Genomic DNA, 55,878 nt, shown 5'->3' on the forward strand with positions numbered 1-55,878 from the left:
GTCAGGGGCCTGCTCAGAGGACGAACGGTCATGGTCACAACCCTTACACGCAGGCATTTCGGCAAGCTCGCGGCGGCCTCCGCGCTCGCATGCCCGGCCGTGGTCCAGGCGCAGCCCGCCTGGCCCACGAAGCCGGTGCGGATTCTGATCTCCTTCCCGCCCGGCGGCTCCAGCGACTTCGTCGCCCGAGCGATCACGCCAGCCTTGTCCGAGCATTTCGGACAGCAGTTCATCGTCGACAACCGCCCTGGCGCCGGCGGAACGGTCGCGGGCGACATCCTGCGGCGCGAGCAGCCGGACGGCTACACCTTCCTGCTCTCCAACAACGCGCCCTTCACCATCGCGCCGACGATGTTCAAGAAGATCCCCTACAACGTCGTCAAGGACTTCACCCATGTCTGCTATCTCGGCGCGACCTATGGCGGGCTGGTGGCCCATGCCAATGTCGGCGTGAAGACGGCGGCCGAACTGATCGCCAAGGCCAAGGCCAATCCCGGCCAGCTCAGCTTCGGCTCCAGCGGCGTCGGCTCGATCGGCCATATCACCGGCAACACCTTCTGCCGCGCGGCGGGGATCGACATCCTCCATGTGCCCTATCGCGGCGCCGGGCCGCTCAGGATCGACCTCACGGCCGGCATCATCGGCCTGCAGTTCGAAGGCATCGTCACCAGCGTGCCGCAGATCGCGGCGGGCGAGCTCTTCGGGCTGGGCGTCACTTCCGACAAGCGCCTGCCGGCCGTGCCGAACATCCCGACCTTCAAGGAGCTGGGCTACGATGTCTCGGTGAAGAACTGGCACGGCATCAGCGCGCCCGCCAACCTGCCGCCGGCCATCGCGGAGAAGATGAGCGCCGCGCTCGCCGATATCTGCACGCGCCAGGCTACCACCGACCAATTCTCGAAGATCGGCAACTACTACGACCCGATGACCTCGGCCGAGTTCTCCGCCTTCGTCGCCGACCAGATCGACGTGTGGCGGCCGATGATCATCGCCGCCGGGGCGGCGGGACAATGAGCGAGCCCAGCCTCTCCCCCGTCCGGCCGGGGCGGGCCGAGCTCGCCTCCGGGCTGCTGGTCACGGCGCTCGGACTGCTCGGCCTCGCCGCCTCCTGGGACCTCGAACGCGGCGTGCTGCGCCAGATGGGCCCCGGCTACCTGCCGGCCATCGTCTCCTGGCTGATCATCGCCGGTGGCGTCGCGATGATCGCCACTGCCATGCTGAAATCCGGCAAGCCGTTGCCGGACTTCCAGTTCAGGCCGCTGGCCGTCATCTCCGCCGGCATCGCGCTGTTCGGGCTGACGATCGACCGGCTCGGGATTCTCGCGGCCATCGTGATCCTGATCATCGTCTGCGGCTTCGCGAGCCCAATCACCCGCTTCCGGGAGAACGTCGTGCTCGCGGTCTGCCTTGCAGCGGCTTCCGCCCTGATCTTCGTCAAGCTGTTGGGCTTGGCGATCCCCATCCTGCCGAGGTGAGCGCGCCATGGATCTGCTCGGCAATCTCGCTCTCGGCTTCTCCGTCGCCGCGTCCGCGACCAATCTCGGCTTCTGCCTGCTCGGCGTCTTCGTCGGCACGCTGATCGGCGTCCTGCCCGGCATCGGCCCGGTCGCGACGATGGCGATGCTGCTGCCCGCCACCTTCCATGTCGCGCCGGTCTCGGCGCTGATCATGCTGGCGGGCATCTATTACGGCGCGCAATATGGCGGCTCGACCACCGCGATCCTGGCGCGCGTACCAGGCGAGGCCTCGTCGCTTGTGACGGCGCTCGACGGTTACAAGATGGCGCTCAAGGGCAGGGCCGGCGCGGCGCTCGCCATCGCCGCGATCGGCTCCTTCTTCGCCGGCACGGTCTCGACCTTGCTGGTCGCGATGTTCGGTCCAGCTCTGTCGAAGGTGGCGCTCCAGTTCGGGCCTTCGGACTATTTCGCGCTGATGGTGCTCGGCCTCGTCGCCGCGATCGTGCTCGCCAGCGGGTCGCTGCTCAAGGCGGTGATGATGATCCTGGTCGGCATCCTGCTCGGCCTCGTCGGCACCGATCCGAACAGCCCGCTGCCCAGGATGAGTTTCGACGTGCCGGCGCTGGCGGAGGGCATCAATTTCGTCTGCCTCGCGGTCGGCCTCTTCGGGCTTTCGGAGATCATCTACAATCTCGAGAAGGAGATCATCCGGCCGCAGGCGATCCCCTTCCGCGAGCTGATGCCGAACCGGGAGGAGATGAGGGCGGCGACGCCAGCGATCCTGCGGGGATCGCTGATCGGCTCGGCGCTGGGCATCCTGCCGGGCAGCGGCGCGCTGCTCGCCTCGTTCTCGGCTTATGCGATCGAGAAGAAAATATCGAAGACGCCGGAGCGCTTCGGCGAGGGCGCGATCGAGGGCGTCGCGGCGCCCGAGGCCGCGAACAACGCGGGCGCGCAGACCTCCTTCATCCCGTTGCTGACGCTGGGCGTGCCGTCCAACGCGGTGATGGCGGTGATGGCGGGCGCGATGGCGATCCAGGGCATCACGCCCGGCCCGCAGGTCATGGTCAAGCATGCCGAATTGTTCTGGGGCATGATCGCGAGCATGTGGATCGGCAACCTGATGCTGGTGATCCTCAACCTGCCGCTGGTCGGGCTCTGGGTGAAGCTGCTGCAGGTTCCCTATCGGCTGCTCTACACCTCGATCATTCTGTTCTGCTGCATCGGCGTCTACTCGATCAACAGCTCCGTCTTCGACGTCTATCTGACGATCGCCTTCGGCATCCTCGGCTATGTCCTGATCAAGCTGGAATTCGAGCCGGCGCCGCTCCTGCTCGGCGTCATCCTCGGGCCGCTGATGGAGGAAAACCTCCGGCGCGCGATGCTCCTGTCGCGCGGCAGCCTCTCCGTGTTCTGGGAGCGGCCGCTGAGCCTGGGATTGCTGCTGACGGCGGCCGTGCTGCTCATGGTCGTGCTGCTGCCGAGCCTGCGGCAGGCGCGCGACACGCTCAAGGAAGAGTGACGGGGCCTCCCACTGGGTCGCGGGGCGCGTGCGCATCGATGGAAGCGCGCCCTGCGACCACTTTTTCCCCGTGCAAGGGCCATTCGCGATGAAACGCTTCAAGATGCTTCTCAACGCCAATTTCAGCGGGCCGCAGGCCTGGCTGCTGCTGGCGATCCGGTGCGGCTATGTCGCTGAAGCCGGGATCGAACTGGAGTTCACGCCGGGCACCGGCGCTTACAACGCGGCGCCCGGACTGGTCGCGCGCGATTTCGACCTTGCCTACGGCGACCTGAATTCGCTGATCGAGGTCGCGGCGGCCGAGCCGGAGCGCGCGCCGACCTGCTGTTATGCCTTGTTCAACGCTTCGGCGGCGGCGGTCGCGGTGCCCGCTGGCAGCCCGATCACGACGCCGGCCGATCTCAAGGGCAAGCATATGATCGGGCATGCCTCCGATGTGGGCCTGCGCACCTTCCGGGCCTTCGCCGAGGCGACCGGGCTCGATCCGGATGCCGTCAAGGTCGAGACCGCCGACGGGGCGATGGCGGAACTGGTGGCGCGGCTCGACATGGAACGCGGGCCGCATGGCCTGTTCGGCTATGTCAGCACCATCACCGCTGCATTGGCGGCACAGGGCAAGGACGCGGCGACGCAACTGCGCTGGCTGCGCTATGACCATTACGCCCCGTTCTTCTATGGCAGCGGCTTCATGGCCTCGCCGCGCGTCATCGCCGAGGAGCCGGAGGCGCTGGCGCGCCTGGTCGCCGCCATCAATCGCGGCGTCGTCGAGGCCCTCGCCGACGAGGAGGCCGCGCTCGACGCCGTGCTGAGCTTCGCGCCCGAGGCCGACCGGGAGGTCGAGCGCATCCGCTGGAGAACCACGCTCGCCGTCGAACTCGCCCATCCCGATGGTGAGCGGCTCGGCCTCGGCATGATCGACGCGGTGCGCTTCACCGAGAGCGTCCGCCGCCATGCCAGCGCGCAGAACCTGCCGCGCGTCCCCGCGACCGAACGCCTGTTCACCGCCCGCTTCCTGCCGCCGGCTGCAGAGCTTGCCCGCACCCGCCAGACCCAAGGAGCCGTCGCTTGAAACGCCTGCGCATCCTCCTGAACGGCCCCTTCGCCGGCCCTCATGCCGGCTTCGCCCTCGCGGAACGCCGCGGCTACCTTGCCGATGCCGGCATCTCGATCGACTGGCATGCCGGCAAGGGCGCTTCCGCCGTCATCCCCGAACTGCTCGGCGGCGGCTATGACGCCGCCTATGGCGACCTCAACGCGCTCGCGCTCGCGCTCGGCGGACTGCCGCCGGAGACCGGGCCGAAGGCGATCTATGCCGCCTTCAACCAGACGCCGCTGACCATCGCCGTCCGGACAGGCGAGGGCATCGCGACGCCGCGCGACCTGGAAGGGCGCACGGTGCTCGGCCATACCTATGACGCGGCGTTGCAGATGTTTCCGGCGCTCGTGGTGGCGGCCGGGATCGATGCCTCCCGCGTCAAGCTGATCTTCTCGGAGGACTCGCTCGGTCTGATGGTGCGGCGGATGGTCGAGACGCGCGATTGCGAGGGCGTCTTCGGCTTCGTCAACACGATCAAGGCCTCGCTCGCCGAGGAAGGCCTCTCGATCGAGGACAAGGTCGGCTTCATCGAGTACCGCGACTGGCTGCCGTCCTTCTACGGCAATTCCCTGCTGGCATCGCCTGCCTTGCTCGCCGATGCAGGCCTGGCGCGCGTGCTGGTTGAGGCGGTGGCGAAGGGCTTCGCCGATCTGCGCGCCGATCCGGAAGCCGGGATCGATGCCGTGATGGAGATGCGGCCCCAGCTCGACCGCGCGATCAACCTGCGCCGCCTCAAGGGCACGCTCGCCATCGAGATGAACCATACCGAACGGCAGGGCGTGCGCGACGGCGATGTCGATCCGCCCCGCCTGCAGGAGGCGCTCGACCTGCTGGCGCGGGCCTTCCCGGCGACGCGGCCGCTTGAGGCGCAGGAGGTTTTCGCGCAGCTGCGGCCGGCCTGAGGCCGTGGAAGTTGTGGCAGGCTTCGCCACAACATCACCGCGAAATGACCAGACCGGCTCCAGCCTGAGACCGCATTTAGGCTGTCCGATGGGCCTTTCATCGCCAATACAGAGGAGAACTCTCCATGCGAAAGGCCATGATTGCCATCGGAACCGCGCTGCTCGTCTCGGGCGGCGCCATGGCGCAAGCGCCGGCCACGCCGGAGCCGCCGGCCCAATCCGCGCCCTCGGAGGAGAAGGCCGCCACGATCAAGACGGTCAGCGTCGTCGATATGGATGCATTGCCGGCTGCCGCGCAGGAGCAGGTCACGCAACAGTCGAAGGCGCAGCCGGCCGGGCAGCTCCAGCGGGTCCAATCCGCAATCGAGGGCGAGCCCAAGCTGAAATCGGCGTTGGCCACGAAGGGCTTTACCTCCCGTGACGTGGTGCTGGCCTCGCTCGACAATGACGGCGAACTGACCATCGTCGCCAAGCGGGCGTCGTAACTCCGGCGCGACCCGCCACTCAGACCGGGATCAGGGTCGCGACATGGCGCTCCGTCGGCCGTTCGCTTTCGGCGAGGCCGGCGGCGACGCCGGTGCGGTCGGCCGCGCTGCGGTTCTGGCTGAGCTTGCGTTTGCCTTCGAGCGTCGCGATCGGCATTCGCAGGCCGACGATGCCGCGCAATTGCGCCTGGACGAACTCCGGCGGCGCATCCGAGACCGCCCAGGGCGCGGTGCGCTCGCCCTCGTGCAGGTTGGTCAGGCGGGTGACGACATCGAGCAGGCGGGTCGCGTCGTCGAAGAACTCGACCGGACCGGAGGCGTGGACGGTCACGTAATTCCAGGTCGGCACGACTTTGCCGGTCTCCTGCTTCACCGCATACCAGCTCGGCGTCACATAGGCGTCCGGTCCCGCGAAGATGGCGAGGCCGTTGCCGACGGCAGGCACGCGCCATTGCGGGTTCGCCCTGGCGAGATGGCCGTAGAGCACGCCGTGCTCGCCCTCGTTCTCATCGATGAACAGCGGCAGCGGCGTCGCCAGCGGGCCTTCTGCGGTCGCGGTGATGAAGGTTGCGAGGCGCGCGGCGCAGATCGTCGCCAGCAGGCTCGTCCTGTCCTCGTCGCGAAAGGCCGGTGGGGTGTACATGCGGGAACTCCTTGTGCCGCCGCCGTCATGCCTGCAATCTGGACCTTCAGGAATATCCAGTTCTGAAGGTTTTCTGTGGTCCAGTTGGAAGAGCAGGGCGTCACCCGCCGGATCATCGCCGCGATCAAGCAGCGCATTCATGATGGGGAATACCGGCCGGGCGACCGCCTGCCGTCGAGCCGGGCGCTTGCTGCCGAATGGGGCGCGTCGCGCACCACGGTCACGGCCGCTTATGCGCAGTTGATCGCGGAGGGCTATCTGCTCAATCGCCCCGGCGCGCGTGCCGTCGTGGCGCGCGGGCTTGCGGCTGCTCCAATACCCAAGGCCGATGCTCCGGCGAGCGTGCGGGTCCTGTCCGATTTTGCCGAGCGCCTGCTTGCCTTGCCCGCGCCGGCCCGGTTCCAGACCTACCGCGTCGCCGATCTCCGCTATGGCGATCTGAACGGGGCGGATTTTCCGATGCTGGCCTGGCGCCGCGCGCTCAACCGGGCGAGCCTGCGCCGGGCCGAGCGTTTGCGCTACAGCGATCCGCAGGGTTCGGCTCCGCTTCGCGAGGCCTTGCAGAGCTATTTGTGGCGCGCCCGTGGGATCAGTTGCGCGCCGGAGCAGATCATCGTCGTCAACGGCTCGCAGCAGGGGCTCGATCTCTGCGCCCGATTGCTGCTCGATCCCGGCGACAGCTTCGTCATGGAAGATCCCGGCTATGTGCTGGCGCGGCATGCTTTCGCGGCTTCCGGCGGGGTGGGCGTGCCTGCCGTCGTGGATCGGGAGGGCATCCGAACGGAGGGGCTGCTTGCGGCGCGATTGGCTTATGTCACGCCGTCGCATCAGTATCCGCTCGGCAGCGTGCTTTCGGCGGCGCGGCGACGCGCCTTGCTGGACTGGGCGGACGAAGCCGGGGCCGTCATCGTCGAGGATGATTATGACGGCGAGTATCGGCATGGTGTAGCGCCGATCCCGCCCTTGCAGGCCTCCGCTCCCGACAAGGTGATCTATCTCGGCACCGTCTCGAAGACGCTCTCGCCGACGCTGCGGCTTGGCTATCTCGTCGTGCCGCCTGATCTCAGCCCTGTCTTCGCGGAGGCCAAGCGCCTGACCGATCGGCATACGCCCTTGCTGGAGCAGGAGGCGCTGGCGGAGTTCCTGTCGAGCGGCGGCTACGAGCGTCATATCCGCAGCATCCGCCGGCGCAACGCGGAGCGCCGGGCGGCGCTGCTGCAGGCTCTCGCCGATGAATGCGGGACGCGCCTGACCGTGACCGGCGCGGATACCGGCCTGCATGTCGTCGCCTGGCTGAACGGCGTCCCAGCGGAGCGCGAGGCGGCGATCGTCGAAGCGGCCCGCGAAGCCGGAATCGGCCTCTATCCGATCGGGCCGCTTTATGCCTCGGGGACCGAGCGCCCGGCCGAGACCGGTTTCGTCATCGGCTATGCGGCGCATGAGGTCGATGTGATCCGGCGCGGCGTTGCCGGACTGGCCAAGGTGTTTTCTGCGGTGACCTGAAATCAGCCGCGCAAGCCGCCGAGCATCAGGTCGCAATAATCCTGCGCGAAGGACGCGGCACGGCGGCCTTTGCCCGGCTTGAACCAGCGCACCATCCAGTTGAGCATCGAGAGCACGGCGCGGCTGGTGATGTCGATATCGAGCGGGCGGAAGGCGCCCTTGGCGACGCCGTCGGCGATGATTTGCCTCAGGGTCTGCTCGTGCTCGTCGCGCAGCTTCTGCGCCTCCGCGATCATCACGATGTTCTCCATGCCGCCATAGCCGACGAGCATGGTGAGGAAGCCGTCATAGTGATCCTCGAAGAAATCGGCATGGGCGGTCATGAAGCGGGAGAGCGCCTCTTCCGGGCCGGAGGCGCCGGCCGTCGCCTGCGAGACATGGCGGCGCAAGCCTTCCAGCGTGCGCACGATGATCGCCTCGTAGATCTCCTGCTTGTTGGGGAAGTAGTGGTAGATCGCCGCCTTGGTGACGCCGACGGAGGCCGCGAGCTCGCTAAGCGAGGTCCCGTCATAGCCGTCGCGGGCGAAAAGCCGGGCGGCGTCGTCGAGGATGCGGTCGCGCGCGTTCTCGATGGTCGGCGGGCGACCCTGACGCTTCGGTTTCGTGTCGGTGTTGTTGGGCGCCGCCATGGCTCGTCAGCCGATCGCGCCGGCAGCGCGCAGGCGCTCGATCTGCCCGGGCTCAAGGCCGAGATGCTCGGCGAGGACCGCATCGGTATGCTCGCCGACCGCAGGCGGCGGCGTCGGCTCGCGCGACGGGCTCGCGGACATCCGCAAGGGGCTGCGCACCGAGCGGAAGGTACCGATCGTCGGTGAGGGCACCGAGACGACGCTCTGGCGCAATTCGGCGATGTCGCTGCTCAGGGCCTGCCCGACGCTGCGGACATCGCCGGCGGGCACGCCGGCTGCGCGCAGGTCGGCGAGCACTTCGCTCAGGTTCAGGCCCGCGAAATGCTGTTCGAGCAGGGGGAGCAGGGTTTCGCGATGCTCGGTGCGCTTGCGGTTGGTCGCATAGCGCGGATCGTCCGGAAGATGCGTCAGGCCGAGCGCCCGGCAGAAGCGGCGGAACTGCTCGTCATTGCCGACGGCGATGGCGATCCGGCCGCCGATGCAGGCGAAGATCTGGTAGGGCACGATGCTGGGATGGGCATTGCCGTAACGGCCGGGCTCCTTGCCGGTATTGAGATGGCCCGAGGCGATATTCGCCAGGAAGAACAGGGCGCTGTCGTTGAGGCCGATATCGAGCCATTGCCCCTCGCCGCTGCGCTCGCGCATGTAGAGCGCGGCGAGCACGGCCTGGACGGCATTCATGCCGGTGACGAGGTCGATGAAGGCGACGCCCAGCCGCATCGGCTCGCCATCGCGTTCGCCGGTGATCGCCATGAAGCCGGATTCGGCCTGGATGATGAAGTCGTAGCCGGGCCGCTCCTCCTGCGCGTGGCCGCGGCCATAGCCGGAGATCGAGCAGACGATCAGGCGCGGGTTGATCGCCTTGAGGTCCTCATAGGTCAGCCTGAACTTGCGCAGCGAGGCCGGCCGGAAATTCTCGACGAGGATATCGGCCTTGCGGGCGAGTTCGACGATGATCTCGCGGCCCTCAGTCGTGCCCATATCGACGGCGAGGCTCTTCTTGTTGCGGTTGGCGCCGAGATAATAGGTCGAGATGCCCTCGACCGAGGGTGGCATCCAGCCGCGCGTGTCGTCGCCCGCGCCGGGCTGCTCGATCTTCCAGATTTCGGCGCCGAGATCGCCCAGCGTCATGGTCGCCCAGGGGCCGGCGAGGACGCGGGTGAGATCAAGAACCTTGATGCCTTCCAGTGCCGCGCCCATCGCCTGCCGCCTCGCGCTTTCGATATTTACTTACCGGCTGGAAGGTATTTAACTGCCTCGCCTTGTCAAGGAAGCCCGAGGCGCCGGGCGAGGGCAAGCGAGGGAGACGGCGATGGCCTTGGACAGCGAGACGATGCAGGGGCTACTGGAGAGCGTGGCGCGCTTCGTCCGTGAGCGCCTGCGGCCCCTGGAGCATCAAGTCGCGCAGGAGGATCGCATTCCCGCGGAGATTCGCCGGGAAATCGCGGAGATGGGTCTGTTCGGCCTGTCGATCCCGGAAGAGTTCGGCGGTCTCGGCCTGACGATGGAGGAGGAGGTCCGGGTCGCCTTCGAGTTGGGCAAGACCTCGCCGGCCTTCCGCTCGCTGATCGGGACCAATAACGGCATCGGCTCGCAGGGGCTGATCATGGACGGCACGGAGGAACAGAAGCAGCGCTACCTGCCGCGCCTGGCCTCGGGCGAATTGATCAGCTCCTTTGCCCTGACAGAGCCGGAAGCGGGCTCCGATGCCGCTTCGTTGAAGACCTCGGCGCGAAAGGTCGAGGGCGGCTATGTCCTCAACGGCACCAAGCGCTTCATCACCAATGCCCCGCATGCCGGGTTGTTCACGGTGTTCGCGCGGACCGACCCGTCGCAGCCCGGTGCGAAGGGCGTTTCGGCTTTCCTCGTCGAGGCGGGCACGCCGGGGCTCTCGCTCGGGCCGGTCGACAGGAAGATGGGCCAGAGCGGCTCGCATACATCGGACGTGATCTTCGAGGATTGCCGCGTGCCGACTGACGCGCTGCTCGGCGGGCGCGAGGGGCAGGGCTTCCGCACGGCGATGAAGGTGCTCGATCGCGGGCGCCTCCATATCTCGGCGGTCTGCGTCGCGATGGCCGAGCGCGTGATCGATGACAGCCTGCGTTATGCGGTCGAGCGCAAGCAGTTCGGCCAGCCGATCGCCGAGTTCCAGCTCGTGCAGGCGATGCTCGCCGACAGCCGGACGGAGGCCTATGCGGCGCGCTGCATGGTCTTGGAGACGGCGCGGGCCAAGGATCGCGGCGAAGACGTCGCGACGGATGCCGCCTGCTGCAAGCTCTTCGCCAGCGAGATGGTCGGCCGCGTCGTCGACAGGGCCGTGCAGATCCATGGCGGGGCCGGCTATATCGCCGATCACGGCATCGAGCGCTTCTACCGGGATGCGCGCCTGTTCCGGATCTACGAGGGCACCTCGCAGATCCAGCAGATCGTCATCGCCCGCAATATGGTGAAGGCGCTGGGCTGAGCGAACTCAGCGCCGTTCGTCGAGCGCGTCGCGGACGCCGTCGCCGAGCAGGTTGACCGCCAGGATCAGCAGGCAGAGCCCGGCGCCCGGCAAGGCGATCAGCCAGGGATCGAACAGGATGTGCTCGCGCCCTTCCGCGATCATCAGGCCCCAAGAGGGCGTCGGCGGCTGGGCGCCGAGACCGAGGAAGGAGAGCGCGGCTTCGAGCAGGATGACGTTGGCGATCTCCAGCGTTGCGACCACGATCAACGTGTTGCGCAGGTTCGGCAGGATGCCGTGCAGCATGATGTAGAGATGCGAGGCGCCGAAGGACTGGGTCGCCTGCACGAATTCGCGGCTGCGCAGGCTCTGCGCTGCGGCGCGCACGACCACCGCGAAACGGTCCCAGAGCAGGAGGCTGAGCACGATCGCGAGTGTCTTCAGCGAGGCACCGCCCAAGGCCACGGCGGCGAGCGCCACCAGCACGATCGGGAGCGAGAGCCGCGTCGTCACGATGAAGCTGATCGCCATATCGACGCGGCCGCCGAAATAGCCGGCGGCGAGGCCGAGCATCGTGCCGATGAACCCGGCGCAGAGCGTGACGCCGAGCCCGATCAGGAGCGAAACGCGCGCGCCATAGAGCAGGCGGGCAAGGTAGTCGCGGCCGAGATGGTCGGTGCCGAGCCAGTGTGCCGGGTCCGAGCCCGGATACCAGAAGGGCGGGATCATGCGCTTGCCGAGATCCTGCGCGATCGGATCATGGCTCGAGAGCCAGGGCGCGAAGATCGCGACGAAGACGATGATGGCGAGCAGGCCGCCGCCGATGCGGATGGCGCTGCTGGCGCTCAGGCCCTTGAAGAGCTTGCGCCGGCGGACGGCGGGGCTGTCGGCGATCGACATCAGGCGCTCCTCAGGCGGGGATCGAGCCAGGCATTGATCAGGTCGGCCACTGTCGTGAGCGTCACGTAGATCAGCGAGAGGATCAGGATGATCGCCTGCACGACCGGCAGGTCGCTGCGCAGCAGCGATTCCCAGGCGAGGCGGCCGAGCCCGTTGATGGCGAAGACGCTCTCGATGACGATCGAGCCGGAGAGCATCAGGCCGAACTGCACGGCCGCGAGCGAGACCAGTGGCAGCACCGCGTTGCGCAGGGCATGGACCAGCAAGACGCGTGGCTGCGAGGCGCCCTTGGCGCGGGCGGTGCGGATATAATCGGCGGTGAGCACGTCGATCATGCCGGCGCGGGTGAGGCGCATCAAAGCGGGCATGGCGTAGTAGCTTAGCACCACGACGGGCAGGATGTAGCCCTGCCAGCTTTCCGTGCCGGAGATCGGCACGAGCCCGTACCAGACGCCGAAGATCACGATCAGGATCAGGCCGAGCCAGAAGCTCGGGATCGCCTGGCCGAGCACGGCGAGCATCAGCGCGATGCGGTCGAGCGTGCCGCCGGGCTTGAGCGAGGCGAGGATGCCGAGCGGGACGGCGACGACGAGCGCGAGCAGGAAGGCGAGAGAGCCGAGGACGAGCGTGACCGAGAGCCGCTCCGCGATGATCGGCGCCACCGGCAGGTTGAAATAGAGGCTCGTGCCGAAATTGCCGGCGAAGGCCTTGCCGATCCAGCTCAGGAACTGCAGCGGGATCGGCCGGTCGAGGCCATAGGCCTGCCGGATCAGTTCGACATCCTGCGCCCTGCCTGCCTGCCCGGCGAGGACGACGGCGGGGTCGCCGGAGACGAACATCAATCCGAAGGCGACGGCCGAGACGGCAAGCGCCACGAGGGCGGCGACGATCAGGCGGCGCGCGAGAAAGGGCAGCATGACGGCTCCGGGGATAGCGGGTCGGCCTGCCTGGCAGGGATGGCGCCGCTACCAGTCAGGGACTGGAAGCGACGCGGCGATAGGAGTGAAGCCGTTACTTCCAGCTCGACAGCCACCAGCGGGCGAACTCGTCCGGATGGGGCTTGAAGGTGAGCTGCTGCGACAGGCCGTAATTGATGTTGAAGTCGTACATCGGCAGCCAATAGGCCTGATCGGCGATCTTCTTCAGCGCCTTGGCGTAGTTCGCCTCGCGCAGCGCCCGGTCCTGCGAGGTGTCGGCCGCGTTGACCAGCTCGATCACGTCCTTGTCCTGGACGAGATCGTCGGCGCCGCCGCCGAAGAAGTTGGAGATGATGAAGGCGACGTCGCCGGTGCCGTAGCTGCCCCAGTTGGTGAAGAAGGTGGGCAATTCGCCCGCGCGCCATTTCTGCACGCCGGCGGCATATTGCTGCTCGTTGAGGGTGACGCGGATGCCGACCTTGCCGAGATCGCTGGCGATCGCCTCGGCGACCGGGCGCGGCATGGCGGCGAAGACCATCTCGATGTCGACCCCGTTGGCGAAGCCGGCCTCGGTCAGCAGCGCCTTGGCCTTGGCCGGGTCATAGGCGTATTTCGTCACGTCCTGGGCGCAGCCGAACTGCTTGGGGTTGCAGGCGGCGTTGAGGACCTGCGAGGTGCCGCCGGCGAAGGCCTTGACGATGGCCTCGCGGTTGACGGCGTGGTTGATCGCCTGCCGGACCTTCAGGTTCTTGGTCGGGTAGTCCTTGCCTTTGCCGGTGACGGTCATGCCGACATAGGAGATGCGCATGATCGGGCCGTTGACGATCTGCACGCGGCTGGCTAGGCGCGCGGCCTGGTCCGGCGGTATGCGCCAGGTCCAGTCGAGCTTGCCGGCCATCAGTTCGGCGAACTGGGTGTTGAGCTCGGGGATGGTGCGCACGACGATCTTGCCGATCGCGGGCTTGCCCTTGGGGCTGCCGGCATAGTGGCCGTCGAAGCGCTCGAAGGCGTAGCGGATGCCCGGCGTCATCTCCGTAAGCTTGTAGGGGCCGGTGCCGACGGGCTTGGCCGCCATGCCGGCCGAGCCGACCTCCTTGAAATAGGTGGCCGGGTAGATCGGCAGCGCATCGGCGAGCATCTCGACGGCGCCGGCGAAGGGCTTGGCCATCTTGATGCGGACCTGGAACTCCGAGACCTTCTCGACCTTGTCGATCCAGTCCACGGCGATGCGGAAGCGCGTGCCGTAAGCCGGGTCGAGCACGGTCGTAAGGGTATAGACCACGTCGTCGGCGGTGAATTTGGCGCCGTTATGGAAGGTCACGCCCTCGCGCAGGTCGAATTCCATCGTCGTGGGATCGACGAAGCGCCAGGCCTTGGCGAGCGCCGGCTTGATCTCGCCGGTATCGAGGTCCTTGTAGAGCAGGCCATCATAGATGTGCCGGGCGAGGATCAGGCCCTCGCGGCCAGCGATCTTGTAGGTGTCGAGCGCTTCCGGCTCGAGTGCGAAGGCGGCGTTGAGCGTATCGTCGGCCTTGCCGGCCATGGCTGGCGCCGGCGCTAGTGCAAAGGAGGCGGCCAAGAGCGCGCCTGCCAGCGCGTTCGTTCCCAAGATTTTCATCGGTCTGTTCCCCTGTGTTTTCTGGATGATGATCCGATCGAGACCCGCCTCTGTGGGCGGTGCCGCGACCGGCCTATAAGGCCCGCAGCTTTTCGTAGAGCGCCCGCGCGCCGTTGATCTCGTCGATGCGTTCGCCCTTAAGGACGCGCTCGATGATGCCGGGCTCGGCCGCCTGCATGGCGGCGCAGGTCCGGGCGAGAGCTTCCGCTTTAGCGGGATCGATGATGCAGACGCCGTTCTCGTCGGCGAGGACGAGGTCCCCGGGGCGCACCGTCGCGCCGCCGCACTGGATCGTCTCGCCGATCGTGCCGCCCTTGCCGAGGAGTTTCGTCGTCAGCGGCGAGCGGCCGCGGCACCAGACCGGCAGGCCGGAGGCCCGGATCGCGGCGACATCGGTGACGAAGCCGTCGATGACGATGCCGACGATGCCCGCGGCTTGAGCGGCGGCGGTCATCACCGCGCCCCAGCAGGCATGGCGCTCGTCGCCCTGGCGGTCGATGACGAGGATGTCGCCGGGCTTCGCCTGCGTCAGCGCGCAGGAGAGCACCGCGCCATCGTCGGGCGGGACGCTGACGGTGAGGGCCGGCCCGCAGACGCGCGGCCCCTCGATGACGCACTGGATCGCCGGGACCATGAAACCCTCGGTCAGGATATGGCCGAGCGTCGCGGTCTCGATCTCGCGGAAGAGCGCGGCGCGCTGAGCAATCGAGGCTTCGGCCGATGATCCGGTCGCTGTCATGGTCGCCCTTGCGCTGGAGGATGTCGCGTTCTGCCGAACCTAGGGAAGCCGCGAAACCGGGTCCAATAGACAGTTCCTATGCTAAGCATAGGCTTGCCACGGCAGCGGGTTTGCATAAGGGGCAGGGACCACCAAGGAAAGAGAGATACGCGCTTGAGCGGAACGAAGCCGAAGCTGCACCATCTCAACTGGAACCTGCTGCACACCTTCCTCGTCATCGTCGAGGAACGCAGCATCACGCGGGCGGCCGACCGTTTGCTCGTGCGCCAGCCGACGGTCAGCGCCGCCCTGCAAAGGCTGGAGGAAACGCTGGGCGGACAGCTGATCCAGCGCGACAGCCGCCGCTTCGTCCTGACCAAGCGCGGCGAATTGCTCTACAAGGAATGCGTCGACATATACCGCAGCGTGGCACGCATCGGCGACCGGCTCTCGGAGGATCATGACGACCTGACCGGGCTGGTGCGCCTGCTCGTCGTCACCCATGTCGTGCTGCCTCCGCTCGACCGGACGCTGACGCAGCTCAACCGCAAGCATCCCGGCGTCAGCGTGCGGATCGACGTCGCCAACAGCCAGGACATCGTCCGCGCAGTCTCGCAGAAGCTCAGCCCCTTCGGCTTCTGCCTGCTCGCCAAGCCCCTGGCCGGGCTCGACTGCCGGCCGCTGCTGCGCGAGGAATTCGGCATCCTGTGCGGGCGTGGGCACCCACTCTTCGGGCTCTCGGACGTGCCGCTCGCGGAGTTGCGCGACGAGCCCTTCGTCGCGCTCGCCTGTGGGCAGGACGGCGCCTTGGAGCCGATGGTCTCGGTCCGGGAAGGGGCGGGGCTCGGCAGCCGGGTCGTCGGCTCCAGCCCCAATCTGGAGGAGGTCACAAGGATGATCGCAGCCGGGCTCGGCATCGGTATCCTGCCTCTGGCCTCGGTGGCCGAGGCGCTGGAGAGCCGCTCGCTCTGGAATCTGGCGCGGCCCGAGGATCTGCTTGGGGCCGATCTCTATTTCATCTCCAACCCGGCGATGCAGCTCAGCGCCGCGGAAGAGGCCTTCCTGCGGCTGTTCGAGCAGCGGCTCAGCGCGACCGAGGAGGAGCCGGCGACCGAGGCCGCCGCGATTCTGCTCAGCGATCCGCCCGCGCCATGACGGTGTGAAGCAGCACGTTGAGGCCGGGTTCGAGGTCTTCCTTCGTGCAGAGCTCGGCGTTGTTATGGGTGATGCCGCCCTTGCAGGGCGCGAAGATCATCGTCGTGGGCGCATGGCGCGCGACGAAATAGGCGTCGTGCCCGGCCTGGCTGAGGATGTCCTGCGTGCGGTAGCCCAATGCCAGCGAGGTCTGGCGGACGCTGTCGATCAATTCCTGCGCGAAGATCCTGCCGCCCCATTTCCAGACATCGAGGATCTCGGCGGTGCAGCCGGCGCGGGCGGCGGATTCGCCGACGGCGCGGCGGACGCGCTCGGCCATGACCTCGGATGTTTCCGGATCGGGATGGCGGACGTCGCAGACGGCCTGCGCCCAGTCTGACAGGATGCCCGGCTTGTTCGGCCAGGCGGCGAGGCGCGCGGCCGTCGCCTTGCCACCGCCGGCGGCATAGGCCCAGCCGATCTCGTCGGTCTCGACCAACAGGCGGGCGCCGGCCAGGAGGGCATTGCGGCGGCGCTCCATCGGCCAGGGGCCGGTATGGGCAGTCTCGCCCTTGAATTCGACGAGCATGCCGGTGCTGGGGAAGCCGCCGGTGACGACGCCGACCTGCATGCCGTCGCGGTCGAGGTAGTAACCCTGCTCGATATGGAATTCGACATAGGCGTCGAAGGCGTGGGGCGTGGCCTCCATCTCGCCGCGATAGCCGATCCGCTCCAGCTCCTGCCCGATCGTGCGGCCTTCCTCGTCGGTGCGTCCTTGCGCGAAGTCGAGCGTATAGGCGCCGACGAAGCAGCCGGAGCCGACCATCGGCGGCGAGAAGCGCGCGCCTTCCTCGTTGGTCCAGTTGACGATCTCGATCGGCCGGCGCGTGCGGTGTCCGAGCGCATCGAGCGTGCGGCAGACTTCGAGGCCGCCGAGCACGCCGGCAATGCCGTCGAAGCGGCCGCCATTGATCTGGGTATCGAGATGGCTGCCCATCACCACCGGCGGCAGGCTGTCATCGGTGCCGGCGCGGCGGGCGAAGATGTTGCCGATGCCGTCGACGCGGACGGTGAGGCCGGCCTCGCGGCACCAGCCGACGAAGGTGTCGCGGACCTCCTTGTCGGTATCGGACAGCGCGAGACGGGAGAGCCCGCCCGGCCGGCCCGGGCCGATCTCGGCCGAGCGCTCGATCGTGGTCCAGAACCGCTCGATGTCGATACGGGCCGTGTCGAGGCTGGGCATGACGGTCTCCTCTCCGCCGGGCCGGGCGGGAGCTGCTGCGGGGCGATGAAGCGACGGGTCCGCGCCGCGATAGCGGGCGAACCGTCCAGCTCAGGATTTCAGGGGAGGGGCGGCGCAGGCAAATAGATATTGCCTATGCTTGCCATCGGCCGGACCCGGGACCGTCAGCGGTTCGGCGGCAGCTCCGCCGAGACGAGGCGGTTGCGGCCCTCGTTCTTGGCGCGGAACAGGGCAAGGTCGGCGGCATTGACCAGCCGTGCCGGTTCGCTTTCGGCATCCGGCCAGGCCGTGGCGACTCCGACGCTGATCGTTACGCGGTCCGCCCCATGCGCGATATTGAGGTCGCGCACGCCCTGCACCAGACGGTCGGCAACGTGGATCGCCCCTTCCTGCGGCACGCCGGTGAGGATGACCACGAACTCTTCCCCGCCGAAGCGCGCGGCCAGGTCGGTCGAGCGGGTGGAGCCGTCCTGGATGACGCGTGCGATCTGCTTCAGCACGTCGTCGCCGGCAAGATGGCCATAGGCGTCGTTGTAGCGCTTGAAATGATCGACATCGATCATCAGCACCGAGAGCGGGCTCTGGGTGCGCTGGCAGCGCTTCCATTCGGCGGCGAGGTACTCGTCGAAATAGCGCCGGTTGCCGAGGCCGGTCAGGCCGTCGATCCGGGTCAGGCGTTCGAGTTCCAGATTGGCGCGCATCAACTCGCGCTGGCTCTCGCGCAAGGCGCGATAGGCCTCGTCACGCTGGAGATGATCGAGATAGGCGCGGGTGTGGTAGCGCACGCGGGCGATCAGCTCGATCTTGTCGGGCAGCTTGACGAGGTAGTCGTTGGCGCCGGCGTGGAAGGCCTCGCTCTTGGTCGCCGGGTCTTCCTTGGTCGAGAGCACGATGACGGGCACGGCGTGCAGCGCCGGGTGCTTGCGGTATTGCCGGACGAGGTCGAGCCCGTCGACGCCGGGCATCACGAGGTCCTGCAGGATGACGGTCGGCTTCACGCGCTGGGCGACGGTGATCGCCTCCAGCGGGTCGGTGCAGTAGTGGAAATCGACATCGCCGTGATGCGCCAGCGCGCGCCGCACCGCCTCGCAGACCATGACCTGGTCGTCGACCAGCAGGACCATGGACAGGTAGCTGTCGGCCGGCGGCGGGACATCAGGCAGGGAAGATTTCGTTTCGCCTGTCATAGGGCAACCTTCATCAGGACGACGGAGCGCACGCCTCGTTCAGGCGAGGGGCGATCGCGGCCAGCGGCAGAATCTCCGCGGCCGCGCCGATCGCAGCGGCAGCCTTGGGCATCCCGTAAACCGCGCTTGTGGCCTTGTCTTGCGCGATCGTCAAACACTGCCTGTCGCGCAGGAGTTTCAGTCCACGAGCGCCGTCGCGGCCCATACCGGTGAGCAGGACGCCGACCGGGTCTCCCTGCCAACGTTCCGCGACGCTCTCGAAGAAGACGTCCACCGATGGGCGGTAGGGATAGTCGCGCGGCTCGACCCGGTAGCCGAGCTCTCCGCTTGCCCTGAAGACGAGGTGGTCGGCGCTCGCCGCGATCAGCACGGCGCCACGTTCCGGCCGGTCGCCTTCGCGGGCCGGCCGGACAGGCAAGCGGCAATGCTGGCTGAGCCAGCTGGCGAAGCCCGGCACGAACTGCTCGTCGAGATGCTGCACGAGGATGATCGCTGCGGGGAATTCGGGAGGCAGCCCGCCCAGCAGGGTCGCGACGGCCGCCGGGCCGCCCGCGGAGGCGCCGATGGCGACGAGACGTTGCGAGGGAGAGGCGGGAGCGGGCGGCCGGCGCTGGCTGCGGGGCGCCGGGGGCAGGCTGCGCGAGAGCCGGCCGATCGTCGTGATGCGCGCGAGGAGCGCCGCGGTCTGCGCCGAGGAGTGCCCGGTCAGGCCGACGCTGGGGATATCGACCGCGTCGAGCGCGCCATGGCCCATCGCCTCGTAGACGCCGGAGACATTGGCATCGACGCTGGCGGTGACCAGCAGGATCGGGCAGGGCGTCTCGGCCATGATCCGGCGCGTGGCCTCGACGCCATCCATCTCCGGCATGTTGAGATCCATCAGGATCAGGTCCGGCCGGTCGCGCCGGCAGGCCTCGACCGCTTCGCGGCCGTTCATGGCGATCCAGGCGACCTCGTGCTCCGCCGTGGAAACGATGACGCGTCGCAACAATTCGACCGCCATCGGCAGGTCGTTGACCAGCCCGATTTTCATGAAACGCCCCCACAGCGCATGCTCTGATTCATGGCTCGCCGATCAGGTCGACGACCGCATGGATCAAAGTTTCGTCGTGGAAGCTCCCCTTGGTCAAATAGTAATCCGCGCCGACATCGAGGCCGCGGCGGCGATCCTCCTCGCGGTCCTTGTAGGAGACGATCATCACCGGCAGGTTGCGCAGGCCGGGATCGCGCTTGATCAGGGTCACGAGCTCGATGCCGTCCATGCGGGGCATGTCGACATCGGTGACGACAAGGTCGAAGGTGTCGGAACGGACAGCGTTCCAGCCGTCCATGCCGTCGACGGCGACCTCGACCTCGAAGCCGCGATGGTCGAGCAACTTCCGCTCCAGTTCGCGCACCGTCAGCGAATCGTCGACGACGAGGATGCGCTTGCGGCGCTTCTGGCCCGCGCGCGCCACGCTGCGCTCCAGCGTCCTGAGGCGCCCGCCCGAGACCAGCTTCTCCATCGAGCGGATCAGGTCCTCGACATCGAGGATCAGGACCGGCGAGCCGTCATCCATCAGGGCGGCGGCGCTGACATCCTTGACCTTGGCGAGACGCGGATCGAGCGGCCGGACGACGAGCTCGCGCTCGCCGAGGAAATGGTCGACGACCAGCGCATAGAGATTGTCGCCTTCGCCGACGACGACCGTCGCCAGCTCCGCCCCGTCCGCTGCCGCCTCGCCTCGACCGAGAATCTCATGGGCGGTGACGAGCCCGACCTGCTGTTCGCCATGGCGGAAATGCGGGCGGCCTTCGAGCAATTCGATCTTGTCGCGCGGGAGCCGCAAGGCGCGGGCGATCGCGGTGAGCGGCAAGGCGTAGGGCTCGCCGTCGATCTCGACCAGGAGCGCGCGGATCACCGACAGCGTCAGTGGGAGCTGGAGCTGGAAACGGGTGCCGATGCCGGGCTCTGAGGCGATGGTGACCTGGCCGCGCACCTGCCGGACCATGGCCTGCACCGCATCGAGGCCGACTCCACGGCCGGAGATGTCGCTGACCGTCGCCTTCATCGAGAAGCCGGGCAGGAAGAGGAATTCGAGCAGTTCCTCCTCGCTGAGGTCCCAGACCGTCTCGGCCGTGGTCAGGCCGCGCGCGAGCGTTGCCTGCCGGAGCGCCTCGATATCAATGCCGCCGCCGTCATCCGAGACGATGATCTGGAGCAGGCCGGCATTGTGCCGGGCTTCCAGCCGCACCAGCCCCTCGGCCGGCTTGCCGGCGGCGCGGCGCTGCTCCGGCGCCTCGATGCCGTGATCGACGGCGTTGCGCAGGAGATGGCCGAGGGGCGCGTCGAGCTGGTCGAGAATGTCGCGGTCGATGCTGGTGGCACCGCCGACGATGTCGAGGCGCACCGTCTTGCCGAGCGCCCGGCCGATATCGCGGACATTGCGCTGGAAATGCCGGACACCGTCCTCGAAGGGCCGCATCCGGCTCGCCAGCGTCTCGTCATAGAGCCGGTTGGCGAGATCGGTGGCGCGCCGGTCGACCGTGTCCATCTCGTCGAGGCGCTGGACGAGGAGCGCCTGGCCCTCGGCCAGCTTCAGCTGTGCGGTTGCCAGGGCCTGCGCGGCGCGGCTGTCGGCCTCCGCCGGCAACGCTGCCCGCAGATCCTCGAAGCTCTTGGCGAGTTCGGCCTGGACGCGCCGCAGCCGCAGCAAGCCGTCATTGAACGGCCGCAGCCGGCGCGCCGACATCAGCGATTCACCGGCGAGGCCGAGCAGGCGGTTCAGGCTGTCGGCGGTGACCCGGACCATGCGCTCGCCGGCCGCGCCATCCGCTGTCAGGGCGGGGGCGTCGGCAAGGACAAGCGCCGCGGGAGTTGGCGGTTCGGTGGCAAGGGCGTTGCCTGAGGCGGCAGCATCGTCACGAGAGGCGCTCGGCACATGCGCCTCCGTTTCGTCGGTGGCCTGCCGCAAGACCTGGGTGAAGGTCTCGATCTTGCTTCTTGTTTGCGCCTCAGGCTCGTCCGCGCCGGCAGCGATCGCAGCAAGGAGGTCCAGCCCGGCGAGCAGCGCGTCGATATGCCGTTGGTTGAGCCGGAGCTTGCCGTGCTGGGCGCCGACGAGGCACTCCTCCATCTCATGCGCGACCTGCACGGCCGGCGTGAGATCGATGATGCGGGCGGCGCCCTTCAAGGAATGGGCCGCGCGCATGCAGGCTTCGAGATGAACGGCGGCGGTCGGGTCGCGCTCGAGGGCGAGCAGGCCGGCCGTGAAGGCTTGCGACTGCGCCGCAAGCTCGGCCCGGAACAGCTCGAGCATGGAGAGGTCGCTGAGGTCCTCGCCGCTCATGCGATGCTCCGGTCGATCAGGTCGAGCAGGCGGCCTGCATCGAGGCAGCCGACCGCGCGGCCCTCCCACGGAATCACCGTCGCGACGACGCTCGCCGCCGAGCGGCCGACCGTCGCCGGCACGGCGCCACGTTCATGGGCGCGATAGGCGTGGAGGCCATGGACCTCGTCGACCTCGAAGGCGACATGCCTTGCGTCCTCGCCGGTGACGATGAGGCGCGGGAAGACGGCGATGCGATCGGTGCCACGGGATGTGGCTGCACCGCTGATGCCGAGCAGGGCCTGTAGCGAAACACAGATCAGCAATTCGCCGCGAACGTTGACGATGCCGCGCACGGCTTCGCTGCGGCGATGGGGCAGGGAATGGACCGGGCGCGGCTCGGCGATCTCGCGGCAGATCGCGGCCGGCAGGCCGAGCCATTCCTCGCCGATGCGGAAGATCAGGACGCTGTCGATCTCCTCGCCTTCGGGGGCCTTCTCGTCGCGCCCGGCAAAATGCCGTGTCCACTCGTCGCGATAACCCGGCGGCAGGGGGCGGTCGAGCAGCTTGCGGGCGATCTGCGCATGGGTCGGGCAGTTGCGGCAGTGCAGATGCTCGTCCAGTTCCGTACAGGAACGGTCGCCGCTGACGCCGATCTCGCGCCAGCACTCGTCGATGCCTTCGGTCGTCATCGGGGCGTTTTCGGCAGACATCAGGTGCCGCTCCGCTTGGCCAGCCGGTCGAGCCGGTCAGCGAGGGCCTTGGCGGCGCCATGGTCGCCTTGCCGCTGCTGGAGCAGCCGGAGCTGGGCAAGGGCTCGCTGGTGGTCAGGCGCGAGGTAGAGCGCCTTGCGGTAATTGCGCATGGCGTCCTCGACCGCATCGGCTGCGTCATGAGCCAGTCCCAGCCAGTAGAACGCATCGGGCGACGGACCGAACTCGGCGATATGGCGTTCGGCCGCTGCGCTCACTTCGGTCAGGCGCCCGGCATCGGCCGCGCGCTCGATCTCGGTCAGGCTGGCAGCTGCCTGGTCGGGCGAGGGGGCGGATGGCTGGACGGAAGCGGCCTTCTGCGCAAAGGGGCGAGGCGCGGGTTTGGGCGCCTGCGGCAAGGGGGCTGCTTTCACGGCAGCTGGCCTCGGCTTTCGCGCGACTGGCGGCTCGGCCGGCTTCACGCGTGCGGCTGCTGCCTTGACGAAGGCGAAGGCACGCGGGAAGCGCACCGAAGCGAAGCCGCACAGGACCGGCAGGCCGGATTCCGCCGGGCCGACCAGCAGCAGGCCGTCATCGGCCAGCATCTGCCGGAGCCGGGTCAGGGCCGTTCCCTGCGTCTCGCGGTCGAAATAGATCAGCAGGTTGCGGCAGAAGGCGACATCGTAGGTTTCCTGCCCGGCTTGCGTCGCCGCGGCGAGGACGTTACCGAGGCGGAAGCGGACGTGCCGGCGGACGATGCCGTGCGGCCTGAAGCCGCCCTCCGCAACCTCGAAATAGCGGTCGCGAAAGGCGATATCGGCGCCGCGGAAGGAGTTCTTGCCGTAGATCGCACGCTCGGCATGGACGAGGTTGCGGCTGCTGACATCGATCGCGTCGATCTGGAAGCTGCCATCCGGAAAACCCGCATCAAGCAGGGCCATGGCGATGGAATAGGGCTCCTCGCCGGTCGAGCAGGGCAGGCTGAGCAACTTCAGCGGTCGACTGCCGGCCCGGTTCTCGCGCAGATGCCGGACCATCGCGCCGAAGGCCTCGCGATCGCGGAAGAACCAGGTCTCGGGGACGATGACGGCATCGACCAGCTCTTGCCGTTCGGCCGGGCTCGACGTGACGAAAGCCCAGTAGGCGTGGAGATCGGAGATCGCGCAGGCGGTCATCCGCCGCTTCAGGGCATGGCGGATCACGGAGGCGCCGACAGTCTCCATGCTCAGGCCGATGGTTTCCCTGAGCAGCTTCTCGAAATCCCGGATCGGAGCGGTCTCGTCCATCACGGCTCCGTCGCTTGCTGACGGAACAGGATGTCGCGGATTTCGGGCGTGAGCAGGGCTTCGCCCCGGACCCACTGGATCAGCCCGCGCTCGTCGCTCGCGACCGGGCCGAGATAGGGCGGCATGCCGGCCTCGACGCCCGATGTGGTGAAATCGGCCGCATCGCGCTCGATGGTCTCGACAGCCTGCTCGACCAGCAGGCCGAGGAGATCGTCACTGCCGGGGCCGGATGGATAGCGCAGCAGAATGATGCGGGTGCTCAGGCGCGGCTCGGCCGGGCGCCCGAGCGCCAGCAAGGCGAGATCGATCACGGGCACGGCCCGGCCGCGATAATTGATCGCGCCGGCGACGCCCTTGGGTGCGCCGGGGAGTTGCTTGGTCGCGAGCAGCGGCAGCACGGCCTCGACCTGCCCGGTATCGAGCACGTAGCGATCCTGCCCTAGCTGGAACATCAGAAACAGCATAGCGCGGTTCCGTTCCGCCCTTCTTGTTGGCGCATTTCGCGTTTCTTCGAACCGCAAGAATGCCCCAAGCCTTTGTTTTGTTGCATTTTCTTCACGCGAACCGGTGTCCACTTCGCTTGAAAATGCTCTAGGCGCGCAGCTTGAAGCGCGAGATCGAGTTGCGCAGCCCGCTCGACACCTGGTTGAGCTCGTCGATGGCCAGAGTCGATTGCTGCAGGGACTCAACCGTCTGCTGCGCAGCCTCGCTGAGCTGGGAGAGCGCCTCGCTGATCTGGCCGGCGCCGGTCGCCTGTGCCTGCATGCCTTCGTTCGCGCCTTCGAAGCGTGGCACCAGACCCTGGACCTGCTCGATGATCTCCGAAAGCTGGCCGCCGACCTGCTGGACCTCCTGCATGCCGCGGCGGACCTCCTCGGAGAACTTGTCCATGCCCATCACGCCGGCAGCGACGGCCGACTGGATGTCCTTGACCATCTGCTCGATATCGTAGGTCGAGACCGCCGTCTGGTCGGCGAGGCGTCGGATCTCGGTCGCGACCACGGCGAAGCCGCGGCCATATTGCCCGGCCTTCTCCGCCTCGATCGCGGCGTTGAGCGAGAGCAGGTTGGTCTGGTCGGCGACCTTGGTGATGGTGGTGACGACCTGGTTGATGTTGCCGGCCTTCTCGCTGAGGATCGCGAGCTTCGCGTTGATGGCGCCGGCGGCCTCCATCACCTGCCGCATCGTGCTTTCCATGCGCGCGAGCCCGGCCTGCCCGCCATTGGCGAGCGTCGCGGTCTGCTCGGCGACGGCGGAGACCTCGTCCATCGTATGGGCGAGCTCGTTGGAGGTGGCCGAGATCTCCTTGGCGGTGGCGCCGATCTCGGTCGTGGTGGCGGCGATCTCGTTGGCGGTCGCCTGCTGCTCCTTCGAGGTCGCGGCGACCTCGGTGATCGAGGTGTTGACCTGGATGCTCGACTTCTGGACCTGGCCGATCAGCCCGGCGAGATCGTCGGCCATGCCGTTGACGCCATCGGCGAGCGTGCTGAACTCGTCGCGCCGCTCCAGCGTCAGCCGCTCACTGAAATCGCCCTGCCGCATGTGATCGACGATGCCGAGCAGCTTGCCGAGAGGCACCGTGATCGCCCGGAACAGCAGGTAGCCGCAGAGGACCGCAAGGACGACGGCGATCGCGAAGCAGACGATCAGGCCAAGCTCGGCGGCGCGGACGATCGTGACGATCTGGCGGGTCGATTCGTCGGCTTCGGCCTTGTTGAAATCGACCATCCCGCGGAGTGTGCTGCGGACCTTTACGCCGATCGGTTCGAGATCGCGCTTGACGGCGGCGGATTGGTCGAAGGCTGCTGCCTGCTTGCTGGCCGCCAGGATCGCATCCTCCGCCGCCGCGAATTGTTCGATGAGTTGCGAGGCAGCCGCGTGGTTGCGCCGGTCCGTCTCCGAGTCGACCGTGCGCTCATAGGATTTGAGCAGCTCGCGCAGCCTTGCCCGGTTGGCAAGGATCGCATCGGCGGCCTGGCTCAGCTCTGCCGTGTTGTCCGCCCGCCCTAGCTCGCGGGCGAACTGGTTGCTATCCGCCCAGACCACCATCAGCTGCGCGCTGTAATAGAGAGCAGGAACGGTCTTGGTCTCGACCTCGATCACTTCCCGCTCGGTCTGGAGGAACCAGAGATAGCTGGCTCCGGCCATGGCGGACATCACCGCGAGAATCGCAGCGAAGCTGATCAGGATGCGGCGGCGTATCGTCAGGCTCTTCATCGCTCAATCCATCGTCGCGGCACGCCCGGTCGCTTCGGGCTGCTGCATGAGCCAAATCGTTCGCAGATCATCGTTAGCGAGGAGTTATTGCGTCTCCGTTGCGGAAACGCCTCGAATGAAGGCTGTGGACGAGTACGGTGGCGCCCGCCGGTTCAGGCGACACGGGCCTGAGGCAGGAAGCGCTCGGCCGCGAAGGGCGCAGGGTCGCAGAGCGTCGGCGCGCCGGTCATCATCTCGGCGAGCAGGCGGCCGGTCGCGGGCCCCAGCGTGAAGCCGTGATGGGCGTGGCCGAAGGCGAACCACAGGCCGCGATGGTGGGGAGCCGCGCCGATGATCGGCAGCATGTCGGGCAGGCAGGGGCGGGCACCGCGCCAGGGCTCGGCATCGAGGCGGCGGCCCAGCGGCACGATCTGCCGCGCGATGCGCTCGGCCTGATCGAGCTGCCAGGAATCGGAGGGCTCGTCGCGGCCGGCCAGCTCGATCCCCGTGGTCAGGCGGACGCCGCGCTGCATCGCGGTCAGCACGAAACCGGCCTGGGCATCGCAGAGCGGATGCTGCGGCGCCGTCTCGGCGGCGCTCTCGTAATGCATGTGGTAGCCGCGCTTGAAGCCGATCGGGAAGCGATAGCCGAAACGCTCGACGAGATCGTTCGACCACGGGCCGAGCGCGACGACGGCCTCGGAAGCCTGCCAGTTCCCGCCATCGGCGGACAGCCGCCACGTCCCGTTGTCTTGCTGCAAGCTGGCAGCGTCGGCCGGTTTCAGCAGGCCGCCGCGAGCGACGAAGAGCGCGGCGTAGGCGCGCGTCACCGCGCCGGGATCACTGACCGTAACGGGGTCGCGCCAATGCACGGCGCCGGAGACGCTGCCGGTGAGCAAACCGGGTTCAAGCCGGCGTAGAGCCTCCTCGTCGAGCAGGTCATAGGTGAGGCCATAGGCGGCGAGTTCGGCTGCCCCCTGGGTCGCGAGGTCGAGGCCTCGCTGTGTGCGATAAAACTCGATCCAGCCTTCGCTGCGCATCAGCGCCTCGGTGCCGGCAGCCTGAGTCCAGCGCTGGTGCTCCTCGATGCAGCGCTCGATCAAGGGCAGGATGGCGCGGCCCAGTTTGTCGAGCCGGTTCGGGGCCGAGTTCCACCAGTAGCGCGCGAGCCATGGCGCCATCCGCAGCAGCGCGGCCGGTCGGTAGCGCACGGCGATCGAGCGGTTGGAGGCCAGGCTGGCGAGCGTCGCGAGATCGCGCGGGAAGGCATAGGGCACGACGGAGGACCGCTCGATCAGCCCGGCATTGCCGTGGCTGGTCTCGGCGCCGGGCTCGCCGCGATCGACGAGCAGCACGCGCCGTCCACGCTCCTGCAGGTGCAGCGCCACGCTGACGCCGACGATGCCAGCGCCGAGCACGATTACATCGGCCTGTCCTGTCGCGGTCGCCATCGCCAGTCGAATCCATCCCCTTTGGCCCGAGATCGGGCATAGCCGAACCGAGCCCCAATTGAACCAGTTTTGCAAGAAAATAAAAATCGTTTGACAGTTTGAAAGAAAAATTTCTTGATCTCCCGAAGCGCGGGAGTGCCGATGTCGCAGACGCTTCGCCAGAGATTGCAGGCTTGCCTTGCCAACGGCTCCAGGGCCGACAAGGCGCTGGCGAGCTATATGCTGGCGCAGATGGCGAGCCTGCCTTTCGAGACGGCTGCGAGCCTGGCCGAGAAGGTCTCGCTCAGCGAGCCGACGGTGGGGCGCTTCTGCCGGACGCTCGGCTACAAGAGCCTGAAGGACCTCAAGGCCAATCTCGCCGAGGAGATCGGCGACAGGCCCTGGCTGATCAGCGACCGCCTGCGCGATTTCCAGCAGCGCAGCCTCGCCGGCGACGATCAATTGGCGCGCAGCCTCCAGCTGGAGATCGCCGGGCTCGTGCGCATCTACGAACTTGCCCAGAGCGAGGAGTGGAGGCGCGTCGCCCGCCGGCTGGCGACGGCCTCGTCGGTTTACGTCACGGGTTTCCAGACCGAGCGCGGGCTCGCGCAGTACCTCGCCAACCAACTGCAATATCTGCGCGACGGCGTGCATCTCGCCGATCTCGCCGCCGGGAATTTCTCGGACCTGCTGCTGTCGGGAGAGAAGGAGCGCTGCCTCGTGATCTTCGAGGCGCGGCGCTATTCGCGCATGGCCAAGGTGCTGGCCGAACAGGCGAAGGCGGCGGGCATCAAGACCACGCTCATCACCGATTCCTTCTGCGACTGGGGGCAGGGGCTCGTCGACGAGATGCTGGTCGTCTCGACCGAGTTCAACCTGTTCTGGGATTCGACCGCCCAGATGGCGAGCCTCAGCAACCTCCTGATCAACGCGGTCTTCGTCGAGCTCGGCCCGCAGGTCGAGGCGCGGCTGAACCGGATGGCCGAGCTTTACGGCCGCTTCACCGGCCATGTCGGGGACAGTTCCGGCCCGCTCGGCTGACGGCCGCGATCCAAAGCCTTTCGCAGCATCTCGAAACAAAAGGGGAAACGGGATGAAGACGATGATGAAGGGGAGCCTCCTGGCGCTGGGCCTGTCGGCGCTTGCCGCCACCACGGCGCTGGCGCAGGAAGCCACGTTCGTGATGACCGCGCGCCTTGTCGGCGCGCCGACCTACAACCCGATCAAGGCGACGAAGCTCAACACGGCGACGACGCTGATCTACGACCGGCTGGTGGTGCAGGATGCCGACCAAAGCTTCCACGGCCAACTCGCGACCTCGTGGGAATCGAGCCCGGACGGCAAGCTCTGGACGTTCAAGCTCAAGCCCGGCGTGAAGTTCCACAATGGCGAGCCGTTCAACGCCAAGACGATCGAATGGTGGGTGCCGCAGTTCAAGGGCACCGAGAACGCCTTCACCGTCGAGGCGATCGAGAAGGTCGAGGTCGTCGACGACCTGACCGTGCGCTTCCACATGAAGCATCCCGACCCGAACCTGCTGTTCAACCTCGCCAGCTCGTTCATGTGCGTGCCGGAGCCGAAATCCTATGAAGCGCTCGGCGACAAGTTCGGCGTGACCGAGGCGATCGGCACCGGCCCCTACAAGATGCAGCAGTTCACGGTCGGCCAGCAGACCGTGCTGGTGCGCAATGACGACTACAAGTCGGCCTCCGCCCTGTCGAAGAACCAGGGGCCGGCCAAGTTCAAGAAGCTGACCTTCCGCGAGATCGGCGAGGAATCGACCGCCTATCTCGAACTCAAGACCGGCGGCGCCGACGTGCTCGTCAACGTGCCCACCGACTTCCTGCCGCGCATCCAGGCCGACAAGGCGGTGAAGCTCGTGACCATCCCCGGCAACGAGGTGGTCTACATGCCGATCAACACCAGCGTCGAGCCGTTCACCGACATCAAGGTGCGCGAGGCGACGGCCTTCGCCGTGAACCAGAAGGAAATCCTGACCAGCCTCTATGGCGGCAACGGCGAGACCGCCGATACCTTCCTGATTTCCTCGCTCAAGGAGTCGCAGGTCGATCCCAAGTACAAGATCTCCTACGATCCCGAGCGCTCGAAGAAGGTGTTCGACGCGGCCGGCTGGAAGCCCGGTGCCGACGGCATCCGCGTGAAGGACGGCAAGCGCCTCGAGGTGAAGCTCTGGGCCCAGAACGGCACCGAGTTCAAGCGCCTCGCCGAGATCGTCCAGGCGCAGCTCAAGGCCGTCGGCGTGCAGGCCGATATCAGCATCATCGATGCCGGCTCGATCAATGCGCAGTATCGCAAGAAGACCGAGCACCAGCTTGCGGTGCGCGCCTATCAGTGGACCAATGCCGATATCGTCGACTGGTTCTTCGCGGCCAAGCGCGCGGGCTACCCCAATGTCTCGATGTTCAACGATCCCGAGGCGGAGAAGCTCAACGACATCGCCATGAACAAGTCGAAGACCTGGGACGAGCGCGTCGCGAACTTCACGAAGTACCACGAGTATGTGCTGTCGCAGTATCCGTTCGCGCCGATCTACCAGCCGGTGCAGAGCTTGGCCTATGGCAAGCGCGTCGTGATGCCGGAGAAGATTCGCGGCATCGGCTTCTCCAGCCAGTCGATGATCGACATCGCCCCGGCCAACTGAGCCGGGACGAACTCACGCGGGAGATCGATCCTTGCTGCGCTTCGCGATCCGGCGCCTCGCCATGCTGGTGCCGGTCTTCCTCGCCGTCTCGCTGGTGATCTTCATGATCATCCATCTCGTGCCGGGCGACCCCTTGGAGCATCTGATCCAGGTCGGCTCCTCGCCCGAGCAGCGGGCGCAGATGATCGCGCGCTACGGGCTGGACCAGCCGCTGCTGGTCCAGTACGGGCGCTGGCTTGCCAAGGTCGTCACCGGCGATTTCGGCGATGCCATCGTGATGCGCCAGCCGGTCTCCCAGCTCATCGCCGAGAACATGCCGCATAGCCTCGCGCTCGGCGGCACGGCGCTGATCTTCTCGACGGTGGTCGGGATCGTCACGGGCGTGCTCGCGGCCTCCTTCCGCGACAGCCTGTTCGACCGGGCGGTGATGGGCTTCATCCTGCTGGGATCGACGCTGCCGAGCTTCTGGCTGGCGCTACTGATGATCCTGATGTTCGCCGTGCAGTTCGAATGGTTCCCGGTCTCGGGCGCCCGGACATGGGACGCGCTGGTGCTGCCGGCGCTGACCATCGGCATCGGCGGCACGGCGCTGATCGCCCGCGTCACCCGCGCCGCCATGGTCGAAATCTCGCAGCGGGATTTCGTAAGGGTGCTGCAAGCCAAGGGCGTGCCGTTCTGGCGTATCCAGCTCCGCCATATCCTGCAGCAGGCGATGCTGCCGGTGATGACCATTCTGGGCCTGCGCATCGGCTGGATTCTGGGTGGCGCGGTTACGGTCGAGTATGTCTTCGCCCGGCCGGGGCTCGGTTCGCTGCTGATCACAGGGCTCGGCCAGCGCGACTACCCGCTGGTGCAGGGCTGCCTGCTGATGCTGGCGATCGCGGTGATGTTGGGCACGCTGATCGGCGACCTCGCCCAGGCGGCGCTCGATCCGCGGTTGCGTGAAGCGATGGGCGCCCGATGAGCCGCTCCTCTCTCGTCGGCCGGCTGGCTCGTTCGCCGCGCGGCACCATCTGCGCGCTGTTCCTGCTCGCGCTCGTGCTCTGCGCGATCTTCGCGCCCTGGATCGCGCCTTACGACTACGCCGCGCAGAAGCTCTCGATGGCCAACACGCCGCCCTCCGCTGCGCATTGGCTTGGCACCGACGAGTTCGGGCGCGACCTGCTTTCGCGGATCATCCAGGGCGCTCGGACCTCGCTCAGTGTCAGCGTGCTCTCGATCGCGCTCTCGGTGCTGATGGGCGCGACGCTCGGCGCCGCCGCCGGCTATTTCGGCGGCATCTTCGACAAGATCGTCACCGTCTTCGTCGACCTGACCTGGTCCTTCCCGGAAATCCTGCTGGCGTTGATCCTGATCGCGATCCTGGGGCCGGGTCTGCACTCGACGGCGATCGCCATCGCGATTGCCTATCTCGCGCAGTTCACCCGCCTGACCCGGGCGCAAGTGATGGCGCTGAAGGGCGAGCTCTTCGTCGATGCGGCGGTGACGGCCGGTGCCCGGCCGGCCCGCGTGCTCTTCCTGCATCTTCTGCCCAATGCGATGACGCCGGTCATCGTCGCCGGCATGCTGGCAACGGGCGATGCGATCGTGCTGGAAGCGACGCTTGGCTTCTTCGGGCTGGGCGCGCAGCCGCCCGTCCCGAGCTGGGGGGCGATGATGAGCTCCGGCACCGCGCAGATCTTCATCGCGCCCTGGATCATCATCTTCCCCGGCCTCGTCATCGCCACCGCCGTCATCGCCATCAATCTGTTCGGCGATGCGCTGATCGAGGCGCTCGATATCCGCCGCCCGCTGCGGGACGGCTGAACTCCCCCAAACAACTCGCGAAAGCAGCCAGAGGAACGCCATGAGCTTCACCGTCCTGACCGCCGAGTTCTCGCATGAGAGCAATACCTTCAGCCGCTGCCCGGCCGACTATGCCGCCTTCACCGATCGCGGCATCAAGCTCGGCGAGGACGCCATCGCTGCGCGGGCCGAGGCCAACACGCCCATCGCCGGCTTCCTCGATATCGGCCGCCCCGCGGGGTGGAACGTCATCCATGCGATCAGCGCCGCGGCCCAGCCCTCCGGCCCGGTAACGCGGGATGCCTTCGATCGGATCGCCGGCGTCATCGTCGAAGCCGCGAAAGCTCATGCCGGCAAGATCGACGGCGTGCTGCTCGGCCTGCACGGCGCCATGGTCACGGAGTTCTGCGAGGACGGGGAGGGTGAGTTGCTGGAGCGCGTCCGCGCCGTGCTCGGGCCGGACGTGCCGATCGGCATCACGCTCGATCCCCATGCCAATGTCACCCGCAAGATGACAGAGCTCGCCAATATCGTCGTCTCCTACAAGACCTATCCGCATGTCGATGTGCGCGAGACCGGCAAGCTCGCGGCAGGCATCATGCAGCGCACGATGAAGGGTGAGATCAAACCGGTGACGCTGCGGGCCGAGCGGCCGATGCTGGAAGAGGTCAATGGCGGGCGCACCGATATCGGCCCGATGGTCGAGCGCATCGCCAAGGCCAAGGCCTATGAGAAGGAGGCCGGCGTCTTCGCCGTGAGCGTCAATGGCGGTTTCGGCAATGCCGATATCCATGAGGTCGGCCCGACCGTGCTCGTTACCTGCGAGGGCGAGCGCGAGAAGCACCAGGCCTTCGCCGAGGCGCTGGTCGAGGACATGTGGCAGCGCCGCTTCGACGTGGTGACGCCCTTCCTCTCGGTCGAGGATGCGGTGGCGGAAGCCAAGACCTATGTCGCGACGAAGGGCCCGCTGATCATCGCCGACTACGCCGACAATCCAGGCGGCGGAGGCTATGGTGATGCGACCGGCCTGCTCAAGGGCATGATCGATGCCGATCTCAAGGACGCCTGTTTCGGGCCGATGGTCGATCCTGAGGTCGCGGCCGAATTGCGCAAGGGCAAGCCGGGTTCGACCGTCTCGGTCAGGCTCGGCGGCAAGGTCGATCCCGAGATCGGCGGCGGGCCGCTTGAACTCACCGGAACGCTCGTCAGCGTCAGCGACGGCGATTATACCGGCGACGGCCCGATGATGGGCGGGTTGCAGGCGAGCTGGGGGCCCTGCGCCGTGCTGCGCGTCGGCGATATCGAGATCCTCGTCACGACGATCCGCGCGCAGATGAACGACCTGCAGCAGTTCCGAGCCTTCGGCATCGACCCGGCGGCGAAGCGCGTCGTCGGGCTGAAGTCGATGCAGCATTTCCGCGCCGCCTTCGAGCCGATTGCCGGCAAGGTCACCGTCTGCGACAGCGGGGCGCTCTGCACGCCCGATCTCAGCAAGCTGCCCTATCGCCGCGTCCGCCGGCCGCTCTATCCGCTCGACAAGGTGGCGTGAGCCCGCAATGCGGGCGCTTCGTCCGGGGCGCCCGCCATCGGCCCATGCAGTGAACGCAATGCCGTGGCGCCGGCTTACGAAATTGTGCCCGTGCCGGTGATCCTCTAGAGCCTTCGACCGCGTTACGAGGCAGGAATCGGCCTGCCGGAGATGCCGCGGGACTTAGCCCAGATGACCGCCAGCGCGCCGACCGCCTCCCTGCCGCAACGGGCCATGATGCCGGTGCTGATCGCGCTCAGCGTGACGCATCTGCTCAACGACATGATCCAGTCGCTGATCCCGGCGATTTACCCGATCATCAAGGAAGCCTACCGGCTCGATTTCGGCCAGATCGGCCTGATCACGCTGACCTTCCAGGTCTCGGCCTCGCTGCTGCAGCCTGCGGTCGGGCTCTATACTGACAAGCACCCGATGCCGTACTCGATGGTGGTCGGGATGGGCTTCACGCTGTCGGGGCTGATCGGGCTGGCCTATGCCGGCAGCTACGGGTTCCTGCTGCTCTCGGCGGCCTGCGTCGGCATCGGCTCCTCGATCTTCCATCCCGAGGCGACGCGCATGGCGCGTAACGCATCCGGCGGGCAGCATGGTCTGGCGCAAGGCATCTTCCAGGTTGGCGGGCAGACGGGCGGTGCGCTCGGGCCGTTGCTGGCCGCCTTCATCATCGTGCCGCGCGGGCAGGGCAGCCTTGCCTGGTTCTCGGTCGCGGCGCTCATCGCGATGATGCTGATGGTCTGGACGGCGGCGAGCTATGCGCGGCTCGACAGGGCGCGGCCGCCGAAGGCCGCGGCGGCGAGCGCGGCGCCGGCCCGTCCGGGCAAGCGTTCGGTCGCCTTCGCGATCACCATCCTGATCATCCTGCTGTTCTCGAAGAACGCCTATTCGGCGAGCTTCTCGTCGTTCTACACCTTCTATCTGATGGGCAAGTTCGGCATCTCGATCCAGAACTCGCAGGTGATGCTGTTCCTGTTCCTTGCCTCCTCGGCGGTGGGCGCACTCGGTGGCGGCATGCTGGGCGACCGGATCGGCCGCAACAAGATCATCTGGTTCTCGATCCTGGGCGCGCTGCCCTTCACGCTGATCCTGCCCTATGCCGACCTGTTCTGGACCGGCGTGCTGACGATCGTGATCAACCTGATCATGTCGAGCGCTTTCGCCGCGATCCTGATCTACGCACTGGAGCTTTTGCCCGGCCGCGTCGGGTTGGTCGGCGGCTTCTTCTACGGGCTGTCTTTCGGGCTCGGCGGGCTGGCAGCGGCGCTGCTCGGCGAGTTCGCCGACCATCTCGGCATCGAGGCGGTCTACAAGATCTGCTCGTTCATCCCGTTGATGGGCCTGCTCGCCTGGTTCCTGCCGCGCCTCAGCGAGGGAACGAAGGGCGCCAAGGTCGGGCATTAGCGCAACGCGCCGTCATGCTCGGGCTTGACCCGAGCATCTCTGGAGGGGGGCGCCCTATCCTGCGAGAGATTCTCGGGTCGAAGCCTTGCTTCGCCTGAGAATGACGCGTGTCATCAAAGCGCCAGCTTGCCGGCCTTGGCGGCGGCGTAGCGCTCGTTGACCTTCTTCCAGTCGACCACGTTCCACCAGCCCTTGAGGTAGTCGACGCGGCGGTTCTGGTACTTCAGGTAATAGGCGTGCTCCCAGACGTCGTTGCCGAGCAGGACCATCTGCTTGTCCATGATCGGGCTGTCCTGGTTCGGCTTGCCGAGCAAAGCGAGCTTGCCGGCCTTGTCGACGGTGACGAAGACCCAGCCCGAACCGAAGACGCGCAGGCCTGCCGCCTCGAAATCGGCCTTGAACTTGTCGAAGCCGCCGAGATCGCGGGTGATCGCCTCTGCGACCTCGCCGGTCGGCGCGCCGCCGGCGCCCGGCGCCATGATCTCCCAGAACATGCTGTGGTTGGCATGGCCACCGCCATTGTTGCGGACCAGGGTACGGATGCTCTCCGGGAGCTGGCCGAGATCGGCGATGAGCTCGGCGACCGAGGCCTTGGCGATGACGCCGTTGTCCTTGGCGGCATTGTTCAGCGCCGCGACATAGGCCGCGTGGTGGCGGTTGTAGTGGATGTCCATCGTCGCCGCGTCAATATGCGGCTCCAGCGCATTGGCCTCATAGGCGCGCTTCGGCAGCGAGAACGGGCCGGTCGGCGCTGCTGGGGCTGCGGCCTGCGCCCAAACTCGCGGCGCGGCGGCGACAACGAGCGCGGCGGCGCCCAGGCCGATCAGGCCACGGCGGGACACGGCGGAAACTGCGGTCATGGGAATCCTCCGGAAAGCATTCGGGCGAGTTGGCTTCTGGCTCAACGCGCGTGTCCCATTGCGGGTCCGCCGTCGATCGCTCCCAGCTATAGCATGGACGTGCACAGCCGTTGACCCAGCGGCAATATCACAATCCCGGCGTGCACGCCGAAAGTGGTAAACCACCGGAACGGGCTCTTAACCGGCGATTTACCGCGTTTCTCTACGGTTCCGAGAGAAATCCTCCCGGGTTGAAGGGGCGTCCCGCCATGCATGCACTGGCTCGCAAGCTCGATCTGCCCGTTCGCGCGGTTGCGCCGGCCCCCGGTGACGAGCCCGCAGGGACAGGTGCCGAGCGCGCGGTGCGCGAGATCGCCGCCCGATTCGGCAAGCTCAGCGCCGAGATCACCGATATCTCCGGGCGTGTCGGCGATGTGACGCAGCAATTCGACAAGCAGACGGCGGGCCTGCGCCGCGTGGTCGGCGCCGTCGAACAGGTGTCGCAGGCGAACAACGCGATCCGGCAAGCGGCCGAGGACGCGCAGGCGGCGGCTTCCGGCGTCCGCACCGGGCTCGAACGCGTGACGACATCGGTCCGGCTCGGGCTCAACGCCGCGCAGGCGGATATCGCGACCCTGTCGCAGGAAGCGCAGTCGATGTCGCAGATCCTGGCGCAGGCCGTCGGCGACGCGCACAAGGCGCGGGCGTCGAGCGACGCGATCCAGTCGATCACCCGCGAGATCCAGCTCCTGTCGATCAATGCCGGCGTCGAGGCGGCGCGCAGCGGCGAGGCCGGCAAGGGCTTCGCCGTCATCGCCGCCGCCGTGAAGGCGCTGGCGGAACAGACCCGCGAGGCGACGGCGGCGAGCGCTGCCCAGCTCGACCTGCTCGTGAAGGCCGTCGACGCGGTCGCGCGCCGCAGCCAGGAGAATGCACAGACGGCACAGCGCGCCCAGGCGGGCAGCCAGACGATCTCGCAGCAGATCGGTGAGTTCGACAGCTTCGGCCGCTCGGTCGTCGAACTGATCGGCGAGATCGAGGCGGTGTCACGCCCGACGCGGGAGAATGCGGAAGCCTGCGCCAAGGCCGGGCACGATCTCGCCGCGCTTGTCGCCGGCGTCGATGCCTCCACGGACAATCTCCAGCAGGCCGGCCAGCGCACCGAGGCGCTGGTCGCGATCAGCGAGGGTATCCTCGGTTCGATCGCGGCATCCGGCGTGCGCACGGCCCAGTCGGAGCTGATCGCGACGGTGATGGAGACGGCCGGCACGATCGGCGAGATGTTCGAGGCAGCGATCGAGCGCGGCGAGCTCACATTGGCCGACCTGTTCGACGAAGCTTATCGACCGATCCCGGGCTCGGACCCCGTCCAGCACATGACGCGCTTTGTGGCGCTCACCGACCGGTTGCTGCCGCCCTTGCAGGAAGAGCTCCTGACCTTGAACGGGCGGATCGTGTTCTGCGCTGCAGTGGACCGCAACGGCTTCCTGCCGACGCATAACCGCAAGTACGCGCAGCCCCAGGGCGGCGATCCCGTCTGGAACAACGCCAATTGCCGCAACCGTCGCATCTTCGACGACCGGACCGGGCTTGCCGCCGCGCGCAACCGCAAGCCGTTCCTGCTGCAGAGCTACCGGCGCGACATGGGTGGCGGGCAGTTCCTGGTGATGGAAGACCTGTCGGCGCCGATCATGGTCAAGGGGCGGCACTGGGGTGGCTTCCGCTTCGGGCTCAAGGTCTAGCCGCCGGCCGTATGCAATTTGTCGAGTTGAGTAAGCGAGTTCCCGAGCCAGCGCCATGCATTTAGCGCCTTCCTTTCCCAACCTTTCGGTGCTGCTTATCGATCCGAGCCCGCATTACCGCCGGATCGTGCGCACCATGCTGTACCAGGCGCAGCTCAACCGCATCTTCGAGGCGTCAGACCTGTCCTCAGCTGCCTCGACCTTCATCCAGAAGCAGCCGAACATCGTCATCCTCGACTGGGACATGCCGGAGGGGAACAGCGTCAAATGCCTGGCTGCGATCCGCTCCTTCAAGACCTCGCCCTTCGCCAAGGCGCCCGTGCTGGTGATGATGGAGCGGCCGGACCGGCGTTCGGTCGTCCAGGCGGCGAAGCTCGGCGCGCATGAGATCGTCACGAAGCCGATCTCGCCGAACAATCTCTGGCTTCATCTCTCGGGCGTCATCAACATGCCCCGAAAATACCGTGAGGCTGAAGGCAAGATCACGCTGGTGCCGCGCGCGATCAGCAACGCCATTTTCTGACGGTTGCCCCAAGGTTTTTCCCAACGAAACCGGGCCGCCCCGGCGCCAGGACTTCGCTCGTGCGCGCCGCCAAGAAAGTCCGGCTATCGCACCGAATCTCTTGCCCGCCATGTCGTATCGGCGCTGCGGCGCCTTTCTGGCGTAACCGATCAGGCCTTGCCACAACGCTGCCGTAGCCGGCGACAACCCCAGGTAGGCCGCAGCTGCCGCGAAAATGCCAAGAGTATTGATGCGGCTGAACATATTTAGCGAAGTTTTTACCAGTTTGACGCGATGCTCCTGACGCAATCCTGGGTCGCTCTTCATGGTCATCACCGTCTCGCTTCCCCCTTTCCTCGGCCGCACCGAGGCCGCGACGTTCCGCAACCAGCTCTTGGTGGCGCTGGAACAGCGGGAAAGCATCGCTGTCGAATGCGCCGAGGCCGGGCCGCTGCCCAGTCTCTGGATCCAGCTTCTCCACTCCGCAGCCACCAGCGCCGCCGCGCGGGGGCTTTCGGTCACGCTCAAGGCGGCTTCCGAGGAATGCCGCGAATCCTTGCGGGCGATCGGCTTCGACGCCGCTCACAGCGCTCTCGTTCTGGAGTGATCAGGTATGAAAATCCTGGCGATCGACGATACCAAGACCCTGCTCAGCCTGCTCAGCCTGACGCTCCGCAATGCCGGCCATGAAGTGGCGGAGGCCGAGAACGGCGAGGACGGACTGACCAAGTTCGACCAGTTCCGCCCCGATCTGGTGATCACCGACCTCAACATGCCGATCATGGACGGCATCGAGTTCACGCGCGCCTGCCGCTCGCGTCCCGCCGGGCAGAACACGCCGATCATCGTGCTGACCACGGAGAACGGCGCCGAGATCAAGGCCGAGGGTCGCCGTGCCGGCGCCAGCGCCTGGATGGTCAAGCCTTTCGAACCCAACACGCTGCTCGGCCTCGTCGCGCGCTACCAGAACTGAAGGTCGGCCGATGGATCCGTTGGCAGAACTCAAGCAGACCTTCTTCCAGGAATGCGAGGAACTCCTCGGCGCGCTGGAGCTGAAGCTCCAGGCTCTCGACGAGGGTTCCACCGACCCTGAGGACGTCAATGCCGCTTTCCGTGCCATTCACTCGATCAAGGGTGGCGCGGGTGCCTTCGGCTGCACGGAGCTGGTCGGCTTCGCGCATGTCTTCGAGGCTTCGCTCGACCATCTGAGGTCAGGCCGCGTCGCCATCGAGGACGCGCCGTTCGCGCTGTTCCTGCGCTGCGCCGATGCCGTCGCCGATCTGGTCTCGGCCGCCCGCAACGACGAGCCCGCGACCGAGCGTCCGGACCTGCTGGCCGCGCTCGAGCAGGTCGGCAAGGAACCGCAGGCGCCCGTCGCCGTGCCGCCGGCTCCTGCCGCGCCCGCTCCGGAACCGGCCGCCCCCGCCGCCAACAACGATGCGCCCATCGGCATCGCCGCGCTCGGCAACCTGCTCGCCATGGTCGAGGCGAAGACGTCAGCTCCGGCGGCAGCCTCCGATGACGGCTGGGACGACGAGCCCGTCGCCGCCCCTGCGCGCGCCACCGGCAAGCCCGGTCGTGACGTGCATCTGCGCATCATGCCGGAGCCGGACCTGTTCCGCCGCGTGATCGAACCACGCGTCGTGCTGGGCTCCCTGCCGGCCGACGACATCGTTTCGATCCGCTGCGACCTGAGTCAGGTGCCGCCGCTCGAAAGCATCGACGTCAGCGATTGCTGGATGCGCTTCGACGTGGACCTGCGCACCGAACTCACGGTCGAGGACCTGCACGGCCGCTTCGATTTCAGTCTCGCGAACGAGGAATTCGAGATCAGCTTCCCGGAGCCGGCCGTGACTGAGGCTCCGCAGGTCGCTGAGGCTCCGGCCGCCCAGTCGGAAGTCTCCAGCGCGGTTGCTGCCGACCTCTCCGCGATCCTCGCCAAGCTCGGCGCCGCGCCGGAAGCAGCAAACGAGCCCGATATCCAGCCTGCGCCGGCCCCGGTCGCCGTAGCCGCTCCGGTTGTCGCCGCGGAGGCGCCCGCCGTCGCCCGCGCGGCGCCGCGTGCTCCGGCCGCCCCCGACAATTCGGCGCGCCAGCGTCAGGCCGTCAGCGTTCGCGTCGATCTCGACCGCATCGACAAGCTAATGAACCTCGTCGGCGAGATCGTCATCACGCAGTCCATGCTGGTCGAATGCGTCCGCTCGCTGCCCTATGACGTCCACGCCAAGACCGCCGAGGGCATGCTGACGCTGTCGCGCCAGACCCGCGAATTGCAGGACCACGTCATGGCGGTCCGCGCGCAGCCGGTGAAAGCCGTGTTCCAGCGCATGCCGCGCCTTGTCCGGGAACTGGCCCAGACGCTCGGCAAGGAAGTGCGCCTGGTGCTCGAAGGCGAGAACACCGAGGTCGACAAGACGATCATCGAGGAACTCGCCGATCCGCTGACCCACATGATCCGCAACTCGATGGATCATGGGCTGGAGACGCCGGACGATCGCATCGAAGCCGGCAAGCCGCGCGAGGGAACGATCAAGCTGGTCGCCGAGCATCGCGCCGGCCGCATCGTCATATCCGTCACCGATGACGGGCGCGGCATCGGCCGCGACCGGCTGCTCGCCAAGGCGCGCTCGCGTGGCCTTGTCGGCGCCGACGAGAAGCTCGCGCCGGAAGAGATCGATCAGCTCATCTTCGCCGCCGGCCTGTCGACTGCCGAGGTCGTCAGCGACGTCTCGGGGCGCGGTGTCGGCATGGACGTCGTGCGCCGCAACGTCGAATCGCTCGGTGGGCGCATCTCGGTCGACTCCGAGCCGGGCCGGGGCTGCAAGTTCACGCTCGCCCTGCCGCTGACGCTCGCCGTGCTTGAAGGCATGGTGATCCGCTGCGGCGACGACCGCTATGTCATCCCGATCGCTTCGGTGATCGAGACCCAGCACCTGGCTTCGACCCCGATCGAGCGCCTGCCCTTCGGCCAGGAAGTCCTGCGCTGGCGCGGTGAGGTCACTCCGCTTTATCGGCTGGGCGACGTGATGGGCTCGATGGGCACGACCAACGAGAACATCGTGATCATCGCCGAGAACGAGCGCGGCAACAACGTTGGCATCGCCGTCGACGAGATCGTCGGCCAGCAGCAGGTCGTCGTGAAGAGCCTCGAGGCGAATTACGGCGCGGTCAACGGCGCCTCGGCGGCGACGATCCTCGGCGACGGCCTCGTCGCCCTGATCCTGGATATCGACTCGATGCTACGGCTCGCCGCGTCCGGCAGCCGCCCCCCTCAATCTGACCTCAAGATGGCTGGATGACCATGACGCTCCAACTCGGCGAAAAGCACTTCTCGTCGGCGCAGCCTGAATCGGCCGCGCGCCGGATCGTGACCTTCAAGGTGGGCGATCGCACCTTCGGCATCGATGTCGGCATGGTCCGCGAGATCAAGGGCTGGCAGGCGACGACGCCGCTGCCGCATGCGGCCCCGCATGTGCGCGGCGTGCTCAACCTGCGCGGCGTCATCCTCGCGGTCTACGACCTGCGCACCGCGATCGGGCTCGGCGCCACCGAGGCGACCGCGACCCATGTCATCGTCGTCGTCGATGTCGAGGACAAGACCGCTGGCCTGCTGGTCGACTCGGTCTCCGATATCGTCGACGTGCCGGTCACCGCGGTGCGTCCGGCGCCGGACCTCGAGCGCGACGAGCATGGCCTGATCGAAGGCCTGGTCCTGCTCGACACCGATATCGTCGCGCTGCTCGACCTCGCGGCCGTGATCCGCGACGGCGGCGCCGAGGCCCTGATCAAGACCAGCCGGGCCGCCTGACCTTTTGAGACCAGCCCGAGCGTAGCGTTCAAGAAGCGGGCGAGAACAAGAAACGATCGAACCCCATGGGCAGCGCGCTCGGCCCCTTCTCACGTCTCTCGGTCAGCCAGCCGCTGCTCGCCGCCGGTTCGGCGGCGCTTGCCGGCAGCCTGGCATCCTATGCCGCCTTCGCCGGCGCGCCCGCCCTGGGCGCAGCCGCGGTCGCGACCGTCGCGCTGTTCGGCGGGCTCGCGGCCTGGGGCTCGGCACGCCCGCTCGCGCGGAGCGCCGCCGCTGCGGCCCGTCTGGCCGAGGGCGGCGACGTCACATTTCCCAACCTGTCCGGATCAGGCGAGGGGGCCGATCTGTCGCGCGCGCTCGCATCGATCCATGAGCAGGGCCAGGAAGCCGAGCGCCTGCGCGCCGCGCTCGACCATGGCCGCGCCAGCATCATGCTCTGTGACCCTGCCGGCCGCGTCGTCTATGTCAGCAAGGCGCTGCTGCGCTTCTTCGGCGAGGCGCAGGAGGATTTCCGCGCCGCCTTTCCGGGCTGTTCCGCCAAAGACATGCTGGGCCGTGTCATGGAGCGCGTGCAGGGTGAGCATCAACCGCTCAGCGGCCAGCCGGTGCGCCTGACGCTCGGCCGCCGCACGATCTGCCTGACCCTGACCGCCATGATGCGTGCCGACGGCCGCAGCTTCGGCACCGCCGTGGAATGGCGCGAGATGACCGGCGACCTCAAGCTTGCCGGTGAAATCGTGACACTCGTCGAGGCGGCCGAGGCCGGGGACTTTTCCCGCCGTTTGTCGTCGGAAGGGCAGCCGCTGCCGCTCGGCCATGCGGTCAAGGGTCTGAACCGGATCAACGCGCTGCTCGAGGGCACGTTCGACCAGATGGCCGATGCCGTCTCCGGGATGGCGGAGGGCGATCTGAACCGACGCGTCCCGGTGACCCACCAGGGCAGCCTCGGCCAGCTTCAGGACAGCCTCAACGAGACGCTCGAACGGTTCGGGGCGACATTCGAGACGATCCGCGCGACCGCCGGCCGGGTTTCGCAGGCCGCGGCCGAGGTCGATGCCGCGACCACGGAGCTTGCAGCCGGCGCCGGACGGGCTGCAACCGATCTCGGAGAGGCTTCGGCCGCTGCCGAACAGGTGACCGCCTCGGTCGGGCGCAGCAGCATCCGCACCCGCGAGGCCGGCGAACTCGCCGGCGAGACGATGAGCGTCGCGCAGCAGGGACAGGGCGTCGTCACGCGGGCGATCGGCGCGATCGAGCGCATCGAAAGCTCGTCGCTGAAGATTTCCGAGATTGTCGGCGTGATCGACGAAATCGCCTTCCAGACCAACCTTCTGGCGCTCAACGCGGCGGTCGAGGCGGCGCGTGCGGGCGATGCCGGCAAAGGCTTTGCCGTGGTTGCGTCCGAAGTGCGCTCGCTGGCGCAGCGCTCGGCGCAGGCGGCCAAGGACATCAAGGGGCTGATCGCCTCGTCGAACGGGCAGGTCGCGGAGGGCGTCGGCTTCGTCCGCGAGACCGGCACGGCACTGGAGCGCATCGTCGCCGCGGCGGGCAAGGTTTCCGCGACGGTTTCCGAGATCGCCACCGCGACGGCCGAGCAGGCCGGGGGGGCGGGCGAGATGGGCCGCAGCGTCGCCAAGATGGACAAGGGCATCAGGCAGAACAGCGATCTCGCCGAACGCAGCGCCGAGGCCGCGGCCGAGCTCGCCGACCAGGCGGCCGCGCTGCACGCCCATATCGAGGCACTCGGCGGCCACCACACCTTGCACGGCGTTCCGGCTTCGGCCCGGCGCAACGTCGCGCCCGTTACGGCACAGGTGCCGCCGCGGACCGTGCAACAGACACAGCATCGCCGCGTCGCCGCTGGCGGCCGGATGGGGATTTGAGAGATGAACAGACCTGCCTCGTCCAATCCCTTTGCGCTGGCCCAGCCCGCGATGGCCGACGTGACCCTGACCCGCGATGATATGAAGTTCATCGCGACGCTGGTCTATGAGCAGGCCGGCATCGTCATCCGCGAGCACAAGGAGGCGATGACGCGCGGCCGCCTGGCACGGCGCGTCAAGGCGCTCGGCCTGAACTCGGTCGCGGAATACTGCGCCTTCCTCAAGACGCCGCAGGCGGCGGGCGAATTGCCCGAACTCATCAACGCGGTGACCACCAACCACACCGCCTTCTTCCGCGAGCGCCACCATTTCGACCATCTGCGCAAGGACGTGATGCCGCGCCTGCTGCAGGAGCGTTCCGGCCGGCGCGGCCGCATCCGGATCTGGTCGGCGGCCTGCTCCTCCGGCGAGGAGCCCTATTCGATCGCCGCCTCCTGTCGTGACGTAGTAGGGCCGCGCAGCGACCTCGACTTCAAGATCCTGGCGACCGATATCGACACCGATATCCTGACGCGGGCCGAGGCCGGCCTCTATCCGGCGGAGCTGTTCGAACGCCTGCCGTCCGATGTGAAGCCGATGCTCAAGCTCGAAGGTGGGGCAGGGCGGGGCGAGGCTCGCATCGCCGAGGACCTGCGCCGCATGATCTCCTTCAAGCGGCTCAACCTGATCGAGAAATGGCCGATGAGCGGCCCGTTCGATGTGATCTTCTGCCGCAACGTCTTCATCTATTTCGATACGCAGACCAAGGCCTCGATCCTCGACCGTTTCGTGGCGCTGCTGGCGCCCGGCGGCTTCCTCTATCTCGGGCATTCGGAATCGCTGCCGCAACCGCATCCGAACCTGCGCCTGATCGGCCGCACCATCTACGAGAGGACTGCATGAGCGTCTCCCGGTCCTCCCGCCGCTATTTCGACCCGCGTTTCCAGGCGACGATCATCACTGTGGCGCCGGGCGAGCACGAGATTACCTCCGCCAAGGACGAGATCGTCGCCACCGTCCTCGGCTCCTGCGTCTCGGTCTGCATGCGCGATCCCGTCGCCGGGGTCGGCGGCCTCAACCATTTCCTGCTGCCGAAGAACAATGGCGGCTCGGATTCGAGCGCCGGCGAGCGCTATGGCGACACCGCCATGGAAGTGCTGATCAATGACCTGTTGAAGCGCGGCGCCAAGAGGAGCAATTTCGAGGCGAAGGTCTTCGGCGGGGCGCGCGTGCTCTCGGGCGCCACGATGCTTGCGATCGGCGACGGCAATATCGCTTTCGTCAACGAATTCCTGAAGGTCGAGGGCATCCCGGTGGTGTCGCGGGATGTCGGCGGCACGCGTTCGCGGCGTATCCATTACCAGCCCTCGACGGGCCGGGCCTGGGTGCAGCATGTCCAGCCCACCGCGCGCGACAGCAGCCACGAGCAGGAAATCGCCTATCTCAACCGGCTCAAGACGCAGCCGGTGGCCGGTGAAGTGGAGGTCTGGTGATGGTTGTCGCGACGTCTTCCGCCGCTCCGGTCAAGGTCCTCGTCGTCGACGATTCCGTGCTGATGCAGAAGCTGATGACGCAGATCATCAATTCTGCGCCGGGCTTCGAGGTGATCGGCATCGCCGGCAGCGCCGAGGAGGGCTGGGACGCCATCCAGGAGCTCAGGCCCGATGTCGTGACGCTCGACCTCGAATTGCCGGGCCGGCACGGCTTAAAGCTTCTGGCGCGCGTCCTCAAGCAGGACCCGCTGCCGGTGCTGATCGTCTCGGCCTTCGGCGGGCCGGGCGCCGACAACACCATCCAAGCGCTGGAACTGGGCGCGATCGACTTCATCGAGAAGCCCGATGGGACGACCCATACGCTCGACGGCTTCATGAAGCATCTCGTCGCGGCTTTGCAGCGCGCCGCGGCCAGCCGCAAGATGCTCGCCGCCGCAAGGCAGATGACGCAGATGGCCGCCGCTGCACCGGCCCGTCCGGCAGTGGCCCCGCCACGGGAGCCGGCGCGCAGCGGCAAGACCTCGCTGATCGCGATCGGCGCCTCGACCGGCGGCGTGCCGGCCGTGCAGACGGTGATGCGGGACCTCGCCCATCTCAGGCTGCCGATCGTCGTCGTGCAGCACATGCCGCCGGGCTATACGGCGAAGTTCGCGGCCCGGCTTGCGACCGCGACCGGCCTCGACGTCCGCGAAGCCGCCGACGGCGACAGGCTGCGGCCCGGCATGGCCGTGGTGGCACCGGGCGGCCCGCGCCATCTCGAGATCGAGGAGCGCCGCGGCGAGTTCGTCTGCGTGCTGCGCGAAGGGCCGCTGGTCAGCGGCCATTCGCCTTCCGTCGACGTGATGTTCCATTCCGTGGCGCGCAGCGTCGGCAGCCATGCGGTCGGCATCCTGCTCACCGGCATGGGGCGTGACGGTGCTGACGGTTTGTTAGCCATGCGCAAAGCCGGCGCCGAGACGTTAATCCAAAGCGGGGAGACCTGCGTGGTAAACGGAATGCCGAAAGCGGCTTTCGAGATCGGAGCCGCCGACAGGGTCGTCCCGCTCACCCAGATCGGTGGAGCAGTCGGGCAGCTGGTCGGCGAGCGGCCGAATCTACGCACCGCGTAAGGAGCAAAGTGATGTCAAAGGCCAGAAGCGAATACCGCATCCTGGTGGTCGACGACCAGAAGAGCATGCGCGGCCTGGCGACCTATTTCCTCAAGCAGATCGAGTTTCAGGACATCGACGAGGCGGAGAACGCCCGCGAGGCCCTGATGAAGATGCAGACCAAGCGCTACGACCTGCTGCTGCTCGACTGGAACATGGACGGCATGAGCGGCATCGACCTCTTGCGCGCCATCCGCTCGGTGCCGGAGCTGAACCAGATCAAGATCATCATGGCGACCTCGGAACGCTCGGTCGACAAGATGGACGAGGCGACCAGCAACGGCGCCGATCATTACGTCGTGAAGCCCTACGAGCTGCGCGACCTTGAAGTGCGAGTGAAGAAGGTTCTCGCCTGCTGAAAGTTGCCTGCGGAGACCTATCGGTCTCGCCATCGTGAAGCGAAGCCCCGCGCCGGCCGGCTGCGGGGCTTTTTGCTTTGGGGCATGATGCCGCCCGTTCGGCTGTCGAACCGGAGAGAAACCATGCTGCCGTCGCGCCGTCAGATTGTCGCCGGGATCGCCGGAGCGGCTGCTGCCGGTCTCGTGCCTCGCTCAGTTGCGGCCCAGGCTCTGATGGGCGCCCATGCCTTCGGCTTCGACAAGCCGGGCGGTGGACGGATGCCACTTGCCGATTATCGCGGCCGGCCGATCCTCGTCGTCAACACGGCGACGCGCTGCGGCTATGCCGGGCAGATGGCGACGCTGGAACAGCTCTGGCAGCGCTATCAGGCGCGGGGGCTGATGCTCGTCGCCGTGCCGAGCAATGATTTCGGCGGACAGGAGCCACTTGAAGGCGCTGCCATCGCCGAGGCCGCGCGGCAGAGCCATGGCGCGACCTATGCCTTCGTCGAGAAGTCCGTCGTGCGCGGGCCGGAGGCGCATCCGTTCTATCGCTGGGCCGCTTCGGAGAAGCCGGCGGACACACCGCGCTGGAACTTCCACAAATATCTGATCGGCCGCGACGGCGCGCTGCTTGGCGGCTTTCCGTCCGGGACGGACCCTCTCTCGCCGCAGCTCGTGCAGGCGATCGGCCGGGAGCTGGCGGCGGGCTTAGCCTCTTCGCTCTGAAGGCCGGTCTATTTACTTCTTCGGCCGGAACGCCGCGATCACCGCCGGATCGGTGTCGAGCCAGGGCCCTTCGATCAGGTCGATGCAATAGGGTATCGCCGGCATCACCGCGTCCAGGCATTCGGCGATGGCGCGGGGGCGGCCGGGCAGGTTGACGATCAGCGACTTGCCGCGGATGCCCGCCGTCTGGCGCGAGAGGATTGCGGTCGGCACCTTGGCGAAGCTGACCTGGCGCATCAATTCGCCGAAGCCCGGCATCGGCTTCTCGACGACGTCCTCGGTGGCCTCCGGCGTGACGTCGCGAGGGGCCGGGCCGGTGCCTCCCGTCGTGACGATCAGGCAGCAGCCCTCCTTGTCGGCGAGATCGCGCAGCGTCTCGGCAATCACGGCGCGATCGTCGGGGATGACCCGCGCGACGGCCTCCCAGGGCGAGGTAAGGACCTTCCTGAAATAGGCATCGATGGCCGGCCCGCCCTCATCCGCGTAGATGCCGGCCGAGGCGCGGTCGGAGACCGTGACGATTCCAATCCGGGCGGTCGCGCTCATCGGCTTTCTCCTGCGGGTGGCTTGCTGTATCGGCGGGCCGGACGGACGGTCAAGCCGGCCTCGCCAGCACCGGGCTGATCTGGTAGCGCAGCGCCATGCGCCTTGCCGCCGCCTTGTCCCGTTCTGCCGAACCACGCAGCTTTGCCGCCTGCTTCGCGGCGACGATCATGCTGGCGGTCGGACTTCTGACCGTGCTGACGCTCTGGCGCGATCCCTACTGGGTGTTTCGCGACACCCCGCCCTGGACACGCGACGGCGTCGGCGCGAGCCGCCTGCTCGATGTCGAGATGCGCCTGATCAAGCCGCTCCAGATCGCCAGGCTCAAACCGCAGACATTGTTGATCGGCTCTTCTGTGGTCTATCGCGGTATCGATCCGCGCGATGCCTCGGCAGAGGCAGGCCAAGTCTACAATGCCGGCTTCTCCGCGCTGATGGCACGGGAGCTGCCGACATTGGCGGCGCTGGCCATCGATGTCGGCAGCGTCAAGCGGGTGGTGATCGAGCTCGACTATTTCATGTTCACGGCCTGGCCGCCGCCGCCGCCGATCGATCGGAAGCTTGCGACGGCATCCGGGCGCCGCGAGGCGCTGGTCTCGGTGGTGCTCAACCCGAAGGCGATCGACAACCTGCGCGGGCCGCGACCCCAGCGGATGGAGCCCGGCCTCTGGCATGGTGACGGCTACAAGGCGACGCCGGATTTCGACGCCGCGCTGGTGGGCAAGATCACCCGCGCGCAGAATATCGCGGCGATGCTCTACCAGCCGGAAGCCCTAAGCCATCTCGAAAAGGCGCTCGACCTGTTGCAGGGGCGGGGCGTCACGATCGTCCTGTCGCCGATGAGCGCGGCCCAGCGGCAGCTTATTGCGGATGGGGGAAGGGCTGCCGAGCTGATGTCCTGGCGACGGGATGTCGCAGCGCTCGCGGCGCGGCGTGGCCTGCCGTTCCATGACTTCGTCTCGGACCATCCGTTCGAAGATTTCGATCCCGGCAAGGCCTCGTCGCGTTACTGGCTCGACACGCTGCACTTCAAGCCGGAGGTCGGCCGTTGGCTGCTCGGGCGGATCGGGCTCGGGCGGCATCCCGGAGGCGCCTGAGCCACATCCGGCTGAAGGCCGCGATCTCGGCCGCGCCGAGGCGACCCGGGCCGACGCGAATGATCGCATTGGCCATCTCGCGGCGCTCGCCCCAGACATAGGTGCCGGCATCGACGCCTTCGCCGGCGCCGCTGTCGAAGAAGGCGGGCGGCGTGCCGTTGAAATCGGCCTGCAGCATGGCGATCGCCAGGGTCCGACCGGGGGAATGGCGGCCTTGAGTCTCGTCATAGGCGATCTTGAGGAAATGCCGGCGGTTGCCACTCTCGATCAGCAGCCCCATGGCGATGACGCGGCCGTCATGCAGCAGGGTGTCGATCAGCAAGGTGTCGTCGGCGGCATAGAGTTCGGCCAGGCGGCGGATATAGGCGGTGTCGGCCGGCAGGCAGGCGATGGCGGTGCCGGCTTCGCCCTTCCAGCCGGAGGCTTCGAGCGTGAGGAAGGCGTCGAGCGCTTCCAGCGCACCACGGCCGCGATTGCGCCGGAAGGTGAGGGCGCCTTGTTTCCCCACAGCCCGGAACTGCTGCATCCGCTTCTTGTAGGAAGAGCCGAGCGTGCGCCTGAGATAGACTTCGAAATTATCGTCCGGACGCGGGATCATCACCGGCCGGACCCAGCGCTCATAGGTCGAGATCGTGCTGCCGGTCTGGCGGCAGGCTTCGGCGAGCACGGCGTAGCAGGGACCGTCGAGCGGCAGCAGCGGCAGCAACAGCCGGTGCGGCAGATCGCGCGATCCGAGGAGATAGCGCATCAGGGCGCGTGCCGCCTCCGCCGCGTGGTCGCGGTCGAGCACCGGCAGGGAGGAGACCTCGTAGAGCGGCACGAGCGGTGAGGCGAGGGCGGCGGAAAAGCCGCTGCGCCAGTCCTTGACGCGACGGAAAGCCCAGACGCCGACGAGCTGTTCGAAATCGAGCGCTTCGCTGAGCCAGGCACAGAGGACGACGATCTCCTCCTCCGGCACGAGCGTCGTCGCGGCCGAGATTGCGGCCGGAGCCATATGCGGATTGGGCTCCAGTGCATGGCGCGCGAGTTCCGCGAAAACCGGTCCCAGATCCGCATAAGCGGCCGGGCCGAGGCGCCTGACGACGATCGTGCTCAAGACCGATGGCCGTCCCGGTTCGGCCGGCGCAACTCACCGCGCAGGGAGAGGACGAAGGCGATGACCTGCGCGGTGGCGCGATAGAGCTCTTCCGGGATCTGGTCGTCGAGCTCGACCGCCGAGAGCGCCTGCGCGAGGATCGCGTTCTGCTCGACGGCGACGTTATGCTCCTTGCCGGTCTCGACGATGCGCTCGGCCAGCTCGCCGCGGCCCTTGGCGGTGACGCGCGGTGCGCCGTGCCCGTCATATTCGAGCGCGACGGCGATGCGGGGCGGCTGGGGGGCGCTCATGACAGGCGGTCCAGGAACTGGCCGGCCGTCGGCTGCATCACGCGCGGCTGGCCGGTATGGATATCGATGGCGCCGCTGGCGAAATCGGCATCGAGCAGGGCGCCTTCGAGGCCGGGCGCGGCGCCGCGCAGGAGCTGACTGGTCTCCTCGCGCTCGGCCCAGATCGAGACACCGACATCGCGGCCCTGCAAGGTGACGACGCCCTGGAGCGGCCCCATCGGCTCGACATCGAGCGCGAAGCGGATGCGCCAGACCGGCGGGCTCACCCCTTGCGCGTCGCGGCGTGGCGGATCGCGCTCGACCTGGAGCGGCAGCATCGAGATGCCCTGCTGGAAGGCGAGCGGGATCTCGGCGAGCCAGCGCTGCGCCGGTTGCGTGCCGTCCTGCCGGGCGGGCTCCAGCGGTAGCGAGGCGTATTGCGTCAGCTTGATCCGGTCGAGCGCGGCCTCGGTCTGGTCGAGCAGGGTCTCGGCGATGGCGAGCGGCTTCTCGCCCGGCGCCAGCGAGGGCTCGACGGCTGGCTGCGGCGTGAGCGGGCCGTCGCGGCGCGGCGGGGCGAGGCGGGTGGATTGGTCGGTGGAGCCGGCCTGCAGCTCCGCTGTCTGCTCGCTGCCATGCTCATGACGGCTCGCCTTCGGGTCCGGCGACAAGGCGTCGATGATCGGCAGCAAGGTCTCGCGCAGGGCCTGGAGGCCGGCCTTGAGATCGCCTTGCCGGGGCGCGGGTAGTGCTGCGGCTTGCCGCGCGTCGAGGAAGAGCCCGGAGGTCTGGAAGGCTTCCTTCAGCCGTGCCGCCGTCGGGGCCTGCCGTTCGGCGGGAATAGCCTGTGCCAGAACCTGCTGGATCGCGGGCGGTAGCGTCTTGGGCAGGGCCAGCGAGATCGTTCCCTGCGCCAGCGCCCGCAGATTGGCAAAGAGCGGGGCAAGGCCTGCCTGCTGTTGCAGCATCGGGCCGAGAAGCGGCCCAGCGACGGCGCGCGCGGTTGCCGCCGTGATCACGGGAGCAGCAGGAGACGCGCCTGCCGGTGGGGTGGCGTTGGCGGCGGGGGTGATGCCTGCCCCGATCGCAGGTGTGGCGGCCGTCTGCGCCGCCGGCAGGCCCAGCGCCTGCAGGGCTTGCTGGAGGAAAGCTTGCTGCACCGCGACCGGTGAGGGCGGATGCGCGGCCTGCGCGACCACCGATCCCGGTGAGGTGGCCGGCTGTGGCGCAGGAGCGGGGGCGGCCGCCGGGAGCGGCCGGGCTGGAGCCGCTGTCGAAGCCAGAGGCGCGTTCGGCTGTGCGGGTTGAGGTGCTGCGGCTGGTTGCGGCTGGGCTTGCCCGGTTGCCGCTGCCGATGGCGGGCGCACTTCGACCAGCGTGGCGCGCAGGTCTCCGCCGGGTTGCTCGGGCGGGTCGAGGCGCAGCAGCAGCGTGGCGCCCGGTTGCAGGGCTGCCTGCCTGGCTTGAGGGCCGGCGAGGACGAGCGCGACCTTGCTGTCGCCGATCATCGCGGTCGCGGTGCCATCGGGTTCGAGCGAAGCCAGCCGCGCCTGCACCGTCCGGCCAGCCGTCAGCTCGCCGCCTGCGTCGAGCGCTTGCAGCAAGGTGGCGAGGGTCTGGCTCTTGACGAGCTGGGCGAGATTCATCGGGCGTCCCTATGACGACGCACCACCCTGTCACGAAAGATTAAGCATTTCCTTGCCGGTCGGCCACGTGATGCAGGGCGTGCCTGCGCGCCGGGCGCTGGCATATGGCGCGGCGCTGCGGCAGGTTTGGCCACCCCGTTCGAGGATATCTGCCATGGATTATCGCCGTCTCGGCCGCTCCGGCCTCAAGGTCTCGCCGCTCTGCCTGGGCACGATGATGTTCGGCGGTCCGGCGGACGAGGCGACCTCGCGCCGGATCATCGACAGTGCGCGCGAAGCCGGATCAATTTCATCGATACCGCCGATGTCTATAACGAGGGCCAGTCCGAGGAGGTCACGGGCCGCGCCATCGCCGCGCATCGCTATGACTGGGTGCTGGCGACCAAGGTCGCCAACGTCATGGGCAAGGGGCCTATGAATGGCGGGCTGTCGCGGCGCTGGGTCCTGCGCGCCTGCGAGGACAGCCTGCGCCGGCTCGGCACCGAGACGATCGACATCTACTACCTCCACAAGGAGGATCACACGACGCCGCTGGAGGAAACCGTGCACGCGATCGCCGATCTCGTCCGCCAGGGCAAGATCAGACATTTCGGCGTCTCGAATTACCGCGCCTGGCGCCTCGCCGAGATCTGCCGGCTCTGCGACGAACTCGGTATCGACCGCCCCGTCGTCAGCCAGCCCTATTATAACGCGATGAACCGCATGCCCGAGGTCGAGCACCTGCCGGCCTGCGGCTATTTCGGCTTGGGCGTCGCTTCCTACTCGCCCTTGGCGCGCGGCGTTCTCACGGCGAAATACGCGCCGGGTCAGGCACCGGCGGAAGGCACGCGCGCCGGACGCGGCGACCGGCGGATGATGCAGGCGGAATGGCGCGAAGAGAGCCTGATCATCGCGCAGACGATCAAGGACCATGCCGCACGGAAAGGTCTGACGCCGATCCAGTTCGCGGTGCGCTGGGTGCTGAACAACGCCTTCGTCACGGCGGCGATCGCCGGGCCGCGCACCTTCGAGCAGTGGGAAGCCTATCTCGCGGCGCTCGATGCCGGCTTCGACGCGGAGGACGAGGCGCTGATCGACCGGCTCGTGCCGGCGGGGCATCCCTCGACGCCGGGCTACAGCGACCCGGCCTACCCGCTGGAAGGGCGCGTCAGCCGCGCCTGAGCGACGGCTTGCTCAGTTCATCATGCAGAAGCCGCCGACCACGATATCGGTCTGGCACCAGCGCTTCTTGGTTTCGCTATTGGACGAGAGGCGCAGCGGCAAGGGCGCCTCGCGCTCGGCGGTTGCCGTCGGGAAGGGCACGCGCTCGGGCTGGCCGGTCGCGGCCTGTGCGCGGCTGGCTCCGGCCGTGATGCCGGGCACGATCACGATGCTGCGGCTCACCTTGGCCGGGCTGGCCGAGCTGCGTCCGCCCATGCGGAACCGCGCCGCCTCGGCCTGGACGGGCAGCAAGGTGGCGGTCGCGAGCAGGCAGGCGAAGGCGGCGAAGCGGCGCATGGGGGCAGTCTCCCGGTTGCCGACAGGATGCCGCGATCTGCCGCAACGGCAAGGAAAGCCTGAAATCAGTCTCAGCGAGGCGTTAACGCGGGCCTTCAGGCGGCGGCGCGTGGCCGGGTGAGACTGTCCCATGCGGCCATGGCGCCCTGCGCGATCGTCTCCAGCATCGGGCGCGAGGCGCCGTCTCGCGCCTGGATCGACATGCCCTGCTGCACGGTGACGTAGTAGCTCGCGATCCCCGGCAGATCGAGCGATGCCGGCAATTCCCCCTCGACGATCGCCTGCCGCAGCCGCTCCTCGATCATGCCGATGCTGCCGGCCCGCATCTCGCGCAGGAGGCGGCTGGTTTCGTCGCCCACGCCGACGGCATTCACCGCCGAGAGCACGACCATGCAGCCGGGCGGCCGGCCGGGCCGGGTGAAGGTTTTCGCGCTCGCCATGAGATAGCCTTCGAGCGCGGCCCGCGCGGTGGGCGCGTTCTGGAGCGGCGCGAGGATGTCGTCGCTCTCGGTCGCGGCGAAATGGTGGATGGCCTCGCGGTAGAGCGCCTCCTTGCTGCCGAAGGCGGCGTAGAGGCTTGGCGAATTGATGCCCATCGCCTCGGTGAGGTCGCTCATCGAGGCCGCCTGGTAGCCACGCTCCCAGAAGACGTCCATGGCGCGTTCCAGCGCAGCCTGCCGGTCGAAACTGCGTGGGCGGCCGCGCTCGGCCATGAATCCGTCTCCTCGAAAATATTCTGTGACGGTCATTATATATTTCTCTTGACGGTCTCGGGCAAGCGCAGCATGTATTATGTATCGATCATCACATAAATGGAGTTTGCCATGTCACGCCTCGCCGGAAAGCGCGCGCTCGTCACCGGCGGCAGCCGCGGAATCGGCGCCGCCATCGCCCGCAGGCTCGCTGCCGAGGGAGCCGATGTCGCGCTGACCTATGAGCGTTCCGCCGACAAGGCGGCCGCCGTCGTGACGGAGATCGAGGCGCTCGGCCGCAAAGGCTTCGCCATCGCCGCCGACAGCGCCGACCCTGCGGCCTTGACGCGCGCCGTCGATGACGCCGCCAAGGCGCTCGGTGGCCTCGATATCCTCGTCAACAACGCCGGCATCTATCGCGGCGGCCCGGTCGCGGACTGGAGCCTTGCGGATATCGACGCGACGCTTTCAGTCAACGTTCGCGCGGTGGTACTGGCCTCGCAGGCGGCTGCGGCGTATCTGGGCGAGGGCGGGCGGATCATCTCGACCGGCTCCTGCCTGGCCGACCGCGTCGTCGAGCCCGGCGTCACGCTCTATGCGATGAGCAAGGCGGCGCTGATCGGCTTCACCAAGGGGCTGGCGCGCGATCTCGGCCCGCGCGGCATCACCGTCAATATCGTCCATCCCGGCTCGACCGATACCGACATGAACCCGGCCGGCGGTCCCGGTGCCGATGCCCAGCGGGCGCGCATGGCGATCCCGCGCTACGGCCAGCCGGAGGACATCGCCGGGCTCGTCGCCTATCTCGCCAGCGAGGAGGCGCGCTTCATCACCGGCGCCGGCTTCGCCATCGACGGCGGCGTGAACACCTGAGGCAGGTCGTCATGCTCGGGCTTGACCCGAGCACCTCATAACGTGGAGGCGCAGGAGTTTCTTCCGGGCTGAGATTCTCGGGGCAAGCCCGAGAATGACGGCAAGATGCTAATGCCCGGGCAGGACGATCATGGTGGGCTTGGCCGGCAGCGTCGCCTTGCCCAGCGTGATCGTCGCCTGCTCGCGGCGCTCGACCGGCCAGATGTCCTGCGTGCGGGCGAGGAAGCGGTTCAGCGTGCCGCCGCCGAAGAAATGCATGGGGATCATCACCCGCGCCTGGATCGACTTCAGCACGTCGAGCATGCCGGTCTGGTCGAGCGTATAGCTACCATCGACCGGGAATAGCACGATGTCGACCCGGCCGAGCGCGCGCAGATGGCCGGGTTCCAGCGGGTGATGCAGATGGCCGAGATGGGCGATGCAGAGCTCGCCGATCTCGAAGATGAAGATCGAGTTGCCGTCATAGTCCGTGCCGCCCTCATAGGTGCGGATATTGGTCGGCACGTTGCGGACGCGGACATCGCCGAAGATGAGATCGTGCTGCGCGGCGCCGCGGCCGGACAGGTCCCAGCCGGGCAGGACATGCTTGATGGCCGGGTCGGGATTGCGCGAGTTATGCGTGGAATGCGCCTTGTTCATCGTGGCGATGTCGGGCGTCACCGACGGACGGACATAGTCGTTGTAGTCGGTCGCCATCTTCACGCCGCCCGGCGTCTCGATCAGGAAGGTGGCGTGGCCGACGAAGGTGAGCCTGGCCTCGTCCTTCGCCAGTTGGACCCGGTGGATCGGCAGACCGAGGCTCGCCATCTCCGGCCGGCAGCCGGGCTCGTTCGACTGGGCGCCGGCGGGAATCGTTGCCAGCAGCGCAAAAGCGAGGCCAGCAAGCAGACGCAACAGGACGGCGGGCAGGCTCATCGGCGGGCTCCGGCAGCGTTCAGGCCGGATGAGCTTCCGGCAAAAGCCGTGCCGGGGGAAGGGCGCCCGGATCGCTCTACCGCTTTTGT

53 protein-coding genes and 1 pseudogene are annotated in these 55,878 nt (G+C 67.6%); 30 read left to right on the top strand and 24 right to left on the bottom strand.

All coding sequences use genetic code 11. The features are described from left to right. Positions 1-30: 30 nt before the first annotated feature. The 6 genes from AC3WMA_RS26380 (at position 31) to AC3WMA_RS26405 (ending at position 5,462) form a co-directional block, all read left to right on the top strand. Positions 31-1,014, top strand: coding sequence for a Bug family tripartite tricarboxylate transporter substrate binding protein (locus AC3WMA_RS26380; protein ID WP_492288227.1), 984 nt, complete (start codon positions 31-33; stop codon positions 1,012-1,014). Continuing rightward, a complete protein-coding gene (locus tag AC3WMA_RS26385; protein ID WP_492288228.1) occupies positions 1,011-1,475 on the top strand; it encodes a tripartite tricarboxylate transporter TctB family protein in 465 nt (154 codons plus the stop codon). The genes AC3WMA_RS26380 and AC3WMA_RS26385 overlap by 4 nt, the downstream gene beginning before the upstream one ends. A 7-nt stretch (positions 1,476-1,482) precedes the next feature. Beyond that, entirely contained in the window at positions 1,483-2,979 is a 1,497-nt protein-coding gene (locus AC3WMA_RS26390) for a tripartite tricarboxylate transporter permease (protein WP_492288229.1), read from the top strand. Between the two features lie 88 nt (positions 2,980-3,067). Next, on the top strand, positions 3,068-4,048 hold the full coding sequence (locus AC3WMA_RS26395) for an ABC transporter substrate-binding protein (RefSeq protein ID WP_492288230.1): 981 nt from the start codon (positions 3,068-3,070) through the stop codon (positions 4,046-4,048). After that, on the top strand, positions 4,045-4,977 hold the full coding sequence (locus AC3WMA_RS26400) for an ABC transporter substrate-binding protein (protein WP_492288231.1): 933 nt from the start codon (positions 4,045-4,047) through the stop codon (positions 4,975-4,977). The genes AC3WMA_RS26395 and AC3WMA_RS26400 overlap by 4 nt, the downstream gene beginning before the upstream one ends. Before the next feature lie 125 nt (positions 4,978-5,102). Beyond that, complete coding sequence (locus AC3WMA_RS26405; RefSeq protein WP_492288232.1) at positions 5,103-5,462, top strand: hypothetical protein; 360 nt, start codon at positions 5,103-5,105, stop codon at positions 5,460-5,462. 19 nt (positions 5,463-5,481) lie between these two features. Here AC3WMA_RS26405 and AC3WMA_RS26410 read toward each other — a convergent pair whose 3' ends face one another. Continuing rightward, on the bottom strand, positions 5,482-6,105 hold the full coding sequence (locus tag AC3WMA_RS26410) for an FMN-binding negative transcriptional regulator (RefSeq protein WP_492288233.1): 624 nt from the start codon (positions 6,103-6,105) through the stop codon (positions 5,482-5,484). A gap of 75 nt (positions 6,106-6,180) precedes the next feature. Between AC3WMA_RS26410 and pdxR the strand changes: the two genes are divergently transcribed. Then, positions 6,181-7,608 (top strand): MocR-like pyridoxine biosynthesis transcription factor PdxR, encoded by a 1,428-nt coding sequence (pdxR, locus tag AC3WMA_RS26415; RefSeq protein WP_492288234.1) that lies wholly within the window; start codon positions 6,181-6,183, stop codon positions 7,606-7,608. Positions 7,609-7,610: 2 nt separating this feature from the next. On the opposite strand, the gene AC3WMA_RS26420 is transcribed toward pdxR, so the two are convergent. Then, on the bottom strand, positions 7,611-8,237 hold the full coding sequence (locus tag AC3WMA_RS26420) for a TetR/AcrR family transcriptional regulator (protein WP_492288235.1): 627 nt from the start codon (positions 8,235-8,237) through the stop codon (positions 7,611-7,613). 6 nt (positions 8,238-8,243) lie between these two features. Next, complete coding sequence (locus AC3WMA_RS26425) at positions 8,244-9,437, bottom strand: CaiB/BaiF CoA transferase family protein (RefSeq protein WP_492288236.1); 1,194 nt, start codon at positions 9,435-9,437, stop codon at positions 8,244-8,246. 112 nt (positions 9,438-9,549) lie between these two features. Here AC3WMA_RS26425 and AC3WMA_RS26430 point away from each other — a divergent pair, with 112 nt between their 5' ends. Next, positions 9,550-10,701, top strand: a complete 1,152-nt coding sequence (locus AC3WMA_RS26430) for an acyl-CoA dehydrogenase family protein (protein ID WP_492288237.1) — start codon at positions 9,550-9,552, stop codon at positions 10,699-10,701. A gap of 6 nt (positions 10,702-10,707) precedes the next feature. Here AC3WMA_RS26430 and AC3WMA_RS26435 read toward each other — a convergent pair whose 3' ends face one another. The 4 genes from AC3WMA_RS26435 to AC3WMA_RS26450 form a co-directional block, all read right to left on the bottom strand. Beyond that, entirely contained in the window at positions 10,708-11,580 is an 873-nt protein-coding gene (locus AC3WMA_RS26435) for an ABC transporter permease (RefSeq protein WP_492288238.1), read from the bottom strand. Continuing rightward, positions 11,580-12,497, bottom strand: a complete 918-nt coding sequence (locus AC3WMA_RS26440) for an ABC transporter permease (protein ID WP_492288239.1) — start codon at positions 12,495-12,497, stop codon at positions 11,580-11,582. Before AC3WMA_RS26440 ends, AC3WMA_RS26435 begins: the two co-directional genes overlap by 1 nt. Before the next feature lie 94 nt (positions 12,498-12,591). Beyond that, a complete protein-coding gene (locus tag AC3WMA_RS26445) occupies positions 12,592-14,115 on the bottom strand; it encodes an ABC transporter substrate-binding protein (RefSeq protein ID WP_492288240.1) in 1,524 nt (507 codons plus the stop codon). Between the two features lie 73 nt (positions 14,116-14,188). After that, a complete protein-coding gene (locus AC3WMA_RS26450; RefSeq protein WP_492288241.1) occupies positions 14,189-14,854 on the bottom strand; it encodes an RraA family protein in 666 nt (221 codons plus the stop codon). A gap of 153 nt (positions 14,855-15,007) precedes the next feature. Here AC3WMA_RS26450 and AC3WMA_RS26455 point away from each other — a divergent pair, with 153 nt between their 5' ends. After that, positions 15,008-15,988: a LysR family transcriptional regulator gene (locus tag AC3WMA_RS26455; protein ID WP_492288242.1), complete on the top strand. Its 981-nt coding sequence runs from the start codon at positions 15,008-15,010 to the stop codon at positions 15,986-15,988. On the opposite strand, the gene AC3WMA_RS26460 is transcribed toward AC3WMA_RS26455, so the two are convergent. From AC3WMA_RS26460 to AC3WMA_RS26500, 9 genes are all read right to left on the bottom strand, one after another. Continuing rightward, positions 15,966-17,210, bottom strand: coding sequence for a Zn-dependent hydrolase (locus AC3WMA_RS26460; RefSeq protein ID WP_492288243.1), 1,245 nt, complete (start codon positions 17,208-17,210; stop codon positions 15,966-15,968). The genes AC3WMA_RS26455 and AC3WMA_RS26460 overlap by 23 nt on opposite strands. A 164-nt stretch (positions 17,211-17,374) precedes the next feature. Continuing rightward, entirely contained in the window at positions 17,375-18,397 is a 1,023-nt protein-coding gene (locus AC3WMA_RS26465; protein ID WP_492288244.1) for a diguanylate cyclase, read from the bottom strand. A 13-nt stretch (positions 18,398-18,410) separates the two neighbouring features. Next, the gene (locus AC3WMA_RS26470; protein ID WP_492288245.1) at positions 18,411-19,430 is read right to left on the bottom strand and encodes a chemotaxis response regulator protein-glutamate methylesterase; all 1,020 of its coding nucleotides are present in this window, start codon (positions 19,428-19,430) and stop codon (positions 18,411-18,413) included. A 28-nt stretch (positions 19,431-19,458) separates the two neighbouring features. Further along, the gene (locus AC3WMA_RS26475; RefSeq protein ID WP_492288246.1) at positions 19,459-21,726 is read right to left on the bottom strand and encodes a hybrid sensor histidine kinase/response regulator; all 2,268 of its coding nucleotides are present in this window, start codon (positions 21,724-21,726) and stop codon (positions 19,459-19,461) included. After that, a complete protein-coding gene (locus AC3WMA_RS26480; protein WP_492288247.1) occupies positions 21,723-22,418 on the bottom strand; it encodes a chemotaxis protein CheW in 696 nt (231 codons plus the stop codon). Before AC3WMA_RS26480 ends, AC3WMA_RS26475 begins: the two co-directional genes overlap by 4 nt. Then, positions 22,418-23,683 (bottom strand): CheR family methyltransferase, encoded by a 1,266-nt coding sequence (locus tag AC3WMA_RS26485; protein WP_492288248.1) that lies wholly within the window; start codon positions 23,681-23,683, stop codon positions 22,418-22,420. The genes AC3WMA_RS26480 and AC3WMA_RS26485 overlap by 1 nt, the downstream gene beginning before the upstream one ends. Beyond that, complete coding sequence (locus AC3WMA_RS26490) at positions 23,683-24,147, bottom strand: chemotaxis protein CheW (RefSeq protein WP_492288249.1); 465 nt, start codon at positions 24,145-24,147, stop codon at positions 23,683-23,685. The genes AC3WMA_RS26485 and AC3WMA_RS26490 overlap by 1 nt, the downstream gene beginning before the upstream one ends. A 127-nt stretch (positions 24,148-24,274) precedes the next feature. Beyond that, entirely contained in the window at positions 24,275-25,900 is a 1,626-nt protein-coding gene (locus tag AC3WMA_RS26495) for a methyl-accepting chemotaxis protein (RefSeq protein ID WP_492288250.1), read from the bottom strand. Positions 25,901-26,052: 152 nt separating this feature from the next. After that, positions 26,053-27,330, bottom strand: coding sequence for an NAD(P)/FAD-dependent oxidoreductase (locus AC3WMA_RS26500; RefSeq protein ID WP_492288251.1), 1,278 nt, complete (start codon positions 27,328-27,330; stop codon positions 26,053-26,055). A gap of 141 nt (positions 27,331-27,471) precedes the next feature. Here AC3WMA_RS26500 and AC3WMA_RS26505 point away from each other — a divergent pair, with 141 nt between their 5' ends. The 6 genes from AC3WMA_RS26505 (at position 27,472) to AC3WMA_RS26530 (ending at position 34,700) form a co-directional block, all read left to right on the top strand. Then, a complete protein-coding gene (locus AC3WMA_RS26505) occupies positions 27,472-28,350 on the top strand; it encodes a MurR/RpiR family transcriptional regulator (protein WP_492288252.1) in 879 nt (292 codons plus the stop codon). Between the two features lie 61 nt (positions 28,351-28,411). After that, positions 28,412-29,971, top strand: a complete 1,560-nt coding sequence (locus AC3WMA_RS26510) for an ABC transporter substrate-binding protein (RefSeq protein WP_492288253.1) — start codon at positions 28,412-28,414, stop codon at positions 29,969-29,971. A gap of 31 nt (positions 29,972-30,002) precedes the next feature. Further along, positions 30,003-30,935: an ABC transporter permease gene (locus AC3WMA_RS26515; RefSeq protein ID WP_293809060.1), complete on the top strand. Its 933-nt coding sequence runs from the start codon at positions 30,003-30,005 to the stop codon at positions 30,933-30,935. After that, on the top strand, positions 30,932-31,777 hold the full coding sequence (locus tag AC3WMA_RS26520; RefSeq protein ID WP_492288254.1) for an ABC transporter permease: 846 nt from the start codon (positions 30,932-30,934) through the stop codon (positions 31,775-31,777). The genes AC3WMA_RS26515 and AC3WMA_RS26520 overlap by 4 nt, the downstream gene beginning before the upstream one ends. A gap of 40 nt (positions 31,778-31,817) precedes the next feature. Further along, entirely contained in the window at positions 31,818-33,305 is a 1,488-nt protein-coding gene (locus AC3WMA_RS26525) for a M81 family metallopeptidase (RefSeq protein WP_492288255.1), read from the top strand. Between the two features lie 171 nt (positions 33,306-33,476). Further along, entirely contained in the window at positions 33,477-34,700 is a 1,224-nt protein-coding gene (locus AC3WMA_RS26530; protein WP_492288256.1) for an MFS transporter, read from the top strand. Positions 34,701-34,813: 113 nt separating this feature from the next. Here the strand turns inward: AC3WMA_RS26530 and AC3WMA_RS26535 are convergent, their stop codons facing one another. Beyond that, on the bottom strand, positions 34,814-35,560 hold the full coding sequence (locus AC3WMA_RS26535; protein WP_492288257.1) for a superoxide dismutase: 747 nt from the start codon (positions 35,558-35,560) through the stop codon (positions 34,814-34,816). A gap of 248 nt (positions 35,561-35,808) precedes the next feature. Here AC3WMA_RS26535 and AC3WMA_RS26540 point away from each other — a divergent pair, with 248 nt between their 5' ends. The 12 genes from AC3WMA_RS26540 to AC3WMA_RS26595 all read left to right on the top strand — a co-directional run bounded on the left by AC3WMA_RS26540 (position 35,809) and on the right by AC3WMA_RS26595 (position 47,161). After that, complete coding sequence (locus AC3WMA_RS26540) at positions 35,809-37,281, top strand: methyl-accepting chemotaxis protein (RefSeq protein WP_492288258.1); 1,473 nt, start codon at positions 35,809-35,811, stop codon at positions 37,279-37,281. Positions 37,282-37,336: 55 nt separating this feature from the next. Then, positions 37,337-37,804, top strand: coding sequence for a response regulator (locus AC3WMA_RS26545; protein WP_265055593.1), 468 nt, complete (start codon positions 37,337-37,339; stop codon positions 37,802-37,804). A gap of 304 nt (positions 37,805-38,108) precedes the next feature. Continuing rightward, the gene (locus AC3WMA_RS26550) at positions 38,109-38,390 is read left to right on the top strand and encodes an STAS domain-containing protein (RefSeq protein WP_257731517.1); all 282 of its coding nucleotides are present in this window, start codon (positions 38,109-38,111) and stop codon (positions 38,388-38,390) included. 6 nt (positions 38,391-38,396) lie between these two features. Beyond that, complete coding sequence (locus AC3WMA_RS26555; protein ID WP_257731518.1) at positions 38,397-38,756, top strand: response regulator; 360 nt, start codon at positions 38,397-38,399, stop codon at positions 38,754-38,756. A gap of 10 nt (positions 38,757-38,766) precedes the next feature. Beyond that, positions 38,767-41,082, top strand: a complete 2,316-nt coding sequence (locus tag AC3WMA_RS26560) for a chemotaxis protein CheA (RefSeq protein WP_492288259.1) — start codon at positions 38,767-38,769, stop codon at positions 41,080-41,082. Further along, the gene (locus tag AC3WMA_RS26565) at positions 41,079-41,591 is read left to right on the top strand and encodes a chemotaxis protein CheW (protein ID WP_492288260.1); all 513 of its coding nucleotides are present in this window, start codon (positions 41,079-41,081) and stop codon (positions 41,589-41,591) included. The genes AC3WMA_RS26560 and AC3WMA_RS26565 overlap by 4 nt, the downstream gene beginning before the upstream one ends. A gap of 65 nt (positions 41,592-41,656) precedes the next feature. Continuing rightward, on the top strand, positions 41,657-43,474 hold the full coding sequence (locus AC3WMA_RS26570) for a methyl-accepting chemotaxis protein (protein ID WP_492288261.1): 1,818 nt from the start codon (positions 41,657-41,659) through the stop codon (positions 43,472-43,474). A 3-nt stretch (positions 43,475-43,477) separates the two neighbouring features. Continuing rightward, a complete protein-coding gene (locus tag AC3WMA_RS26575) occupies positions 43,478-44,356 on the top strand; it encodes a CheR family methyltransferase (protein ID WP_492288262.1) in 879 nt (292 codons plus the stop codon). Further along, positions 44,353-44,946, top strand: coding sequence for a chemoreceptor glutamine deamidase CheD (locus tag AC3WMA_RS26580; RefSeq protein ID WP_492288263.1), 594 nt, complete (start codon positions 44,353-44,355; stop codon positions 44,944-44,946). Before AC3WMA_RS26575 ends, AC3WMA_RS26580 begins: the two co-directional genes overlap by 4 nt. Beyond that, complete coding sequence (cheB, locus tag AC3WMA_RS26585) at positions 44,946-46,055, top strand: chemotaxis-specific protein-glutamate methyltransferase CheB (RefSeq protein ID WP_492288264.1); 1,110 nt, start codon at positions 44,946-44,948, stop codon at positions 46,053-46,055. Before AC3WMA_RS26580 ends, cheB begins: the two co-directional genes overlap by 1 nt. Positions 46,056-46,066: 11 nt before the next feature. Continuing rightward, complete coding sequence (locus AC3WMA_RS26590) at positions 46,067-46,453, top strand: response regulator (RefSeq protein ID WP_047578914.1); 387 nt, start codon at positions 46,067-46,069, stop codon at positions 46,451-46,453. Positions 46,454-46,576: 123 nt separating this feature from the next. Then, positions 46,577-47,161, top strand: a complete 585-nt coding sequence (locus AC3WMA_RS26595) for a glutathione peroxidase (protein ID WP_492288265.1) — start codon at positions 46,577-46,579, stop codon at positions 47,159-47,161. A 12-nt stretch (positions 47,162-47,173) separates the two neighbouring features. On the opposite strand, the gene mog is transcribed toward AC3WMA_RS26595, so the two are convergent. Further along, complete coding sequence (mog, locus tag AC3WMA_RS26600) at positions 47,174-47,707, bottom strand: molybdopterin adenylyltransferase (protein WP_492288266.1); 534 nt, start codon at positions 47,705-47,707, stop codon at positions 47,174-47,176. A 167-nt stretch (positions 47,708-47,874) separates the two neighbouring features. On the opposite strand from mog, the gene AC3WMA_RS26605 reads away from it, so the two are divergent. Beyond that, complete coding sequence (locus tag AC3WMA_RS26605; RefSeq protein WP_492288267.1) at positions 47,875-48,801, top strand: hypothetical protein; 927 nt, start codon at positions 47,875-47,877, stop codon at positions 48,799-48,801. On the opposite strand, the gene AC3WMA_RS26610 is transcribed toward AC3WMA_RS26605, so the two are convergent. From AC3WMA_RS26610 to fliK, 3 genes are read right to left on the bottom strand one after another with little or no spacing between them, the layout of a single operon-like run. Continuing rightward, positions 48,734-49,897: a GNAT family N-acetyltransferase gene (locus AC3WMA_RS26610; protein WP_492288268.1), complete on the bottom strand. Its 1,164-nt coding sequence runs from the start codon at positions 49,895-49,897 to the stop codon at positions 48,734-48,736. The genes AC3WMA_RS26605 and AC3WMA_RS26610 overlap by 68 nt on opposite strands. Next, entirely contained in the window at positions 49,894-50,187 is a 294-nt protein-coding gene (locus tag AC3WMA_RS26615) for an EscU/YscU/HrcU family type III secretion system export apparatus switch protein (RefSeq protein ID WP_492288269.1), read from the bottom strand. Before AC3WMA_RS26615 ends, AC3WMA_RS26610 begins: the two co-directional genes overlap by 4 nt. Beyond that, complete coding sequence (gene fliK / locus AC3WMA_RS26620; RefSeq protein ID WP_492288270.1) at positions 50,184-51,812, bottom strand: flagellar hook-length control protein FliK; 1,629 nt, start codon at positions 51,810-51,812, stop codon at positions 50,184-50,186. The genes AC3WMA_RS26615 and fliK overlap by 4 nt, the downstream gene beginning before the upstream one ends. Before the next feature lie 154 nt (positions 51,813-51,966). On the opposite strand from fliK, the pseudogene AC3WMA_RS26625 reads away from it, so the two are divergent. Next, a pseudogene (locus tag AC3WMA_RS26625) lies at positions 51,967-52,973 on the top strand (aldo/keto reductase). Between the two features lie 12 nt (positions 52,974-52,985). Here the strand turns inward: AC3WMA_RS26625 and AC3WMA_RS26630 are convergent. After that, positions 52,986-53,309 carry a hypothetical protein gene (locus AC3WMA_RS26630; RefSeq protein WP_492288271.1) on the bottom strand — a complete coding sequence of 108 codons (324 nt, stop codon included), beginning with the start codon at positions 53,307-53,309 and terminating at the stop codon, positions 52,986-52,988. A 95-nt stretch (positions 53,310-53,404) separates the two neighbouring features. Next, the gene (locus AC3WMA_RS26635) at positions 53,405-54,022 is read right to left on the bottom strand and encodes a TetR/AcrR family transcriptional regulator (protein WP_492288272.1); all 618 of its coding nucleotides are present in this window, start codon (positions 54,020-54,022) and stop codon (positions 53,405-53,407) included. Between the two features lie 111 nt (positions 54,023-54,133). Between AC3WMA_RS26635 and AC3WMA_RS26640 the strand changes: the two genes are divergently transcribed. After that, positions 54,134-54,874: an SDR family NAD(P)-dependent oxidoreductase gene (locus AC3WMA_RS26640; RefSeq protein ID WP_492288273.1), complete on the top strand. Its 741-nt coding sequence runs from the start codon at positions 54,134-54,136 to the stop codon at positions 54,872-54,874. A gap of 108 nt (positions 54,875-54,982) precedes the next feature. Here the strand turns inward: AC3WMA_RS26640 and AC3WMA_RS26645 are convergent, their stop codons facing one another. Next, the gene (locus tag AC3WMA_RS26645) at positions 54,983-55,789 is read right to left on the bottom strand and encodes an MBL fold metallo-hydrolase (RefSeq protein ID WP_492288274.1); all 807 of its coding nucleotides are present in this window, start codon (positions 55,787-55,789) and stop codon (positions 54,983-54,985) included. Positions 55,790-55,878: the final 89 nt, after the last annotated feature.

This window comes from Allobosea sp. FW305-C-101, assembly GCF_058783685.1.

Coding starts and splice junctions, on each gene's coding strand:
- AC3WMA_RS26380 (WP_492288227.1), top strand. CDS start 31: ATGGTCACAACCCTTACACGCAGGCATTTCGGCAAGCTCGCGGCGGCC.
- AC3WMA_RS26385 (WP_492288228.1), top strand. CDS start 1,011: ATGAGCGAGCCCAGCCTCTCCCCCGTCCGGCCGGGGCGGGCCGAGCTC.
- AC3WMA_RS26390 (WP_492288229.1), top strand. CDS start 1,483: ATGGATCTGCTCGGCAATCTCGCTCTCGGCTTCTCCGTCGCCGCGTCC.
- AC3WMA_RS26395 (WP_492288230.1), top strand. CDS start 3,068: ATGAAACGCTTCAAGATGCTTCTCAACGCCAATTTCAGCGGGCCGCAG.
- AC3WMA_RS26405 (WP_492288232.1), top strand. CDS start 5,103: ATGCGAAAGGCCATGATTGCCATCGGAACCGCGCTGCTCGTCTCGGGC.
- AC3WMA_RS26410 (WP_492288233.1), bottom strand. CDS start 6,105: ATGTACACCCCACCGGCCTTTCGCGACGAGGACAGGACGAGCCTGCTG.
- AC3WMA_RS26420 (WP_492288235.1), bottom strand. CDS start 8,237: ATGGCGGCGCCCAACAACACCGACACGAAACCGAAGCGTCAGGGTCGC.
- AC3WMA_RS26425 (WP_492288236.1), bottom strand. CDS start 9,437: ATGGGCGCGGCACTGGAAGGCATCAAGGTTCTTGATCTCACCCGCGTC.
- AC3WMA_RS26430 (WP_492288237.1), top strand. CDS start 9,550: ATGGCCTTGGACAGCGAGACGATGCAGGGGCTACTGGAGAGCGTGGCG.
- AC3WMA_RS26435 (WP_492288238.1), bottom strand. CDS start 11,580: ATGTCGATCGCCGACAGCCCCGCCGTCCGCCGGCGCAAGCTCTTCAAG.
- AC3WMA_RS26440 (WP_492288239.1), bottom strand. CDS start 12,497: ATGCTGCCCTTTCTCGCGCGCCGCCTGATCGTCGCCGCCCTCGTGGCG.
- AC3WMA_RS26445 (WP_492288240.1), bottom strand. CDS start 14,115: ATGAAAATCTTGGGAACGAACGCGCTGGCAGGCGCGCTCTTGGCCGCC.
- AC3WMA_RS26450 (WP_492288241.1), bottom strand. CDS start 14,854: ATGACAGCGACCGGATCATCGGCCGAAGCCTCGATTGCTCAGCGCGCC.
- AC3WMA_RS26460 (WP_492288243.1), bottom strand. CDS start 17,210: ATGCCCAGCCTCGACACGGCCCGTATCGACATCGAGCGGTTCTGGACC.
- AC3WMA_RS26465 (WP_492288244.1), bottom strand. CDS start 18,397: ATGACAGGCGAAACGAAATCTTCCCTGCCTGATGTCCCGCCGCCGGCC.
- AC3WMA_RS26470 (WP_492288245.1), bottom strand. CDS start 19,430: ATGAAAATCGGGCTGGTCAACGACCTGCCGATGGCGGTCGAATTGTTG.
- AC3WMA_RS26475 (WP_492288246.1), bottom strand. CDS start 21,726: ATGAGCGGCGAGGACCTCAGCGACCTCTCCATGCTCGAGCTGTTCCGG.
- AC3WMA_RS26480 (WP_492288247.1), bottom strand. CDS start 22,418: ATGTCTGCCGAAAACGCCCCGATGACGACCGAAGGCATCGACGAGTGC.
- AC3WMA_RS26485 (WP_492288248.1), bottom strand. CDS start 23,683: ATGGACGAGACCGCTCCGATCCGGGATTTCGAGAAGCTGCTCAGGGAA.
- AC3WMA_RS26490 (WP_492288249.1), bottom strand. CDS start 24,147: ATGCTGTTTCTGATGTTCCAGCTAGGGCAGGATCGCTACGTGCTCGAT.
- AC3WMA_RS26495 (WP_492288250.1), bottom strand. CDS start 25,900: ATGAAGAGCCTGACGATACGCCGCCGCATCCTGATCAGCTTCGCTGCG.
- AC3WMA_RS26500 (WP_492288251.1), bottom strand. CDS start 27,330: ATGGCGACCGCGACAGGACAGGCCGATGTAATCGTGCTCGGCGCTGGC.
- AC3WMA_RS26505 (WP_492288252.1), top strand. CDS start 27,472: ATGTCGCAGACGCTTCGCCAGAGATTGCAGGCTTGCCTTGCCAACGGC.
- AC3WMA_RS26510 (WP_492288253.1), top strand. CDS start 28,412: ATGATGAAGGGGAGCCTCCTGGCGCTGGGCCTGTCGGCGCTTGCCGCC.
- AC3WMA_RS26520 (WP_492288254.1), top strand. CDS start 30,932: ATGAGCCGCTCCTCTCTCGTCGGCCGGCTGGCTCGTTCGCCGCGCGGC.
- AC3WMA_RS26525 (WP_492288255.1), top strand. CDS start 31,818: ATGAGCTTCACCGTCCTGACCGCCGAGTTCTCGCATGAGAGCAATACC.
- AC3WMA_RS26530 (WP_492288256.1), top strand. CDS start 33,477: ATGACCGCCAGCGCGCCGACCGCCTCCCTGCCGCAACGGGCCATGATG.
- AC3WMA_RS26535 (WP_492288257.1), bottom strand. CDS start 35,560: ATGACCGCAGTTTCCGCCGTGTCCCGCCGTGGCCTGATCGGCCTGGGC.
- AC3WMA_RS26540 (WP_492288258.1), top strand. CDS start 35,809: ATGCATGCACTGGCTCGCAAGCTCGATCTGCCCGTTCGCGCGGTTGCG.
- AC3WMA_RS26545 (WP_265055593.1), top strand. CDS start 37,337: ATGCATTTAGCGCCTTCCTTTCCCAACCTTTCGGTGCTGCTTATCGAT.
- AC3WMA_RS26550 (WP_257731517.1), top strand. CDS start 38,109: ATGGTCATCACCGTCTCGCTTCCCCCTTTCCTCGGCCGCACCGAGGCC.
- AC3WMA_RS26555 (WP_257731518.1), top strand. CDS start 38,397: ATGAAAATCCTGGCGATCGACGATACCAAGACCCTGCTCAGCCTGCTC.
- AC3WMA_RS26560 (WP_492288259.1), top strand. CDS start 38,767: ATGGATCCGTTGGCAGAACTCAAGCAGACCTTCTTCCAGGAATGCGAG.
- AC3WMA_RS26565 (WP_492288260.1), top strand. CDS start 41,079: ATGACCATGACGCTCCAACTCGGCGAAAAGCACTTCTCGTCGGCGCAG.
- AC3WMA_RS26570 (WP_492288261.1), top strand. CDS start 41,657: ATGGGCAGCGCGCTCGGCCCCTTCTCACGTCTCTCGGTCAGCCAGCCG.
- AC3WMA_RS26575 (WP_492288262.1), top strand. CDS start 43,478: ATGAACAGACCTGCCTCGTCCAATCCCTTTGCGCTGGCCCAGCCCGCG.
- AC3WMA_RS26580 (WP_492288263.1), top strand. CDS start 44,353: ATGAGCGTCTCCCGGTCCTCCCGCCGCTATTTCGACCCGCGTTTCCAG.
- cheB (WP_492288264.1), top strand. CDS start 44,946: ATGGTTGTCGCGACGTCTTCCGCCGCTCCGGTCAAGGTCCTCGTCGTC.
- AC3WMA_RS26590 (WP_047578914.1), top strand. CDS start 46,067: ATGTCAAAGGCCAGAAGCGAATACCGCATCCTGGTGGTCGACGACCAG.
- AC3WMA_RS26595 (WP_492288265.1), top strand. CDS start 46,577: ATGCTGCCGTCGCGCCGTCAGATTGTCGCCGGGATCGCCGGAGCGGCT.
- mog (WP_492288266.1), bottom strand. CDS start 47,707: ATGAGCGCGACCGCCCGGATTGGAATCGTCACGGTCTCCGACCGCGCC.
- AC3WMA_RS26605 (WP_492288267.1), top strand. CDS start 47,875: ATGCTGGCGGTCGGACTTCTGACCGTGCTGACGCTCTGGCGCGATCCC.
- AC3WMA_RS26615 (WP_492288269.1), bottom strand. CDS start 50,187: ATGAGCGCCCCCCAGCCGCCCCGCATCGCCGTCGCGCTCGAATATGAC.
- fliK (WP_492288270.1), bottom strand. CDS start 51,812: ATGAATCTCGCCCAGCTCGTCAAGAGCCAGACCCTCGCCACCTTGCTG.
- AC3WMA_RS26630 (WP_492288271.1), bottom strand. CDS start 53,309: ATGCGCCGCTTCGCCGCCTTCGCCTGCCTGCTCGCGACCGCCACCTTG.
- AC3WMA_RS26635 (WP_492288272.1), bottom strand. CDS start 54,022: ATGGCCGAGCGCGGCCGCCCACGCAGTTTCGACCGGCAGGCTGCGCTG.
- AC3WMA_RS26640 (WP_492288273.1), top strand. CDS start 54,134: ATGTCACGCCTCGCCGGAAAGCGCGCGCTCGTCACCGGCGGCAGCCGC.
- AC3WMA_RS26645 (WP_492288274.1), bottom strand. CDS start 55,789: ATGAGCCTGCCCGCCGTCCTGTTGCGTCTGCTTGCTGGCCTCGCTTTT.